Origin of the sequence: Clostridium saudiense (genome assembly GCF_000577815.1) — a bacterium.
Taxonomy (GTDB): domain Bacteria; phylum Bacillota; class Clostridia; order Clostridiales; family Clostridiaceae; genus Clostridium; species Clostridium saudiense.
The window spans coordinates 1-57,671 of the sequence record NZ_CBYM010000020.1; the positions used below are offsets into that span (position 1 = coordinate 1).

Here is a 57,671-nt window from a genome sequence, read left to right on the forward strand (position 1 = left end):
TAAGGCGAGTGCTCTTTTGTTAAATACTAATTTTACTGTAACTGATATATCATATATGGTAGGGTACGATAATAAGGAACACTTTATTAGAACTTTTAAAAAGAATTTTGGAGTCTCTCCAACTCAGCATAGAAAGGGTATTAAAAATTAAAAAAAATCAATTATTTTGAATAATAATAACAATTGGAAGTTAATTTAATATAAGTTAAAATGTAAGTAGAAGTTTTTAAAGTAGAGTGTGAGGGGGAAGTATTTATGGGAAATAAATATTTAGTTTTAGATATTGGTGGAAGTTCAATTAAATATGCGTTAATGACTGAGTGTGTTGAATTTTTAGAAAAAGGAAAAGTTGCAACACCACAAGATTCTATTGAAAGTTTTGTAAACGTTATTGGTGATTTATATGATAAATATAAAGATAAAATAGAGGGAATAGCAATAAGTATGCCTGGTTTAATAGACAGTAAAAATGGTTATGCAAGAACAGGCGGATGGCTTAGATATAATGATGATAAATATATAGTTAAAATACTTCAAGAAAGATGTCCAACTAAGATTACAATTCAAAATGATGCGAAATCAGCAGCTTTAGCAGAGGTATGGAAAGGGAGTTTAAAGGAGTATAATGATGGAATTGTAGTTGTTTTAGGCACAGGAGTGGGAGGAGCAGTAGTAAAAGATAGGAAAATACTTAATGGAAAGCACTTCTTTGCAGGTGAATTTAGTTATATATGGACAGATACTACATTTGCAATAGATAGTACTGATAACATGTGGGGATATGTTAATGGTGCATCAGCTTTAAATGGAGCAGTTGCAATGGCTAAAAACTTAGCTAAAGAAGAAGTTGATGGTTTTAAGGTTTTTGAACTTGTTAACTCTGGAGATAAGGAAGCTATAGATGTGTTAGATAAATTTACATATCAATTAGCAGCTCAACTGTATAACTTACATTGTGTTTTAGATACTGAAGTTATAGCTATCGGTGGAGGAATTAGTGAACAAGATATATTAATAGAATATATTCAAAAAAATATTGAAAAGATATTTGATAAAGTTCCATTTGACATTCCAAGAGTTAAAGTGGTTAGATGTAAATTTAGAAATGATGCTAATTTAATTGGAGCATTATATAATTTTTTAGGATTAGAGGACAAGCAATAGTAAAAAAACTTCCTCCGGAGAAAGTTTATGAAATGAACTCTCGCCGGAGGTAAATTCATTTTATAGAGAGAAATAAATTCATTATTTGCTTAAATAGTCTTTAAAATTTTTTTCAATTTTAGATAATTTCTTATCCTTTAAATGAACTAAGCATAAATTACTATGTATTTTTTCTTTCAACAAAACAACAGAAATATTTTTCTTATCAAAACATTCTACAGTTTTTCTCATAAGTGGAGAAATACCCATGCCAGCAGAAACAAGACCTATAATATTTTCTATCCTACTATTAAAACAAACAACATTAGGCTCAAATGAAGCTTTCATACATTCACTTACAAAGAAATCATAAACACCAGAATTCTTTCCTAAGGAAATAAAACTTTCATTTGATAATTCAGAAATAGAAACATACTTCCTTTTTGAAAGGGGATGAGATTTAGGAACAATTAACACAAGTTCATCTTGAGCTAAAGGAGTAATATCTAAGTTCGAATAATCTAATGTGTCACTTCTTAAAAATGCAAAGTCTATTTTTTGAGAGAATAATAAATTTAATATATCAGCGTGCTCTCCTTCATGGAAAGTAAGTTGTAAATCAGTAACTGTATTTTTAAAACTTCCAATAAGTTTTGCAATATTATATTGATTTATTACTGGAATATATCCAATAGATAATTTAGGGAATGAAGAGGTAAATTTATTTAAATCAAGTATTAGTTCATCATAATTACTAACTATATTTATAGCATATTTTTTTAATGAAATACCTGCATCTGTTAACTTAACATGGCGAGTACATCTTTCAAAAAGTACACAATTAAGTTCACTTTCTAATTTTTTTATATGTTTAGATAATGAAGATTGAGATATACATAATTCTTCAGCAGCCAAAGAAAAGCTATTATATTTTTCTACACTTAAGAAGTATTTTAAGCTTTCTATATTCATAAGTTTATCACCGTCATTTCTGAAATATATTAATATTATATCACGATAATTATTAAGGAATGGACATATATTTCGAATTTATTCCAAAATGGAATAAATGTATATTAATTAAAGAATTGTTCATTAAGATAGTGTTAAATATAATTTGAGTATATAGTAGTAACTTTAAAAAACTTTGAGAAATAGGGAAAATTATATGATAAAAATAGAACGTTGTTATAAAAATATAAATATAAAATTAGAGGCAATATTCGTAGGTGATGATTTGTGTGCAGTAGTAACAGGAGGGGATAAGCCTCATGTTGGAGCAATATCTGTGTATTCAAAAGAAGAGGGAATAAAAACAATTTCTTTGAAAAATCATAAGGATTATATTATTGGAGAGATTTTTATAAACAGTATAAAAGATAGTTTTAATGGAAATATATCTGTGAGCTGTGGGATACATATAGATAATATATCAAAAGAGCAGATAGAAGATGTCTATGAATGTTGTAATAAAATTTTCCAAGAATCAAAGGTGGAACTTTATAAAGTTACTACTAATTTAAATGAGGTGGAAAAATGAATTTAGTTATAGGAGTTACTGGAGCAACTGGCACTGTATATGCAGTTAGGTTACTTGAATATTTAAAAGACATAGAAGAAATAAAAACTCACTTAATAATGAGTAAATGGGCAATTAATAATTTAGAAGTTGAAACAGATTATTCATTAGATTATGTTTATGATTTAGCTGACTTTATACATAATAATGATGAGTTAGGAGCTTGTGTTGCGAGCGGTTCTTTTTTAACCGATGGAATGATTATTCTTCCTTGTAGTATGAAGACACTAAGCAGTATAAGTAATGGATTTTCAACTACATTAATAGATAGGGCTGCAGATGTAATGATTAAGGAAGGAAGAAAATTAGTTATTTCACCTAGAGAAACACCTTTAAGTTCAATACATTTAGAAAATATGCTAAAACTTTCAAAGTTAGGGGTTAGAATAGTGCCACCAATGCCAGGATTTTATTCAAATCCTAAATCTTTAGATGATATTATAAATCATCATATTATGAAAATATTAGATCAATTTAATATAAATATAAGAAATGATTTAAGATGGAAGGTAAATGAGTATGAATAAAGTAGAAATTAATGATTTAAGAAGTGCTATTGAATACTTAAAAGATATTAAAGGACAATTAGTTAAAAGTGATGTTGAAGTAAATCCACATGGTGAACTTGCAGGGGTATATAGATATGTTGGTGCTGGAGGAACTGTAAGGAGACCAACAAAGATAGGGCCAGCTATGATTTTTAATAATATTAAAGGTCATAAAGACGCTAAAGTTATAATCGGTCTTTTAGCTAGTAGAGAAAGAGTTGGTATGCTTTTAGGTTGTGAATCTAAAAAGTTAGGTTTTTTATTGAATGAAGCAGTAAAGAATCCAATAAATCCAATTATAATAGAAAATGAAAATGCACCGTGTCAAGAGGTTGTACATTATGCAACAGATGAAGATTTTGATATAAGAAAAATATTACCTGCACCTACTAATACAGAAGAGGATGCTGGACCATATATAACTTTAGGAATGTGTTATGCAAGAGATCCTGAAACTGGAGAAGGGGATGTTACAATTCATCGCTTATGTTTACAAGGTAAGGATGAATTATCAATGTTCTTTACACCTGGGGTAAGACATTTAGATGCATTTAGAAAAAAGGCGGAGGAAAGTGGACAACCTTTACCAATATCTATTAGTATAGGTGTTGATCCTGCAATTGAAATAGCATCATGTTTTGAACCACCAACTACACCAATTGGATTTAATGAATTATCTATAGCTGGAGCAATAAGAAAGAAACCAGTTGAAATGGTAAAATGTTTAACTGTTGATGAAGCTGCAATTGCAAGAGCTGAATATGTAATTGAAGGTGAGTTAGTACCTAATAAGAGAGTAAGAGAGGATATGAATACAAACACTGGAAAGGCAATGCCTGAGTTTCCAGGTTACACAGGTGAAGCTGCTAAAGAATTACCTGTAATTAGAGTAAAAGCTATAACTCATAGAAAAAATCCAATAATGCAAACTTGTATAGGACCAAGTGAAGAGCATGTTAATATGGCTGGGATTCCAACAGAAGCAAGTATAATTCAAATGGTTGAAAAAGCAATGCCAGGTAGACTTGTAAATGTATATGCTCATCCAGCAGGTGGTGGAAAATATATGGCTATATTACAAATTAAAAAGAGTATGGCTAGTGATCAAGGTAGAGAAAGACAAGCGGCATTATTGGCATTATCAGCATTTTCAGAATTAAAAACTGTAATATTAGTTGATGAAGATGTAGATCCATTTGATAGTAATGATGTTTTATGGGCATTAAATACTAGATATCAAGGGGATATTGATACAATATTTATTCCAGGAGTAAGATGTCATCCTTTAGATCCTTCACAAAGTCCCGAATATAGTTGGACTATTAGAGATAGGGGGATAGCGTGCAAAACTATATTTGATTGTACTGTACCTTATGAATTAAAAGATAAATTTAAGAGAGCTAAATTTACTGAAGTGGATTTAGAGAAGTTTAAAATAGAAGATTATAAATAATAGTCAATAAGAGACATCAAAATAACTTTTGATGTCTCTATTAAATTATTTAATAGGTTCGTAGTTAATTTTAGATTGTTCATTAGTTGATTCAATTTTAAAAATTACTGGGCGAATACCGTCATTACAGGAGCAAATTGCTATTCCCTTTTGATCTATCCAATCTTCATAATAAAATTTGTCACAGCCATGAGATATAGCAAAAACATATTGATACATAGCTTTCCAAGCTTCATCACATAATCCTTCAGGTTTTGAATAATCTCCATAAAATATATCTCCTACTTTATGCATAGGACATTTTCCAAGATTCTTGCAACCATATTGTTTTGCTAAATCTTCATGGAATGTTGTTTTAAGAACTTCAATTTTACACTTTTTCATAAAATTCCATCTCCTTTAACTATCTTTTACGAATATGAGTATATGTGGTATTTTATATTTAAACAAGTATGCACTTTTAGGTAAAGTACACACCTTTGGGTTAGTATTAAATTTTTAAGAGGGTGAAAAAATGAGTATGAAGGACTTGGAAAATTCAGATTTAACAGATATTAAGTCTACTCCTTTTGGATATACGCTTTCAATTATAGGTGGAAAATGGAAGATGATAATAATGTTTTGGTTGGTGGAGTATGAAGTATTAAGATATGGGGAACTGAAGAGGTGTATAGGGCAAATAAGTGATAAAATATTAAATAATCAATTAAAAGAATTAGAGAAGGATGGAATTATTATTAGAAAAGAATATCCTCAAATTCCCCCAAGGGTAGAATATAGACTTTCAAAACGTGGTTTATCTTTAATGCCCATTTTAGAAGAGATGTGTAAATGGGGAGAAGTCAATAAAATTTAAATTTATTTAAGTAATTTTAGTATTTAAAGTATATAAGAATACATAATTTTAACTTTAGGTATTCTTAAAATAATTTTTGTTTTGATACTATGTTATACATCAAAATAAATAGCTAAAGATAAAACTACTAATAAGTTTTAGTAATATTTTTGAATTTGAAAGATGTAACTAACTATTAAGTGTTTACATATAATACAAGTAGAATTTAGGATATTAGTAGTTTATTTAAATAATTAATTTGGTATTTTAGTTTGTGAAGCTTTATGTATGACAATAAATATGGGGTAAACTATATATGGGGTGTAAGAGAGCGAAAAATAAGAAGGATAAAGAGCAAATTAAGAACATATCTAAGAGCGATGAATTTCAATTATCATTATTAAATCTGCAAGTAAAGATAATTTTAATATATATGATATCCAATATATTTCTTTTCGGTGGTACACTTCAGAGTATAAATATAAGTTGTAATAAAAAAGCTTCAGATAGTAATCCCAATATATTATTAATTGAAGGGCAATATTTAGCCTTAATTGCAAGTATATTAATTTCTTATGTAGATTTTAGCAGATATAATGAACTAAATGAAAGATATAAAAAAGGAGAGATAAATAAGTCATTAGAACCAGAAGCTTTAATAAAGCAAGCATCTATACTTACAATCATACTATATGAATTGAATGTAGTTGTATTCGTGGAAATATATAAAGTTAGTCTTGTTATAGATAGTTCTAAATGTGATAAAAAACATATAGATAGATTATATTTACAAGCAGCATGTTTTATAATGAGGTTTTATGGTGACTATTTTTTGTTAAGTGCTACATTAAAAAGTATTAATTTAATAAAAAGCAAATACGATAAAAGAATAGACAAAATTGAAAATCCTGATGTAGATGCAGTAATTGCAGCAGAAATTTATGTTATACAAAGGGGAGTACTTTATGATATTAGTTGTAATGAATTAGAAGATTTAATGAATAGCAGTGATGAGTTTGAAAAGGAGTTATTACTTTTACCTAAACAAATTTTAGTAGTTGCAAATATATTTGGAGTTGTAGCAAATATAATTTCTTTAATTGGATTTATTAAATTATATAATAGGAATTCTAATGAACCTATTTTTGGTAGATAAAAGTAGATTATTTTTAAGGATTTTTACAGATGCATTATTAGAAGGTGCATTTTTTATAATGTAAATCTAGGGATATAAGGTATACAAAGATGTATTATGATAAAAGTAGATATATGTATTTTTAATAATAAGTATATCTACTTTTATTATTTTAAGACTACTGATATAAGAGCAAAAAAGAATACTTTATATTTGATTATAATAATTTTTAGTTTGATACTATGTTATCTATCCAAGCAAATAATTCATCTAAATCATAATCACCTGAATGAGGAATTCCCCATGGAAGATCATAATCTACATTAACTCCATTCATTTCTAAAGTTACTGCTAAAATAGCTGATATTGCAAGTGAAGTATCACGGTCAATAGCACCATGACGAATTCTGAAATTTTTAGCTGTAGTACAAGAATTATCTGAAATATAATTCATCGGATTCATTAATTTAATTTGAGCTTCCTCAGATAATTCACCATTTACAATTGAATGATTTTTGCTAAACTCAGTAAAATGACGATATTGAATTTCGGGTGTACCAAATAATTCGTTTTCAGGTGTACCCATTGATATATTATCAAAAGCAGGTGTATCTTTCATTCTAGTACGGAACTTTATAAATTTATCAAAGTCTACATCAGTTACTTCGTTGTTTACTATAGTAATCCACTTCAAATCTGATAAGCTCTTTCCTTTATTTAATTCTTTTTGAGCTGATTTAATAACAAAAGATTTAATATAATCTTTAAAAGTTCCATTTCCTTCAGAATCAATTGTTAGTAATGTACCATTTGATGATTTTAAATTCAATTTATTTAAGTATTCAGGGAATAAAGATTTTAATTCCTTAGAAAGTTCTATTTGTAATTCATTCATTTCACCACTTATAGGTACAAGTTTGGGTTTTGGAGATCCTTCAATTCTTTCAAATTTCATTTTATGATAGTCGTTTATTCCACAAAACTCCCATTCGTAGGCCTTATCTGCATTTTCAAGATTTGTAATTGGACAATAACAAGATGCTGCAAAAATATCATCTCTTTCATCAGCTGCTCCCAATTCTTTTAAATATGATTCATAGTCAGGATGGTTTCCTGTTGAACCAAGAAGTGCAGATAAGGCTCCACCAGCACTAGTACCATTAGAAATTATTTTCTCTACATTACCAGGAATAATGTCTTTATTATGACGAAGGTAACGTACAGCGGCTTTTAAATCAACAATGCATGCTGGAGCAGTTCCGGTAAATTTACCATTTTTATCTTTTAATCCCCTACCACGAGCACCAGGAGAAACTACGATATATCCGTGTAAAAGTGCATAAAAAGTAGCATTGGGCTTGTTAATAAATTTGTTGATACCAGGCTTTTCAGGAGCTCCTGGCATATAGCCACCTACTGTATTTGGGAAGAAGATTGGTGCAGTGTTTAAATTATAGTTTCCTATTGAATTTCCTTCATAATAAGTTTCAGGTACAAATATGCTTAGTTTTTGAAAGTTAGTATCTATTGGATTATTAACATATATTATGTTTTCAAATGCACGATATTTTAGTGTTTTCTCATCTAAAGTTATTGTTTCTATAGTATATTTTTTATCATTAAATTTTAAATCGTAATTCATTTTATGGCTCCTTTCAATAATATTCTTTTATATAATTTTAAGATTATTATGGGAAAGTAAGCAATTCAATTTGTAAAATGTATATATTCCAATTAGGAATATATACATTTATAATAAATTTATTATCTTTTTAAACTATCAATTAAAGAGTAAGGAATTTTAAGGTCACCTTCTCCAAATCCAATTTCAATATTACCCCTATTAGCACCGTGATAATCAGTTCCACCACTAGAATATAACTGATACTTCCATACTAAATAGTCCAAAAGTCTTCTATCATCATCAGTATAAGAAGGATAGTACCTTTCAATTCCATCTAACCCTAAAGAAACTAAATATTTAATATTATCTTCAATTTCTTCAAAACTGAAACCTTCTAAACCAATTCTTTTATTAAAGTGAGCTAAATAAGACTTTCCGCCAGCCTCATGAATCATTTTAATAGCTTCATCTACAGTGATTAACTCATCATTTCCATAAGGAATTGGATCTAAATATATATCCCAAACTTTTTGAGGTTCAGTACAAATATTATTTTCAAGAATATATCTGTAAATATCATATCTAGATAAATATTCATCGTATTTCACTTTATGTAAATAGTTAATATCTATAGACAATCCATGATTGTTTTCTATATGCTTAAGTATTTTTGGAACACTTTTTTCTCTTGCTTTTTTCATTTTATTATAGCTATTTAAAAAGTACTCATTATGTATATCAATTCCTAAACCAAGTATATGAAGTAGTCTACCATCCTTATATAATGCACTAATTTCAATTCCATTAATTAATTCAATATTACTATCTTCTGCAGCAATTTTAGCTTCTTTTAAACCTGCAATACTATCATGATCAGTTAATGAAATTGCTTTTAATTTATTTTTCTTTGCTGCTTTTATCACATCTGTTGGACTACAGCTACCATCTGAAATATATGAATGTGTGTGTAAATCAATTAAATTCTCCATAAAAATACCCTCCAATGATATATATTATAACATTTTAATAAGTTAAATATAAGTTCAGAGTGCAATTATAGTAGTAGATCAAATAGGTAAAAGATATGTCCAAATTACTAAATTAATCTTATAATTAACTTATAAGGAGATTAGTGATTATGAGAAAAGATATAATAGATAAATTAATGGAATTAACGCAAGAAGAGAAAGAAATATTAGAAGGAAAACATAGCATTGATCAAAGTATATATACAGATGATAAACAATTTATCATAGATAGTAAAAAAATATTGGCAGATGGACAACTCATAAATATAAGAAAACATACGAGGTTTATAGAGTTCCCTGCACATAAGCATAACTATATTGAATTTAATTATGTCTATAAAGGTAAACTTACGGAAGTAATACATAATAAAAAAATAGAACTTCAAGAAGGCGAAATAATTTTTTTAAACAAAGATATAACTCATGCAATAGAAAAAAGTTCTGAGGATGATATTATAATTAATTTCATAATAAGACCGGAATTTTTTGATTTTATTCTTAACTTATCAGAAAGTGATAACATTATATTTAACTTTTTATTAAAGTCATTATATTTAAATAAAAATAGTAAAGGTGAATATCTTTATTTTAAAGTTTCTAATGAAAATAATATACAAGAGACTTTAGAAAAGATAATTATAGAAATTTATGAACCCACTATGATGAGTAGCACAACTATAAAATTATTAGTTGGACTATTAATTGTAGAATTAATTAAAAAGCCTAATAATATAGAAGTTTATTCAGAAGATAATTATGATAATTTAATTATAATTGAAGTTTTAAAGTATATAGATAATAATTATTCTACTGCAACTTTATTTGAAATATCTGAAATAGTGAATCAGCCACATTATAAAATAAGTAAGTTAGTAAAAAAGCATACTAATATGACATTTAAAGAATTGTTACAAGAAAAAAGGCTTAATAAAGCAAAGCAATTACTAAATGAAACAGATATTTCTATTGTAGAGATAATATCTTTAGTTGGTTATGAAAATCTTACTTATTTTTATAAAATATTTAAAGAAAAATATGGTTATACCCCAAAAGATTTTAGAAAATCATAAATTATTGTTATAAGGTGATTTTACTATGTATATTTATATTTGAGGAAAAATACATTTGCAAATAAGGATAATAAATTAGACAACCTTGGTTATTAAAGCCAAGGTTGTTTTTATTTATAATTTAATCATAGTAAACGTTTTGCAAGGGAGGAGAAATGATGAGCTATTACTTAGCCATTGATATGGGGGCTTCTAGTGGGAGGCATATATTAGGAAGTATAGAAGATGGAAAGATAAAGTTAGAAGAAATATATAGATTTGAAAATGGAATTAGCAAAATAGGAGATGAATATTGTTGGGATATTCAAGGACTCTTTAATGAAATAAAGAAAGGTATTAAAAAGTGCAAAGAGATTGGAAAAGTGCCAAAAACCATAGGCATAGATACGTGGGCAGTAGATTTTGTTTTATTAGATGAAAATGATGAGATGCTAGGAAATGCCGTTGCCTATAGAGATGATAGGACTGAGGGATATATGGAAAAAGCATTTCAAGTTATTCCGCAAGATATGTTGTATTTATACACAGGAATACAATTCCAAAGATTTAATACATTATATCAGCTATTAGCAATTAAGGATAAAAATCCAGAATACTTAAAAAAGGCAAAAACATTTTTAATGATTCCTGATTATTTAAATTTTTTACTTACAGGTAAAAAAGCTAATGAATATACAAATGCAACATCTACACAGTTAGTAAATTCTTTTGATAGAACTTGGGATAAAAATATTTTAAAGGAATATGGAATCAATGAGGAAATGTTCCAAGAAATAAAAATGCCAAAGACAAGTTTAGGAAAGTTAAGAAAAGAATTAGTTGATGAATTTGGATTTGATATGGAGGTTATACTTCCAGCAACTCATGATACTGGATCAGCATTTATATCTTCAGTATGTAATGATTCAGATAGTATTTATGTAAGTTCTGGTACATGGTCATTAATTGGCGTAGAGAATAGATTCCCGATTTGTGTACCACAAGCTATGGATTATAACTTTACAAATGAAGGTGGAATTGATTATAGATTTAGATTTTTAAAAAATATTATGGGGCTTTGGGTAATACAAGAGGTAAGGAGAAATTTAAATAATGAGTTTTCTTTTGCTGACTTAGTAGTACTAGCTGAAGAGCACAATTATTTTAAATCAATAGTTAATGTTGATGATGATAGATTTTTAAAACCCGACAATATGATTGAAGAAATTCAAAACTATTGTAAAGAAACTAATCAAGATATTCCAACAAAAGTTGGAGAAATAGCAGTTTGTGTATTTAATAGTTTAGGACATAGTTACAAAAGTGCAGTGGCAAATCTTGAGGATATATTTGAAAAAGAATTTAAGAGAATAAATATATTTGGAGGAGGATGCCAAAATAATTTATTAAATCAAGTAGTTGCAGATGTTACTGGAAAAGAAGTTTTAGCAGGACCAGTAGAGGCAACTGCAATAGGAAATCTTGTAGCTCAATTAATAAGTGTTGGTGAGTTAAAGGATTTAGGACAAGCTAGGCAAGTAATAAAAGAATCATTTGATATAAATATATTTAAACCAAATAAAGGAGAAGTTTAAGATGAATGTTAAAGAAAGATATGAATTAGCTAAAGAGCAATATGAAAAATGGGGAATAAATGTAGATAAAGTTTTAGAAGAACTTAATAAAGTGAAAATTTCAGTTCATTGTTGGCAAGGAGATGACGTTAAAGGATTTGAAGTAGTTCAAAATGCTTTATCTGGAGGAATTCAATGTAATGGAAATTACCCTGGAGCAGCAAGAAGTGCAGAAGAGTTAAGAGCTGATTTAGATAAAGCATTAAGTTTAATTCCAGGTAAGCATAAAGTAAATTTACATGCTATTTATTTAGAAAGTAATGGAGAGTTTGTTGAAAGAGATGAAATAAAACCAGAACATTTTGAAAACTGGGTTAACTGGGCAAAAGAAAGAGGGCTAGGATTAGATTTTAATCCAACGATATTCTCACATCCAAAAGCAGCAGATGGATTAACATTATCACATCCAGATAAAGAAATAAGAGATTTCTGGATAAGACATGCTATTGCATCTAGAAAAATTGGTGAATACTTTGGAAAAGAATTGGGGCAAACTTGCTTAACTAATCTTTGGATTCCAGATGGATATAAGGATATTCCAAGTGATAGATTAGGGCCGAGAGCAAGACTTAAAGATTCTTTAGAGCAAATATATGCAGTTAAAACAAATAAAGATTATAACTTAGATTGTGTTGAATCAAAAGTATTTGGTATAGGTGCAGAAAGTTATACAGTAGGTTCAAATGAGTTTTATCTAAACTTTGCAGCAAGAAATGGAATTATGTCATTAATGGATACGGGACATTATCATCCAACAGAAGTTGTTTCTGATAAATTATCATCAATGTTACTATTTGATGAAAAGGTTGCTCTTCATGTAAGTAGACCAGTTAGATGGGATAGTGATCATGTAGTTGTTTATGATGATGAGTTAAAGGAAATTGCTAAAGAAATAGTAAGAAATGATGCATTAGATAGAGTAATTATTGGACTTGATTTCTTTGATGCAAGTATTAATAGAATAGCAGCTTGGACAATTGGTACAAGAAATATGATTAAGGCATTATTAAATGCAATGTTAACTCCAAATGAATTGTTAAGAAAGCTTCAAGATGAAGGTAACTTTACTGAAAGATTAGCCTTAATGGAAGAATTTAAAACATATCCAATGGGAGATATATGGAATTACTACTGTGAAAAGAATAATGTACCAGTAGGTGAATCTTGGATAGAAGATGTTAAAAGATATGAAGAAGAAGTGTTATCAAAGAGAAATTAATTATAAGTAATAATAAAAGAAGAGTTTATATTAGGTATCAAAATAATACCATAATAGAGTTTTGATATCTAATATACAAAATTTATTGAATAAGAGGTAATGAAAATGAGTATGCAAGATATGAAATTTGTACAAAACTTTATGAAAATGACTAATGATGCTTGGCTTAAAGGATGGCATGAAAGAAATGGTGGAAATATTTCTTATAGATTAACTTCTGAAAATGTAGAATCAATTAAGAATATTATTGATGAAAATAGAGATTATTCACCAATAGGGGTTACAGTTAAAAATTTAGCTAATGAATATTTCTTAGTAACTGGAAGTGGAAAGTTTATAAGAAATGTAGCTGTTGATTTAGAGGCTAATGTAGGAATAGTTAAAATTGATGAAAAAGGTGAAAACTATAAAGTTGTTTGGGGATTAGTTAATGGTGCTAAACCGACTAGCGAATTACCATCTCATTTAATGAGTCACTCTGTTAAATTCGAAGCAACTAATGGGAAGCATAGAGTGATAATGCATTCACATGCGACAAATTTAATTGCTTTAACATTTGTATTACCTCTTGATGGAGCTGTATTTACAAGAGAATTATGGGAAATGGCAACCGAATGTCCAGTAGTATTCCCATCAGGAGTAGGAATAGTTCCTTGGATGGTTCCAGGTGGAGCTGAAATTGCTGAAGCAACAAGTGAATTAATGAAGAAGCATGACGTAGTTATTTGGGCACATCATGGAGTGTTCTGTTCAGGTGAGGATTTAGATTTGACATTTGGACTTATGGATACAGTTGAGAAGTCTGCTGAAATACTTGTAAAAGTTCTATCAATGGGCGGAAAGAGACAAACTATAAGCTCAGATAATTTTAGAGATTTAGCAAGAGATTTTAATGTTACTATTTCAGAAGAATATTTAAAGTAATTAATTAAGTTAAGGATTAAAGGGTAAAGCGAAAAGTTGAGGTAAATTGTATTTTTCTTAAGTATTTCTGAAACTAATGTGGTATTAAAAATAGAAATTCAGGTTTTACTCTTTAATTTATATATTAATAAAGAATATACGAAAAATTTATAAGTTATATAGAAAAAATTAGAGTAAGGAGAGGATATTATGGCAATATATTATGTACCATCTATTAATTTAATGGGAGCTGGATGTTTAAATGATTTAGGAGCAACAGTTAATGATTTAGGATTTAAGAAAGCTTTTGTTGTTACTGATAATTTCCTAATGAGTAATGGAGTAGCAAATAAAGTATTAAATGTTTTAGAGGGAGCAGGAATAGCTTATGAAGTATACTCAGAAGTAGTTCCAAATCCAACTTGTAAAAATGTTCATGATGGATTAGAAAGATTAAAAGGAACTGATTGTGATTTCTTAGTATCAATTGGTGGAGGATCACCACAAGATACAGCTAAGGCTATAGGAATCTTAGCAACTAATGGTGGACATATTAAAGAATATGAAGGAGTTAATCTTTCTAAAAATAAGTCATTACCAATAGTAGCTGTAAATACTACAGCAGGTACTTCAAGTGAAGTTACTATAAACTATGTTGTAACTGATGAAGAAAGACATGTAAAAATGGTTATGGTAGATAAAAATTCATTAGCTACAGTAACTGTTAATGACCCAGAGCTTATGGTTGAAAAACCAGCATCACTTACAGCAGCAACAGGAATGGATGCTTTAACTCATGCTATCGAAACAATAGTTACACCAGGAGCTTATCCAGTATCTGATGCAACAGCATTAGCAGCAGTTAAAATAATATTTGATTATTTACCAAGAGCTGTTGAAAATGGACATGACATTGAAGCTAGAGAACAAATGGTATATGCAGTATTCCTAGGTGGAATTGCATTTAGTAATGCTGGTTTAGGAAATGTACATGCTATGGCCCATCAATTAGGTGGAATTTATAATCTGCCACATGGTGTTTGCAATGCAATGTTACTTCCATATGTTGAAGAGGAAAATGCAAAGTATGTACCAGAAAAGTTTGTTTCAATTGCAAATGTACTTGGATATGATGTTGAAGGTAAATCAGCTCAAGAATGTGCAGCCTTTGTTGTAGATTCAATGAAGGAATTAGCTAAGAAAGTTGGAATCCCAGCTACTTTAGGTGAACTTGGAGTTAATGATGTAGACTTTGATCTTTTAGCTGAAAATGCAATGAAAGATATTTGTGCTCCAGGAAATCCAGTAGAATTTACTAAGGAACAAATTATTGAATTATATAAGAAAATTGTTTAAGAATTAAGACATCTTCATTAATGTTAAAATGAATTTTTTACCACACTAAAATAAAAATGAACTACTATTACACATGTGATGATAGTAGTTCATTTTTTTTATAAAATGTACGCAATACATATGGAAAGTTATATTAAATAAAAATATAAATAATCTAAATATATTAATTTTATTGCTTATTTTAAAAGTGATGTAATAGTGTGGATTTAGTCATAAAACAATTATTTTACAAAAAGTAAATAAAATAATACGTTAAATATATTTATAATGACGAAATAAGACTAACGGTATATTTAACTATTTAAATTAGAAATAATATAATAATCATATGATAACTCAAAATAATTGATGTTGAAATGTTACCAGTGGAGGAAAACAATGAATATAATTAAAATTTTAATGTATACTTTTAAAGTATTATTAAATGAGTCCATAGAGGCAAATGGAATTGGTAGCTTGGAGACAATAAGCATAAGTCAAAGATTAGACTTATTAGTACTAGAAGAACAAAAGGAAATATATAAGAGATACAAGCTTAGTATGGTTTAATAAAATAACAAAATACTATATTTAGTTAATGATGCTAATTTAATTGGAGCATTATATAATTATTTGGAACTAGAAAAATAATTGTAAAAATGAGTAGTGCCTTTAAGTTTATTTTATATAATGAATAAACTTAAGGGCATTTATTTGTTGCATTTAAATATATGTTTTTTATCTTTTATATACTATTTATAATATTTTCATAAAATTCGTATGGTAAAAGGTATAAAATTAGGTTAAAATTAAATTAAGAAAGAGCGATTGTAAGTACAATATGAGGGGGCAGTGGAAAGTGGAGAAAACAATAAAGTATATAGAAATATTTGAATATTATAGAGATAAAATACTTAATGGAGAAATGGTATATGGAGAAAAACTTCCTACAGAACAAGAAATAGGAGAATTATTTTCAGTAAGTAGACATACAGTAAGACAATCTATATTAGAGCTTGAAAAACAAGGGTACATTTATAGAGAAAGAAGCAAAGGTGCATATGTAGATAAATTAGAAAAAAGTAAAAAGACAAAGAGTAAAATGATAATAGTAATAACAACATATGTATCAGAATATATATTTCCATTCTTAATAAAAGGAATAGAAGAAGTATTAAGCAAAAATGGCTATGACATACTATTATTAAGTACGAATAATGAAAAACAAAAAGAAAGAGAACAGTTAAAAAAATTATTAGAATATGATGTTGTTGGAGCAATAATTGAGCCTACAGCTAGTGCGTTAGGTAATACGAATGAAGATTATTATAAAGAAATATCTAATAATAATATACCATATTTAATGATTAATGCAGCATATGATAAAGATAAACAATCTTATGTAGCAATTGATGATGAAAAAGGTGGATATACTATTTGTAAATATTTAATTGATTTGGGGCATAAAAGAATTGCTGGGCTATTTAAGGAAGATGATGTACAAGGTATAGAACGTAAAAAAGGATATTTACGAGCTTTAGAGGAAAATAATATTGAAATAGACTCTACAATAGTTGGTAAGTTTAAGACATTTGAAGAAGATTTTTATATAGATGGCTTTACTAGAAGCTTATTATGCAGAAATGATAGACCAACAGCTATATTCTGTTACAATGATAAAGTTGCTATTAAGGTAGTAAAGGTAGCAGAAGAGTTAGGATTGAAAATACCAGAAGATTTATCAATTGTAGGATATGATAATGATGCAACAGTATCAGCTGTTTTGGATTGTGGAATTACAACAATTTCTCATCCAAAAGAAGAGTTAGGTAAAAAAGCAGCTGAAATGTTATTACGTTTAATCAATGGTGAACAGGAAAAGGTTTCATATATATTTGAACCTGAAATAGTAGTTAAAAATAGTGTAAAAAGAATTTAAAACATGTTAAGAAATGGCGTTTATAAATGACAAATATGTTATTTATAAATGCCATTTTTAGATTTTAAAATAATTAAACAAAAGAAAAATTTAAATATTTTTCCAGTAAAACATTTACAAACAAATAAAAATTTGCTACCATTAAATTGTACGGAACATATGGAAAAATAAACAGGGTTTAATGTTTAAATAACGTACAATTTGAGTGGGATACAACTTCTTAAGGCTGAGTCTAATTTAATATTTGGATTAAACTAGACTGTATATATAAATATTCGGAGGGGAATTGAGATGTTAGAGAATTTAAAAGAAGAGGTTTTTAAGGCAAATTTAGATTTAGTAAAACATGACTTGGTTGTACTTACATGGGGAAATGTTAGTGGCATTGATAGAGAAAGTGGACTTTTGGTAATTAAACCAAGTGGAGTAAGTTATGACAAAATGAAAGCTAGTGATATGGTAGTAGTTGATTTAGATGGAAATGTAGTAGAGGGTGACTTAAGACCATCATCAGACACACCAACTCATATAGAATTATATAAAAAATACCCTAATATCGGAGGAGTAGTACATACTCACTCATCATTTGCAACATCTTGGGCACAAGCTAAAAGAGATATTCCTTCATATGGAACAACTCATGCAGATACATTCTATGGCCCAGTTCCATGTACAAGATCATTAACTAAAGAAGAAATTAAAGATGAATATGAAAAAAATACAGGTTCGGTAATAATTGAAACATTAACTGAAAGAAATATAGATGAATTAAGCGTTCCAGGAATTATCATTGCTAGCCATGGCCCTTTTGCTTGGGGAGAAACAGCAAGCAAAGCGGTATTAAATGCAGTAGTTTTAGAAGAAGTAGCTAAAATGGCAATAAGAACAGAAAATTTAAATAAAGATATTACTTCAATACCGTCTGAACTACAAGACAAGCATTATTTCAGAAAACATGGAGCAAATGCTTATTACGGACAGTCTAAAGTGAAGGTTAAAGAACCTATAACAAAATAAGTAAGTACAATTTAATGTAATTATGGATAAAAGATATTAAGTGGTTTAAAGGTAAATTAAATTTTGGAGGGGAATAATGAGAGAAATAGAGATGCAAAGCATAAACACAATAAGAATGTTATCAGTAGATCAAATAGAGAAAGCTAACTCAGGACATCCAGGGATTTGTATGGGTGCAGCACCAATGGCATATACGTTATTTAATAAACATATAAACATTAATCCAGAGAATAGCAAATGGTTTAATAGAGATAGATTTATATTATCAGCAGGACATGGTTCAGCACTTTTATATTCAATGTTACATTTATGTGGATTTGATGTAACTATAGAGGATTTAAAAGAATTTAGACAGCTAAATTCAAGAACTCCAGGGCATCCAGAAGTTGGACATACTCATGGCGTAGAAGCTACAAGTGGTCCTTTAGGTCAAGGAATTGCACAAGCTGTTGGAATGGCAATGGCAGAAAAACATTTAGCCGCTAAATATAATAAGGATGCATTAAATATAATTGATCATTATACTTATGCAATAGTTGGTGATGGAGATTTAATGGAAGGTGTAGCAAATGAAGCTATATCTTTAGCAGGACATTTAGGATTAGGAAAATTAATAGTTCTATATGATTCAAATGATATTTGTTTAGATGGTAAGCTTTCAACTTCATTTTCAGATAATATTATCGATAGAGTAAAGGCTATGAATTGGCATACTATTAAGGTTGGAGATGGTGATACAAATGTAGAAGCAATTTCAGCTGCAATAGAAGAAGCTAAAAAGGTAACAGATAAGCCAACATTAATTGAGATAAAGACAACAATTGGATATGGAGCACCTAATAAGGGTGGAACTAATGGAGTTCATGGAGCACCTTTAGGAGCTAATGAATATTTAGAAGCTAAGACAAAGTTAAATTGGAATTACGAGCCATTTACTGTTCCAACAGAAGTAAAAGAAAACTTTGTTAATGGTGTTATTGCAAGGGGAAAGAAAAAAGAAGCTCAATGGAATGAGTTAGTTAATAAGTATAGAGAAAAATATCCAGAATTTTATGATAGTTTGATAGCTGCAATTAATGGCGAGTTAAATATTAATTTTGAAGAAGTATTACCTAAATATGAGAAAAATGAATCAATATCCACTCGTAATGCTTCAGGATTTACAATGAATGCGATTGCAAAGGCTTATGATGGTTTATTTGGAGGATCAGCAGATTTAGCACATTCAAATATGACTTACTTAAAAGAACAAGGTGATTTTAGAAAAGAATCTCCAGAAGGTAAGAATATTTGGTTTGGTGTAAGAGAATTTGGAATGTCTTCAGCTGGAAATGGAATAATGCTTCATGGTGGGTTAAGATCATTTGTTTCAACATTCTTTGTATTTAGTGATTACTTAAAACCAGCTATAAGAATGTCAGCAATTGAAAAACAACCATTAATTTATGTATTAACACATGATTCAATTGCAGTTGGAGAAGATGGACCAACCCATGAACCAATTGAACAATTAGCTGGGCTTAGAGCTATACCAAATGTAAATGTAATAAGACCGGCAGATGCACATGAAACAAATGCAGCATGGCAAGTAGCTTTAGAAGATAAAGAAACACCATCAGTATTAGTATTAACAAGACAAAATATAAATGTCAATGCTGAATTTAACTGTGTTGATAATGTTAGAAAAGGTGCATATATAATTTCAGAAGCATCACAAAATCCAGTAGCTCAAATAGTAGCAACAGGATCAGAAGTAGATTTAGGAATAAAAGCTCAAAAAGAATTAGAAAACCAAGGAATATTTGTTGATGTTGTATCAATGCCTTGTTTTAGATTATTTGATATGCAAGATGAAGTATATAAGAATAGTGTATTAAAGACTGGAATTAAGAAGTTAGGTATAGAGATGGCTTCATCTTTTGGATGGAGTAAATATGTTGATGATGTATTATGTATAGATACATTTGGGGCATCAGGTAATGGTAATGAGGTAATGAATTTATTTGGATTTAATAAAGAAACTGTGGTAAATAAGGTAAAAGAATTAATATAAAAGATTAAATATTTTTTATTTCATAAGAAGATGGGAGGATGAGAGGACATGAGTAGGTTAGAAGAAGTAAAAAAGACGATAGAATCTGGAAAAGCCGTTCTAGGAATTGAGCTAGGATCAACTAGAATAAAAGCAGTTTTAGTAGATCAAATGGGAACTGTTATTGAAACTGGTGGATTTGATTGGGAAAATAGCTTAGTTAATGGGATTTGGACATACTCTTTAGAAGAAGTATGGACAGGGATACAAAAGTGTTATAAGGATTTATCAGATAAAGTCAAAGAAAAATATGATATTACTATAAAAAGATTAGCTTCAATGGGTATAAGTGCAATGATGCATGGATATCTTCCTTTTAATAAAGAAGGGAAGCAATTGGTTGAATTTCGTACATGGAGAAATAATATTACGGGACAAGCAGCTGATAAATTAACAGACTTATTCCAATATAACATTCCTCAAAGATGGAGTATAGCACATTTGTATCAAGCAATTTTAAATAATGAGGAGCATGTAAAGAGTATTGATTTCCTTACAACTCTAGCAGGATATGTTCATTGGAAACTTACAGATAAAAAGGTAATGGGAATAGGTGAAGCATCTGGAATGTTTCCAATTGACTTAGATAAGAAAAGTTTTAATCAAGATATGATTTCGAAGTTTGATGTATTGATAGCAAGTAATGAATATAGATGGAAGTTAGGAAATATACTTCCAAAGGTTTTAGTTGCAGGAGAAGATGCTGGTGTATTAACTCAAGAAGGTGCATTACTTTTAGATCCATCAGGAGAATTACAATATGGTGCAAAGCTTTGTCCACCAGAAGGAGATGCAGGAACTGGAATGGTAGCTACCAATAGTGTAGCAAAAAAGACAGGAAATGTATCAGCAGGAACTTCAGCATTTGCAATGGTTGTTCTTGAAAATGAACTATCTAAAGTTCATAAAGAGTTAGATATGGTTACAACTCCAACTGGGGCCTTAGTCGCAATGGCACATTCAAATAATTGTACATCTGATATCAATGCATGGATGGGAATCTTTAATCAATGCTTAGAAGCATTTGGAGTTAATGTTAAAGCAAGTGAATTGTATAAAACATTATTTGAAAAAGCTTTAGATGGTGATGATGATTGTGGAGATTTAATGTCTTATTGTTTTTATTCAGGTGAGCACGGGGTTGGATTAACTGAGGGGTGTCCGATGTTTTTACATCCCGCAAATGCAAAGTTTAGCCTAGCTAATTTTATGAGAGTTCAACTATATACATGCTTTGGAGCTATGAAGCTTGGTATGGACATCTTAACAAAAGAAGAAAATGTAAAGATTGATAAGATACTTGGGCATGGAGGAATTTTTAAGACAAAGGGAGTAGCACAAAGTATTTTATCTGCAGCAATAAATGTACCGGTAGTTGTAATGGAAACAGCAGGAGAAGGTGGTGCATGGGGAATTGCATTGTTAGCATTATATCTTGATAAAAAACAAGAAAATAATTCTTTAGAAGAATTTTTAAATAATACTATTTTTGGAGAAGCAGAAGCTATAACAATAGAACCAAATGAAAATATGGTTATTGGATATGAAAAATTCTTAGAAAATTATAAAAAAGGATTAACTATTGAGCAAGAAGCAGTAGAATATTTGAAAAAATAAATAATAATACTTTGAGTTAATAGGATATGGTTAAAAACTTAATAAAATTAATGTAAATAAAACCGTAAAGTTAAAAATAAATGGTTATGAGAGGGGTATATTATTATGAAAATATTTATTGATACAGCTAGTATTGAACAAATTAAAAAGGCTAATGATATGGGGTTAATTGATGGAGTTACAACAAATCCATCATTAGTTTCTAAAGAAAATAAAACAATGGCAGAAGTAATTCCACAAATTTGTGAAATAGTAGATGGACCAATAAGTGCAGAGGTTATGAGTTTAGACACTGAGGGAATGATTAGAGAAGCAAGAGAATTAGTTAAAATAAGCAAAAATATAGTTGTTAAAATTCCTATGACATTAGAAGGATTAAGTGCAGTAAGAGTATTATCTCAAGAAGGAATAAAAACTAATGTTACTTTAGTATTTAGCGTTCATCAAGGTGTTTTAGCAGCAAAAGCTGGAGCAACATATATTAGCCCATTCGTCGGAAGGTTAGATGATATTGGATTAGATGGTATGGATTTGATAAATGATTTAATATTAGCAAAAGAAAACTATGGATTTGAAACAGAAATAATTGCTGCCAGCATAAGAACTAAGGAGCACATACTTCAATGCATATTATCAGGAGTTGATATTGCAACTATTCCATATGCCCAAATTGAAGATATGGCTAAGCATCCATTAACAAGTGCAGGTATAGAAAGATTTATAAGTGATTATAGTAAGGTTCAAAAATAGTGAAAATAATATGGTAAAAGGGGAGAATTAAATATGATTAATACAAGAAAATATAGTTTTTGGTTTGTAACTGGAAGTCAAGACTTATATGGTGAAGATACATTAAAACAAGTTGCTTTAGATTCAAAGGAAATGGTAAATGGATTAAATGATGTTGAAGGAATTAAATATGAAATAATCCATAAGCCAACAGTAAGAAATGCTAAGGAGATATATGATATATGTTTAGCAGCAAATAATGATGAAAGTTGTGCTGGTATTATTACTTGGATGCACACATTTTCACCAGCTAAAATGTGGATAAGAGGTTTATCAATTTTAAATAAGCCACAATTACATTTTCATACTCAATTTAATAGAGATATTCCATGGGATACAATGGATATGGATTTTATGAATTTAAATCAATCAGCTCATGGAGATAGGGAATTTGGATTTATAAACACAAGAATGGGTAATAACAGGAAGGTTGTTGTTGGTTATTGGCAAGAGCCAGAGACACATAAAGAGATTAATAAGTGGATGAGTGTTGCTACTGGATATGTTGAAGGTAGAAATATTAAGATTGCAAGATTTGATGATAACATGAGAGATGTTGCTGTTACTGAAGGTGATAAGGTTGAAGTGGCAATAAAGTTAGGTTGGACTTGTGATGCATTTGGAATTGGTGATTTAGTTGAAGTAATCAACGAAGTTACTGATGAAGAAGTTGAAAACTTAATGAAGGTATATGAAGAAAAATATGAAATTTGTGAAGCAGGAAAGACTGAAGGTTCAGTAAGAAATTCAATTAAATATCAAGCAAAAGTAGAAATTGCATTAAGAAGATTCTTAGAAAAGGGGGGCTATACAGCATTCACAACTAACTTCCAAGTGCTTCATGGTATGGAACAATTACCAGGACTTGCAGTTCAAAGACTTATGGAAGATGGATATGGATTTGGAGGAGAAGGTGATTGGAAAACAGCAGGATTAGTTAGATTAATGAAAATTATGACTAATAATACTAGAACTTCATTTATGGAAGATTACACTTATAACTTTGATCCAGAAAATGAATTAATTTTAGGAGCTCATATGCTTGAAGTTTGTCCTACAGTTTCAGCTAATAAACCTTTAATAGAAGTTAAGCATTTAGGAATAGGTGATAAGGCTGCTCCAGCTAGATTAATATTTAACGGACAAGCAGGACAAGCAGTTTGTGCATCATTAATTGACTTAGGTGGAAGAATGCGTTTAGTAATTAATGAAGTAGAAGCAAAAGAAGTTGAAAAAGATTTACCAGAACTTCCAGTGGCAAGAGTATTATGGAGGCCAGAGCCATCATTGAAAGTTGGAGCTAAAGCATGGATTTTAGCTGGTGGTGCTCATCATACATCTTTTACTTATGAATTAGATTCAGAGCAATTAACAACATTAGCAGATATGTATGGAATTGAATCAGTAGTTATAGGAAAAGACACAAATATTAGGGATTTTGAAAAAGAATTAAAATTAAATAGCTTATATTGGATGTTAAATAAATAAAAGAAAAGGTTAAAGAAAAGTTAATAGGGTATAACTGGAAAATTAGATTTTCTAGTTATACTTTAAGGTTATATTAGTAAAGCATGAGGAAGTTTTTATGGAAAATGTAATCTTGTTAGGTGGAATATTTAAAGAATCTCAAGAAATAGGTAAAAAGTATTTATTACATTTAGATGTAGATAGGTTATTAGCCCCATGTTATGAAGCAATAAATCAAATTCCTAAAAAACCACGATATGGCGGGTGGGAAGAAAAAGAGATAAGTGGACATTCATTAGGGCATTTTCTTTCAGCATTATGTGCTATGTATATAGCAGATAATGATATAAGGCTAAAGGAAAAAGCAGACTATATAGTATCAGAATTGGCATATCTTCAAGATTTAGATGAAGAGGGATATGTGAGTGGTTTTCCAAGAAAATGCTTTGATAAAGTTTTTAGCGGAAATTTTAACGTTACAAGATTTGAATTAGGGGATAGTTGGGTTCCATGGTACAGCATTCATAAAATATATGCAGGACTTATTGATGCATATGAACTTATTGGAAATGAACAAGCTTTAAAAGTTGTTACTAAATTAGCTGATTGGGCTAAAAAAGGGACTGATAATTTAAATGAAGATCAATTTGAAAAAATGCTTTATTGTGAACATGGTGGAATGTGTGAAGCCATGGCAAATCTCTATAAGATAACAAAAAATCAGGATTATTTAAATTTATCAATTAGATTTATTCATAAAGAAACAATTAATCCATTAATTGATTTAAAGGATGAGTTAGAAGGAAAACATGCTAATACACAAATTCCTAAGGTTATTGGTGTAGCTACACTTTATGAAATAACAGGTAAAGAAGAATATAAAAGAGCTTGTGAATTCTTTTGGAATATAGTTACTAAAGGTAGATCATATGCAATCGGTGGAAATAGTAGAGATGAGCATTTTGGTAAATGTGGGACAGAAAAGTTAGATGTTACTACTGCTGAAACTTGTAATACATATAATATGTTAAAGCTTACAGAACATTTATATGAATGGCATCATAAAGCAGAGTATATGGATTATTATGAAAAGTCACTATACAATCATATATTAGCTTCACAAGATCCTGATAGTGGAATGAAAACTTATTTTGTTTCAACTAAACCAGGGCATTTTAAAGTGTATTGTACACCAGATAATTCATTTTGGTGCTGCACAGGAACTGGTATGGAAAATCCAGCAAGGTATATAAGAAATATATATTTTAAGGATAATGATAGTTTGTTTGTAAATCTTTTTATATCATCAAAAATTAATATAGAAGATAAAAAAATTAAGATATCACAAATAACGAATTTCCCAGAAGAGGAAAATATAAAGCTTGTGATAGAAGAAGCTGATAATGAGTTCATGAGCATAAGAATAAGAATACCTTATTGGGTTTCAGAAAATGTACAAGTTACTATTAATAATGAAACGGTATATATAAAAAATGAGGATAGTTATATAACAATATCTAGAACATGGAATAAAGGTGATATAGTAAATATTAATTTACCTATGAATATACATTTATATAATTCAAAAGAAAATAAAAATGAAATTGTATTTATGTATGGGCCTTTAGTTTTAGCAGGAGCTTTAGGAAAAGAAAATTTCCCAGAGACAGATATTTTAGAGGATCACTTAAAGTTAAATCATCATCCAGGAATAAACGTACCCAAGTTAGTTGGTGATATTGATGAAATATCAAGTTGCATAACAAAAATTAATGAAAAAGAATTAATTTTTGAGAGTAAAGCAATAGGGCAGCCTGAAAATGTAAAGGTTAAACTAATTCCATTTTATAAAGTCACTCATGAAAGATATACTATTTATTGGAGTGTAATGAGTGAGAAAGAGTATAAAAATATAGAAAATAACACTAATAATTATCAAGATAAAATAGAGAAAATTACTATAGATCAAGTAAATCCAAATAATCAGCAATCAGAAATAGAGCATAAAATTAAAGCTTTAAATTCAAAATCAGACTATTCTAAAGAGTGTGGGCAAGGCTGGAGAGAGTGCAGGGATAATGGATATTTTAGTTATGAAGTACAGTTGAAAAATAATAAAAAGGTATATTTATTGTTAACCTACTGGGGTAGTGATAGAGAAATATTTGAAGATGGAAAAATGTATAGTAGAAAATTTAAAATTTATGCTGAAGATTTGATGATAGCACAAGAGAAATTAGATGAAAATAAACCATTTGTACTATTTAATAAAATTTATGGCATTCCTGAAGAAGTAACAAATGGAAAATCATATATTAGGATAAAGTTTGAAAGTGAAGAAGGGTCTATAGCAGGAAGAGTATTTGGCTTAAAAATAATTAGTGAAGAAATATAAAAATACAATAATAAATATATTAAATAAAAGGAGCTGGGAATTATGAGCAAATTAATAATTAATCCACACAATAAAAAATCAAAAATAAGTAAAGAAATATATGGTCATTTTTCTGAACATTTAGGTAGGTGTATTTATGAAGGAATATATGTAGGAGAAAACTCTCCAATACCAAATGTAAATGGAATGAGAAAAGATGTTGTTGATGCATTAAAAGAAATTAAAATTCCAGTATTACGTTGGCCAGGCGGATGTTTTGCTGACGAATATCATTGGATGGATGGGATTGGTCCAAAGGAAAATCGTAAAAAGATGGTTAATACACACTGGGGTGGTGTTGTAGAAGACAATAGCTTTGGGACACATGAATTTATGGAGTTGTGTAGACAACTTGAATGTGAACCTTATATAAATGGAAATGTTGGTAGTGGTACAGTTCAAGAAATGTCTGAATGGGTTGAATACTTAACTTTTGATGGTATTTCACCTATGGCAGAATTAAGAAAGCAAAATGGACATGCAGAACCTTGGAAAGTTAAATACTTTGGTGTAGGGAATGAAAATTGGGGTTGTGGTGGAAATATGACACCAGAATTCTATGGAAACATGTATAGAAGATATCAAACATACTGCAGAAATTATGGAGATAATAAACTTTATAAAATTGCTTGTGGTCCAAATGTAGATGATTATAATTGGACAGATGGAGTAATGAAGGTTGCTGCAAACTTTATGGATGCATTAACATTACATTATTACACTCATCCAGGTGGATGGTTAAATAAAGGAGCAGCAACAGGATTTGATAAAGAAACTTGGTATATCAGTATGAATAAAACTTTAAAAATGGAAGAATTAATTAATAGGCATTTAGAAATAATGAATAAATATGATCCTGAAAAGAGAGTTGATTTAATAGTAGATGAATGGGGAGGCTGGTATGACGTTGAACCAGGGACTAATCCAGGATTCTTATATCAACAAAATACTATGAGAGATGCCCTTATTGCTGGTATTAATTTAAATATATTCAATAAGCATAGTGATAGAGTTAAGATGGCAAATTTAGCACAAGTAGTAAATGTTCTTCAAGCAGTTATATTAACAGAAGGAGAAAAGATGGTGTTAACTCCAACTTATCATGTATTTAATATGTATAAAAACCATCAAGAAGCAACTTTAGTTGAAAGTTATTTAGAAACTAAAATGATTGGGTTAGATGAAGAAAATCAAGTACCAAATTTACATGAATCAGTTTCAGTTGATGGTGAAGGAAAAATTAATATAACAATAAATAATCTATCAATTGATGAAGCATATGATGTTGAAAGTATAATCGTAGGCAGACCTGTCAAAACTGTAAAAGCAACTGTTTTAACTAATGAAATGAATGCATTTAATACATTTGATAATCCAGATGTAGTTAAACCAGAAAAATTTAAGGATTTTACTATTACAGAAAATGGATTAAACTTTAGGATTCCAGCTTGTAGTGTTATTAGTTTTGTTGTTGAGTAATTATTATGGAAAATAGATTTTGTAAAAAGTGCTTAATGAATGAAGTAATGGGACAGGCTGAATATAAGCATATGCAAGATTACATCAGTAATATAGATAGTTTTATTAAAACAGAAGAAAAAGATTATAAGGAACGATTAGGTATTTGTATGGATTGTGATAATCTCATTAATGGAATGTGTAAGCTTTGTGGCTGTTATGTAGAAATGAGGGCAGCTGTAAAGAAAAATTATTGTCCTAATATAGAGAGAAAATGGGATAAAATTTCATGAATCTAGATAATTCAATAATTTAATATAAGGTATAGTACCTATAAAAAGGCATATATCAAATTAACATAAGATTATAGGAATATAGTAAATCAATATTATTTAAGGTTTAAGCAAAGAAAAATTTATTGTTAAATATATAATTTTTAAAATTAAGCTAAATGATAATTTAAAGTTAGATATTCCTATATGAAAATATGTTGGTTGATGTATGCCTATAATTATGTTTATTAAGAAAGGGCGATATTAAAAAATAATTTAAAAGATAAAAAAATGAGGGTATGAGGGGAGAAAATTTAAATGAAATCAAGAAAAGTTAAAAGGTTAATGGCTATAATATTAGCTGGAACATTAATTTCAACGTTAGGATTTACTAGTGTCACTTCTGGGGAAGAAAAGCTATTAGAAAAGAGTCGTGTTTCTGTGCATGACCCATCTATCGTAAAAGAAGATGATACTTATTATGTGTTTGGATCACATATAGAAGCAGCTAAATCTACGGATTTACAAAATTGGACTACTTTTACTAATGGGTATACAACACCTGGGAATGTTATTTTTGGAGATTTATCAGATAACTTAGAAGAATCATTTGAATGGGCTGGTGAAGATGATTCTGATTGTAAAGGAGGATATGCTGTTTGGGCACCAACAGTATTTTGGAATGAGTCTTATGTAAACGATGACGGAAGTATGGGTGCTTATATGATGTATTATTGTACATCATCAACTTATAAGAGATCTGCTATAGGATATGCTATTTCACAAGAGATTGAGGGACCTTACACATATGTAGATACCATAATTTATTCTGGATTTACAAAAAATGATGCTTATGATTCAAATAGTAATAAAAATACAATTTATACTAATACACATATTGATGAATTAATTGAAGATGGAACTATAAGTGGAGTAAATGATTCTTGGTTTGCAGCTGATGGATCATATAATACAACATATGCACCAAATGCAATAGATCCAGAATTATTTTATGATACAGAAGGAAAGTTATGGATGACTTATGGTTCATGGTCAGGTGGAGTTTATATATTAGAAATAGATAATACTACTGGACAACCTATTTATCCAGGAGAAGACTCAGATACTGATACTATTAATCCTACAGATAGATATTTTGGTAAGAGAATAGCTGTTGGATATACTCAATCAGGGGAAGGGGCAGATGTAGTATATGATTCAGAAACAGGATATTATTACATGACAATAACTTATGGAAGTTTAACTTCTGATGGTGGTTATAATATGAGATTGTTTAGATCAGAAAGTCCAACAGGACCATATTTAGATGCAAAGGGAAACAATGCAGCATTATCAGGAAATGTTACTAATACAGCTAATGGAATTAAATTAATATCTAATTATAAATTTGCTTGCCAAGATAAAGCTTTAAAAGCTGCTGGACATAATTCAGTTCTTATTGATGATGATGGAGAAAGATATTTAATTCATCACCAAAGATTTGATGATGGTACAGAATATCATGAAGTAAGAGTTCATCAAATGTTTGTTAATAAGGAAGGATGGCTTCTTGTAGCACCTTATGAAAATAGTGGAGATAAGATTTCAGAAACTGGATATTCAAAGGATCAAGTTGTTGGAAATTATCAATTTATAAATCATGGAACAGCAACAACTGGAAAAGTAGCTGACACTTTAAATGTGAGCTTAAATGAAGATAACACAGTAAGTGGAGATATAGATGGTACTTGGACAATGGAAGAAGGTTCTTACTATATGACAATTACTACTAATGATGTTACTTATAGCGGTGTATTCTTTAAACAACAAGATGAATCATTAGAAGATAATAAAGTGATGACATTTACTGCTGTTGGAAGCAATAATGAATCTGTCTGGGGAAGTAAACTTGATTTAGATGCTAGTGAGGCTGTCGATTATGCAAGTAAGGACTTAGAAAATAAAATACCAACTGTAACTAAAACAAATATAGAATTACCTTTAGTAGGAGCATATGATACAACAATTACTTGGGCATCAAATAATGAAGAGAGCATTTCTAATGATGGTAAAGTAAATCGTACAGGAGAAGATGTAACTGTTACTTTAACGGCTACAATAACTAAGGAAAGTGAATCAATAGTTAAAGAGTTTAATATAACAGTTAAAGGTGTATTACAAGAAGTTGGAGCAGAACCAATATATAAATATGACTTTGAAACTATAGAGGAAGAAGCAATTGCTAATTCAGGAAGTAAGAGTGGTAATGCAATTTTAGTTGGTACTACATCAGTTGTTGAAGATACAGATAGAGGAAATGTATTAGAAATAAAAAATGAAGATGGAGCAGTAAAAAATAATTATTTAGCTTTACCTACAGACACATTTGATGGAATTACTAAAGAAGGATATACAGTAAGTATGTGGGTTAATATAGATAAAAATGATCCAAATTATTTTGAACACAGTGCATTATTTGAAGCAAGCATGACTAAAGAAGATGGTACGCCAGATTACCCAATTACAAGAATCAGTGCTAATCTTTATGGTAGAATAAATGCTAATGGAGCATATTCAGATGCCACAGAAGTTTCTAAATCATTGGAAGGAAACAAATGGGAGTATGTTACTTATACAGTAAAGTCTGATGGAATAGTAGTTTATGTTGATGGAAACGAGGTTGCAAGACAAGATAAGGATATTTCAGCATGTTTCAATGATAACTTCTTAGCATTGATGACTGATGTTAGAATTGGTAGTGGTAATATATGGTCTGATAGGGATATAGCTAATGCAAAGTTCGATAATGTTTCTATCTATAATGTTGCATTAACTGATAAGCAAGTTGAGGCTCTTTATAATGAAGAAACGAAAGTTGAAGAAGAACCAGAAAATCCTGAAGGACCAACTGATGAAGATGATAACAATCAGGATGAAGATAACAATCAAGATGAGGACAAGCAAGATCCATCAAAGGATGATGATGGAAATGACTCAGGAAAGAAGCCATCAAAATTACCTCAAACAGGTGATGTAGGTATAGCACTTGCATTAATATTAGGAGGAACGAGTGCAGTAGTTGGTGGACTTAGATTAAGAAAGAAAAGTAAATAAGTTATATATGAGGTTAGATTAAAAAAATTAGCGAAAATATTAATTTTTTAAATTAAAGCTAGATGCAAGACAATTAACTTGGAAATAAATAAAAAATAAATAAAAAATAAATGGATTACTGTAAGTAATAATATAAATTCCTAATGAAAATTATATAAATTACTGGAGATAATCCATTTATTTTTTGCATTATCATAGGTAAAAAGAGTACTTATGATAATATTTTACTAAAATGGTTATTATTTTTATTGTATACAATTAAAAAAATACGAGAAACCATATAGCTATGAATAGCAACTCCTAAAAGGAGCATAAATAAAAAGACAATAGGAAAATAAAAAGTAGCAAATAAAACTGATAATCCAAATAAAGTAATAAGTAAGCTATAAGGTAAAGCTTTTATTGATATAAAAAAGCAATACTTAATTATACTTAATATTGATGAGTTAGTTTGAGATAGTACTGGAAAAATATAAGGAGTTACTAATAAAAAAATAAATAGAGTAAAAAATATAAATGGTAGAGCTATATAAGCAATAGACAGTCCACATTTTAACCAGAAAATTAAATTAACTCCTAATATAGTAGATGTTAACAAAACAATTAACCAAATAGCAGTAGATTTTTTGAAATTTTCTTTAAAAGCCTTAAAAAAAGCTTTAGTTATATGACCTTCATTTTCAGATAGTAGATTTAAATTAACAGAGTATAAAGCAGTAGTAGATGCACCAATTGTAATTATTGGAATACTACAAATTACCCATAAAATATTAAGTAAAAACAAATCACTTACTCTATTCATAAATTTTGAAAAGCCACTATCTAAATTAAACAAATTACCCATAAAAATTCCTCCCATAAAAATACCATAATATAATAATAACTCATGTAAAGGTTATATTCAATTGATTATAAGGAAATATAAGGGTTAAGTTACAAAAAGTTTATGAAGGGTATTTGACTTTAAAATAAATTAAGTAAAATATGTAAAAGCATAGTTTAGTTTTATGAATATTTATTTTGGTTAGAAGAATAATAATCGTATATAAAATTTTTATTATAAAAAGGAGATTATTATGAAAAACAAAAGAATAATTGCATTGGCACTATTATTTTTATTAGTATTTAGTAGTAATGTTTTTGCAGACAGAAGAAAACCAGAACCAAATGCTATATTTATGGGAACTGTAGAAGAAGTTCAAAGAAATGAGGATAATAATACAATTAATGTAAAGGTTAAGGGATATTTAAAGGGATTAGTAGTTCAAAATCAGGAGCTTATAGCTATTGTTAGTGATGAAACATTAATAATACCAAATGAATGCCCTAAGGAAGGGGAAGAACCAGATATTAAGAAAGTTAATCCTAAGGAGTTTAAAATACAAAAAGGTGATACTGTATTTTTTGTATTAAGTGAAGCAATGACTAAGAGTACTCCTCCACAAGCAGCAGCAAGAGCTATTCAATTAGCAAAATAAAATAATTTATTTGAAACAGCTTTATTAAGAAAATTTAATAAAGCTGTTTTATTTAAAAAATTAATAAATAAATTAAAACATATGTAACATAAGATAGTATTTTACATATATTGTACTATAAATAATAAATCAATAATTTAAATAGAAGATTACTTTCGTTCAGCAATTTTTGTTAAATTATAATTTATATCCTCCATATAGAGTAGTGATTTATTTAAGTTGCAATTAGTAAGATTTATCCTAGGTATTAGAAACTATAACAAGAGTTGAATTTTGTTATAGTTTCTTTTTGAAGTAAAATAATTATTTTAATGTTAGAAAATTAAACTTTTTAATTATAAATGATATTTATAAAATAAGGTTTTATATAAATATTAATTCTATCTTATCTAATTAATGATAAGTAAAAAGAGTATTAGTATAACATTGATTATGCATTATGTGAAACATTATTTTGTATTAGTTTAACAAAGGTATCAGGAGTAACAATTCTAACTTTAGGGTTTTTATTTAACTTAGTTATGACATCATTAACATTATCCATTGTATTACTCCAAACATGAACATAAACAAAGGTATAAGAGTTAGGATCTTTAATATTAGTATAACCACAATCAATTCTATCATTGATATTAGAAAGTAATTGATTTTCATCCTCTATTCCTCCCAAAAGTAAATCGCGGCATGAAATAATTGGTTTATCATTAGACCAAATTATTTTTCCATTATAGGCATTGTTTATATCATAATTTAGATAAAGTAAGCCATCTATATTTGAGTTACAGGTATATTTATCCCATAAATCTTTTCTATAAAAAGCTTCATCATTAAGAATCAATACATTATGTGCATCAACATTTGCCATATATTCATTGAGTCTTTTGGTATAGCTAAGTAGTTTGTCAGATGGATATTTACTAGGATACATGTATCCATTACCAGAAGCTGCAACTACATAATTATCAGTATATTTAGTGGAATTTGCAACTTCATAATATTTATTAAAAACTGTAGGAGCTAAATAGTACAAAGATGGATTTAAAGACCAACCTAAATTAAATTTACCTCTGTGAGGAGAGCCAAACCAATTCTTCATATTGAAATTACTTCCTAATAGCCATTGTTGATTATCTCCATCAGACATAATAAAAGTAATGTAATGAACTCCATCTTCTTCAGTAACTTGATTATTAATATTTTGAAGCTTTGTTGTTGAAGGATACGAACTTAAAACTGAAAGATTATAAGACCAATCTGCAGCAATAGTGTCAATACCAAAGCTAGATGCAATTGAAACCTTTGTGTGTTCATCAGGTGCCCAGCCTAAGATTCTACCACCGTCATCCATAGAATTAAAAATTAATTCTCTTAATGTGCTATCGTGTATATCATCTTCGTAGAAAACTAATGACTTTGAAAGAATGGCATAGTCTCTTAATGACATATATTTATCACTAGGTAATTCTATTACAGTAGAATGATTTAAGCCAGAGTTCCATAGATTATTAAATGCCCAATATTTATCAGTTTCTCTGCAGTCTTCAATTAGGTTTGTTATGCCATGATTGTTTAATATGGTTTCGATAGATTCATCAATTGCTATTGAGTCATTTAATGATGCTAAGGTGCAGGCATTGTTTATTGATGATTCCTTTACATTGCTATATAGTACATAGCCGTTTATATAGCATTTAAACTTATCTATAAGTTTCCAAGGGTCATTTATTATTTTATATTTTGCATTGTAGTTTTTATTTAAATCATCAAGCCATATTTGATAATCAGGTTCGCTTGAACTTAATATATATATTTGCTTATCACTTTTTGAAGCTATAAGCCCCTGAAGAGTTGCAATCATGGTTTGCTCGGCTTTTGTCATATTATTGTCAGATATAACATAAAGCAATTTAGGGGGGATAGGACCTTTAATATAGGAGTCATTAACTTCTATACGATCATTATAGCTACAATTTAATAAACTTATGTTTTTATTAGAAAGATTTGTGCTATTAGTTGAATTATAATTAGCAAATGTAGAGTTACAACCTTTATATTTATCATAAAAATTACTTAAGAAGTCATATCTATTACCAACATAAAAATCTACAGCATCTCGTTGAGAAATTCCAGAAAGCAATACTTGACGTCCGATGATATCATTTAAACTAACATTATTACCATTTTTAATAATGTCATACATTATCATAAAAGTGGTAGTTCTACCTACTCCAGCTTTACAGTGAAAGTGAAACCATGTATCTTCAGAATGGCTTTTAATAATGTCAATAAAGTAATTAACCATATCTTCATTAGGCAAATTACCATCTGTTACAGGAATTCTAATATAAGATATATTATTTGAGTATGCTAAAGTAGATTCACTTTGAACTAAATTGGGTGTAATTATTTTTTTTATTATTGTATAAGGTTAAAGGTTTATTTAAGTTGATAGAAGATAAATCACTATTTTCTTTTCCAATAACTTCATCTAAAGTAAGACCAGCATTTGCACTATTATTTGCATTGGCAAAGCTAATAGCCATATCATCGTTTATAAGCCCATGAGATTCTTGTCTTAGATCAATATCTACAATAGGAAGATTTGTATTTATATTTTCTATTAATAAAGGCAAATTAGTAGGAGTAAACTGGCCACTTCCGGATATATTAAGTTTTTCTAATCCTTCTATATTTAAAGATGTTAGAGCTGAAGAGTTAGAAATATTAGTTGTTTTACGAAAGTGACCTGGTAGCGAATTAGTATTAGCAGAATCTTGAATAATATTAACATCACTTGAAGCTTCAATTGGAAAAGAAACTGATGTCAATAAAATTATAATAGTTAATAAGAAAGTAAATATAATTTTTAAATTTTTTTTCATTAGTTTATACCTCATAATTATAGTTTTTACTATTTATTAGAGTAAGCAGGAAAAATATAATTTATTCAGAAGTTATAATATTTTAGTGAAATAGTTAATTATGGAGCAAACAACAATATAATAAATATTATAAAAGTATGAGCATAATGAAGGAAAATTTAAATGGCTAAGAAGAAACATAGATGTAAGAAGAAAAGAAATAATAATCAATATAGTGAGTATAATGAAGGCGGAGATGTTTCTTATGAAATGAGTGAGGCGGATATTAGAACATTAGGGTTATTAAACTTACAAATATTAATGATATATATAACAATATACGCTTATATAATATTATACACATCTACTGTACAAGGAATTGAATTAATATATAGCAAATATAATAATGAACATATTGACTCAATACAGGCTGATGAAACAGCTTTACAAGCTGTATATATGTTTTTTGCAACGCAATTAATATTTACTAGAATAGCAATTGTTAGATACAATATATTATATGAAGAAAAGGAAAGAGGAGAAATTGATTATTCACTTGAGCCTAATATAAATATTATTAGATCTAATATAGTATCTATAATATCTCTTCTTTATCTTATTGCTGGAGCGGAAGGGGTATATGAAAGGGATAACGGACAAACTATATTTGGGGTTTAGAGTAGGTAGTTTGATAATATAAAAAAATGAACTCCAACTTTCGTTAGAAAAGGAGTTCATTTTTTATATCTTATTTAATTCCTAATTTATCCTTAGCATTATCAATCATATTTTTTAAATCTAATCTAGCATTATGAGCATCTAAGGTTAAGGATCTCAAACCTTTTACTACTTCATCTTTAGATAAAGTAGCATAATCTTTTGTCTTTTCAACAAAAGTTCCAGTATAATCATCAACAGCAATAATAGCTTTATCAGCAGCTGTTATTACTTCTTCATTGTACTTATCAACTTCGTCATTTCCTTTTACAACGTTATTTTTTAAGTCATTCTTAAAAGCCTCTAAATTATTTTTTAATTGGTCGTAAGAATCGTTGTATGCAGTTATAAATTCATCATATGTATTATCATATGTAAAATCATCTACATAAATATCATAGGTAGTATCAAGTGTATTATCGTTAAAGTAATGATTATATCTTTCTGTTAGATAATCATAATACTCCTGATTAGTAGGAGGATTTTTTTTGTCGGTATTATTAGTAGTATTGTTAGCATTATTAGTGGTATTATTATTGCTACCGCATCCAACTAAACCAAAGATAAGTAGAGATAATAATACTAATGATAGAGCTTTAAATTTTTTCTTCATCTTAAACATCTCCTTAAAATAGTTTATATATATAGTTTGCTTAAGATAAATATTAGTATTCATATAAGTATTAAAAAAGCTTTGGGTATTTAAGCCTAAAAATTGAATGAATGTAGTTTTTTTTATACACATTATTAGATTTATTTTTAGGACATTAATATAACTATAGATTAATATTATGAGATTTTTTTTAATAAAGATAGTTATAGTATTAGTGGTTATTGAATAAATTTAAGTTAATATGTTTTATGGAAAAAAGAAATATTATTTTTAGAAATTTACTTAAAAATAATATTTCTTTTCGGTAGTTGTTTTTATAATTAAAGAACTTTGATATCGATTAGTTTTATATTAGAAGAAATATAATTTTCTTTAACAGGCTCTTTATTCATTAAATCTGTAGATAGATATTTTTTATTATCATCAGCAAACACAGTTACTGCAACAGAAGTTGCACTATTAAGTTCTAAGGCTTTCACAGCACCTATAAAGTTAGCACCAGATGAAATTCCAACTCCAAGACCTAATTCTCGAGATAATTTTTGAGCCATAATTATTGCATCACCGTCATCAATACTGATTATTTCGTTTAAATCGTTTAAATTTACTATTGGAGGAACAAATTCATCAGATATACCCTGAATTCTATGAGTGCCAGTGTGAGTACCTGTTGATAATGTTGGTGATGAGGATGGTTCTAAAGGATATGCCTTAAGATGATGATTTTTTTCTTTTAAGTACTTATAAATTCCCATTATTGTACCGCCTGTACCTACACCAGAAACTAATATTGAAGGAGTTAAATGATGTCGTTTTAAGGTGTTATATATTTCAGGGGCTGTTGAATAGTAGTGGGAATAGGAATTTGAATTATTAGAAAATTGTTGTGGTAAATATATATTAGAGCAATTAGCTTTACATTCTTCAGTTAAAGATATACATTTTGAAAATCCACCAGCTTCTTTTGAAACCAAATGCACAGTAGCATTATAACTTTCTAGTAATTTAATTCTTTCAGGACTCATCCAATCAGGCATATAAATATGAACATTAAAACCTAAATAAGTTCCAATAGCGGCAAAAGAAATACCAGTATTTCCACTAGTTGCTTCTAAAATAAGATCATCATCATGAAGCTCTTTATTAATATAAGCTTTTTTTAACATATATAATGCAATTCTATCTTTTATACTTCCTGTTAAATTATAATACTCTAGTTTAGCATAAACCTTCATTTTTTTTTCTTTATATATAAAAGAAATTTCAACTAGAGGAGTATGTCCAATTAAATTTTCTAAGCTATTTAATTTAAAAATTATATCGTTCATATAAACACCTATATAAAAATTATTTTATTAATAATATATGAAGTAATATATTTTTTTAGTAAGAATTTTTTGCTATTAGGATATATCAATTAGTTATTTATGTTATTAAAATTAATAACTATATTTTGTGTTTGAAAGATAATGAAAGTTTTTGAGAAAATGACAGAAATAAAAATATATCATTCATAATTTCGTAAAAATATGTATATAAAACTTATAAATGTAATAAGGAGTTTGAATTTTAAAAATAACATATTATTAAAAAAAATAAGTTTAAGTGATTAATAATTAATTTTTTTAAAGGAAAGTATATAAAAATATTAATAAAAAATTGAAATTATATACAAAGTTGTATATAATGTTTATAAAATAAAAATGTATTAATTTAGTAAAAAGAGATTTTTAATAAAAATATTATTTCATATTTGTGATTATAACTAACGAAGTTTATGAAAGCTAATAAGTTAAAAGTTTTTGTTAAAGAACCATTTTTTATTGAAAAGCAAAGAAGATAATATGACTAAATTATAAATAAAAGGAGCGTTATTTATGAAAGAAAATTGGGGCTTATACAACAGCAATTTTGAACATGACGCATGTGGAATTGGAGCTGTAGTAAACATTAAAGGAAAGAAATCTAATAAGGTTATTAATGATGCATTAGATATTTTAGAAAATTTGAAGCATAGAGGTGGTACTGGGGCTGATGAAAATACTGGTGATGGAGCTGGTATATTAATTCAAATACCACATAATTTCTTTAAAAGAGTATGTAATGAAGATAATGTAAAATTACCAGATTCAGGTAAGTATGCAGTAGGAGCATTATTTTTACCAACTGAAGAAAGTAAAAGGAAATTAGCATTAAATATAATTAATGAAGTTTTAAATAAAAGAGGATATTCACTTTTATTATTAAGAGAAGTTCCAGTAGATTATAGTGGGCTTGGAAAAGCAGCTTTAGAAGCTATGCCAAAGATTATGCAAATTATAATTAATAAGCCAGAAGGTATAAATTCATCTAGGGATTTTGAAAGAGAATTATATATATTAAGAAGAGATATTGAAAAGTCATTTAATAATGAAGAAAAATTAAATGATTGTAGTACTTATATAGCATCACTTTCGTCTAAAACTATAGTTTATAAAGGGATGTTATTATCTACACAGGTTAGAGAGTTTTATCATGACCTATTAGATAAGGAAGTAGAATCAGCTATTGCTTTAGTTCATTCAAGATATTCAACAAATACATTCCCAAGTTGGGAAAGAGCACATCCTAATAGAATGATGGTTCATAATGGTGAAATAAATACTTTAAGAGGTAATGTTAATAAAATTTATTCAAGAGAAGATTCTATTAAATCAGAAGTTTTTGGTGAAAGATTACAAGAGGTATTACCTATTATTAATAAGGAAGGTTCTGATTCAGCAACATTCGATAATGTATTAGAATTCTTATATATGGGTGGAAGAGATTTAGCAAGAGCGATATTAATGTTAATTCCAGAGCCATGGGAAAAATCAAAAAATATAGATCCTGATAAAAAAGCTTTCTATAAATATAATTCAACAATAATGGAACCATGGGATGGACCAGCTTCAATAGTATTTACTGATGGAGATAAAGTTGGTGCAGTTTTAGATAGAAATGGATTAAGACCTTCTAGATATTACATAACTGATGATGGTTATCTTTTCTTAGCATCAGAAACAGGTGCTGTTGCAATTGATGAGGAAAGAGTTATTAGAAAAGAAAGATTAGAACCAGGTAAGATTTTATTAGTTGATACTGTTAAGGGAGAATTAATAGAGGATTCAGAAGTTAAGAAAAAATATAGCTTAGAGCATCCATATCAAGAATGGTTAGATGAAAGATTAACACCATTAAGAGATATAAAAATAGAAAATTATGAAGAAAAGTTCATGAACAAAGATGAAAGAAAAACTTATCAAAAAGTTTTTGGTTATGGATATGAAGATTTAAAAACTAATATCTTTGAAATGGCTCAAAATAAGCATGAACCAATGGCGGCTATGGGAATTGATACACCACTTGCAGTATTATCATTAAAGGATCAACCATTATTTAATTACTTTAAACAATTATTTGCTCAAGTAACAAATCCTCCAATAGATGCTATAAGAGAAGAAATCGTAACATCTACTAATGTTTACTTAGGATCTAAAGGAAATATTTTAGATGATTGTCCAGAAAGCTGCAGACAAATAGAAATAGTTAATCCAATTATAAATAATAAGGATTTAGAAAAAATAAAATCATTAAATGGACATGGGTATAAAATAAGTACATTAGATATTACTTTTGATATTACAAAGGAAAATAGCTTAGAAATATCATTAAAGTATTTATGTAGAGAAGCACTTCAATTAATTAAAGAAGGAACTAATGTAATTATATTATCAGATAGATTTGTAGATAAGGATAATGCACCAATACCTTCATTATTAGCAGTTGCTGCAATGAATAATTATTTAATTAAAAAGGGTGTTAGAAGTTTAGCAGATATAATTGTTGAAACTGGTGAAGCTAGAGAAGTACATCATTTTGCAACACTTTTAGGATATGGTGCTACAGCAGTTAATCCATATTTAGTTTATCAAACTATTCATGAGTTAGTTGAAGATGGAATGATTACAATTCCTTATGAAGAGGCAACTAACAATTATGATAATGCTGTTGTAAAAGGTATAACTAAGATACTTTCTAAAATGGGAATATCGGCTATTAGATCTTATCAAGGAGCTCAAATATTTGAAGCGTTAGGTATAGATAAAACTGTAATAGATAAATACTTTACAAATACAACAAGCAGAATTGGTGGATTAACATTAAAGGATATTGAAAAAGAAGCTTTAGGAAAGCATGAAGATGCTTATAATAAGAGACTTAAGCAACTTAACTTTGATTTAGATAACTTTGGTAGAGATAAATTAAGAAGTGATGGAGAAAAGCATTTATACAATCCAATAAGTATTTATTTACTACAACAAGCGACTAAGAGTGGAGATTACAATAAGTTTAAGGAGTATTCTTCATTAATAATGAAAGAAGAAGAAGGATTAACTTTAAGAGGATTACTAGACTTTGAATTTGAAGAAAATCCTATTCCATTAGAAGAAGTAGAGCCAGTATCTGAAATAGTAAAGAGATTTAAGACAGGAGCAATGTCATATGGATCAATTTCAAAGGAAGCACATGAAGCTCTTGCTATAGCTATGAACAGATTAGGTGGTAAATCTAATACTGGTGAAGGTGGAGAAGATAGAGAAAGATGGATTCCATTAGCAAACGGAGATACAAAGAGATCAAAAATTAAACAAATAGCATCAGGAAGATTTGGTGTTACATCAGAATATTTAGTTAATGCTGATGAACTACAAATTAAAATGGCACAGGGAGCAAAGCCTGGAGAAGGTGGACAATTACCTGCATCAAAGGTATATCCTTGGATAGCTAAGACAAGGCATTCAACTACAGCAGTTGGATTAATTTCACCACCACCGCATCATGATATTTATTCAATTGAGGATTTAGCACAACTTATATATGATTTAAAGAATTCGAATATATATGCAGATGTTTCAGTAAAATTAGTTGCAGAAGCAGGAGTTGGAACAGTTGCAGCAGGTGTTGCTAAGGCTGGAGCTGATGTTATATTAGTATCAGGATATGATGGAGGTACAGGGGCATCTCCTAAGACATCAATTCAACATGCCGGTCTTCCTTGGGAATTAGGACTTGCTGAAGCTCATCAAACACTTGTTATGAATAACTTAAGGGATAGAGTAAGAGTAGAAACAGATGGTAAACTTATGACTGGAAGAGATGTTGCAATAGCAGCATTACTTGGAGCAGAAGAGTTTGGATTTGCAACAGCTCCACTTGTAGCCTTAGGTTGTGTAATGATGAGAGTATGTAATTTAGATACTTGTCCAGTAGGAATTGCAACTCAAAATGAAGAGCTTAGAAAGAGGTTTACTGGTAAACCTGAATATGTTGTAAACTTCATGGAATTTATAGCACAAGAGTTAAGGGAATATATGGCTAAGCTTGGATTTAGAAGTATAGATGAAATGATTGGCAGAGTAGATAAGTTAAAGAAAAAGGAACATCTTAATAATTGGAAGGCTGAAAGAGTTGATTTATCATTAATATTAGATAAGTCTCAAATTAATTCAGAAAATGGAGTTATCTTTAATGAAGATAAGAAATTTGATCATAAGCTTAATGAAGTTAAAGATTCAACTGTTCTTTTAGAATTAGCAAAACCAGCATTGGATAATAAAGAAAAAGTTAAAATAAATATAGATATTGTTAATACAGATAGAACATTTGGTACTATTTTAGGGTCAGAAATAACTAGAAGATATAAAACAGAAGGATTACCAGAAGATACAATTTGGGTTAAATGTACAGGAGCAGCAGGGCAAAGCTTTGGGGCATTTATACCAAGTGGTTTAACTTTAGAAGTTGAAGGCGATGGTAATGACTATGTTGGTAAGGGATTATCTGGAGGAAAGGTAATAGTATATCAGCCTAAAAATAGTAAACTGGTTGCAGCAGATAATATTATAGTAGGTAATGTTGCATTATATGGAGCTACTTCAGGAAAGGCTTTCTTTAGTGGAATTGTTGGAGAAAGATTCTGTGTAAGAAATTCAGGAGCAACAGCTGTAGTAGAAGGTTGTGGAGCTCATGGATGTGAATATATGACTGGAGGAAAAGCTGTTATACTTGGAAAAACAGGAGTGAATTTCGCAGCAGGTATGAGTGGTGGAATTGCTTATGTGTTAGATGAAGATGGAGATTTCAATTCTAAGGTTAATAAAGAAATGGTTCTTATTGAAAATCCAGATGATAAAGATGTCAAATTCTTAAAAGATATAATAAATGAACATTATGAGCTTACTAATTCAGTTAAAGCAAAAACTATTTTAGATAATTTTGATTTATATATAACTAAGATTAAAAAAGTTATTCCTGTAGATTATAAAGAAGTTTTAGAGCTTGTTAGAATTAACGAAGAAAAGGGATGTACTAGAGATGAAGCTTTAGTAAATGCCTTTTATGAAAAAACTGGAAGGGTAATGTAAGGAGGGAGTATCATGGGAAAAGCAACAGGTTTTATGGAGTTTAATAGAAAAAATTGTAGCAGAGAGGATGCACTCAATAGAGTGAATCATTGGAATGAATTTGATACACCTCTTACAGAAGAGGAAAGAAGAAAACAAGGGGCAAGATGTATGGATTGTGGAGTTCCATTTTGCCAGTCAGGTGTTATGTTAAATAATATGGCAACAGGATGTCCACTTCATAATCTTATTCCAGAATGGAATAACTTTGTATATCTAGGAAAATGGGAACTAGGATTAGAAAGGCTTTTAAAAACAAGTAATTTTCCAGAGTTTACATCAAGGGTATGTCCAGCATTATGCGAAAATGCATGTACTTGTGGATTACATGGAGATGCTGTAACTGTTAAAGCTAATGAAAAGTATCTTATTGAAAAAGGATTTAGCGAAGGGTTAATTAAAGCAAATCCACCAGAAGTAAGAACAGGCAAAAAGGTTGCAATAATAGGTTCAGGACCATCAGGACTTGCAGCTGCAGATTTTTTAAATAAGTTAGGACATAGTGTTACTGTATATGAAAGAGAAGATCATGTTGGTGGCCTTATGATGTATGGTATACCAAATATGAAGCTTGAGAAAACTGTTATAGAAAGAAGAGCTGAGATTCTTAAAGAAGAGGGAATAATTTTTAAAACTTGCGTTAATGTTGGGGTTGATGTAAAGTACAGCGAATTAGATAAAGAATATGATGCAGTAGTAGTTACTATAGGAGCATCTAATCCAAGAGATTTAAAAGCTCCGGGAAGAGAACTTAATGGAATTCATTTTGCAGTAAAATATTTAACTAACAATACTAAGAGAATAATTAACTCCCAGTTTAATAAAGGTACTGATATTTTAGCAACTAATAAGGATGTAATAGTAATTGGTGGTGGAGATACTGGAACAGACTGTGTTGGAACAGCTCTTAGACAAGGATGTAAATCTGTAAATCAATTTGAAATTATGGGAGAGCCACCAAAGACTAGATCTGCAAATAATCCTTGGCCAGAATATGCAAAGGTATTAAAAGTTGATTACGGCCAAGAAGAGTATATTGCAAAGTTTGGGCATGATCCAAGAAGATATTTAACGAGCGTTAAAGAGTTTTATGGAGATGAAAATGGAAATGTCAAATCTCTAAAAACTGTTGATGTACAATGGGTTAAGGGAGAAGACGGTAGAATGAATCTTAAAGAAATAGAAGGTTCTGAAAAGATTTGGAATGCCGATTTAGTTTTAATAGCTATGGGATTCACAGGAGTTGAAGATTATATAGCTAATGATTTAGGGTTAGAACTAAATAAAAGAGGCAATATTGCTGCCAATGATATAGATTATAGAACATCTAAAGAGAAAGTTTTCGTTGCTGGAGATGCAAGAAGAGGACCATCATTGGTTGTATGGGGAATTGCTGAAGGAAGAAATGCAGCATTAGCTGTTGATAAGTATTTAATGAAATAAGAGTTAAAAGTAGAGTTATCTTTAATGATTAATAAATCAATTAAAGATAACTCTTTTTATATAAATTAAAAGTTAGAGAATAATAACTAAATAAGGATTGATGATAGGAGAGATTAAAAACCTATTTGTAAATGTTATAAATTTATAAATTATGGTATAATTATCAATGAGAATATAAATTTTTGAGATGACATTTGGAGGATATATGGAAAACATATTAACTGAAATTGAAAGAGAAAATAATATTAGAGAAATTTTTTTAAGCATGTTTAAGGAAGAGGGGATTTCACAAGAAGATTTAGAAAATGCAATATGTGAATCTTATCGTGAACAAGGTATAGAATGCGATACTGTAAAAGATATTCCTATTAAGGAAATGGAAGAGGCTATAACAGAATGTTGTGAAGCTGCAGGATTAGCATTTGAAACATTTGATGATATTTTAGAATATTTTTATAAAAATAATAAATAATTAAATAAGTAGCTAGCACTTGAATATTCAGGTACTAGCTATATTTTTGTATATAATTTACTTATAAAAGTTAAGCTAAAAGAAGCAATATATTATTAACTATAATTTATTAACATGAATTACTTAAATTATAGTTATTGAAATGAGGGATAATTTTGAATAGGATATCAAGTGAAGATGAGGTTTTGAGATTAATTAATGATAATGAAATGGTAGTAGTTTATTTTACGGGGAGAGATTGTGGTGCATGTGAAGCGATAAAATTTAAGATTGAAAGTATTTTAAGAACATTACCAAATATAAAGGCTGTAGAGATAGATGGAGAAAAAAATGTAGAGCTAGCAGCAAAGTATGGAGTATTTTCTTTACCTATATTTCTACTATATATTGAAGGAAAGGAGACTTTAAGAATTGGTAGAAATGTTGATTTATTAGAGCTTGAAAGAAATATTAAAAGATATTATGAAATGATATTTTAGAAAGTGTATATTGTATTTACGTATTAAAATAGATACTGTAAAAATGAATTATAATTTTAAGTAAAAGATAAGAGAATTTTTCTACAGTTTATAAAAATATAATAGGATTAGTGAATATAGAGAGGGAGTTTATAAAGAATGGAAAATACGTTATTATAGAGTTATAAATTTACTAATGATGAAAATATTTAAGATACGAGGAGTTGTTTATAAATATGCTAAAAGATAAAAAAACAAAAATTACATTTCATAGTGGAGTCTTAACAATAGGTGGAACTATTATAGAAATTGCATATGAAGATAGTCATATATTCTTTGATTTTGGAAGTGAATTTAATCCAGCGGCAAAGGTTCAGCCTAGTGATTTACAAGGATTATTAGATAATAAATTAGTACCATATTTAGATAATATATTTGATCCAAAGATACCATTAAAGGGGTATAAATCAAAAGAAAACAAGTTCAATGATACGGCTGTATTTTTATCTCATATTCATTTAGATCATTCGAAAATTGTAAATTATTTAAACTCTGAAATACCATTGTATACATTAGAAGGTACAAAATCATTATTAAATACATTGAATATTAATAATGATTTTATTTTTCCTTTATATGAAAAAGGGCAAACGAATACAAGAGAAGTAATTGGTGTTGAAGAAAATGAAATTATTAATGTTGGTAAAATTAAAGTTAAAGTAATGCCAGTTGATCATGATGCATATGGGGCATGTGGGCTATTAATTGAAACGCCAGATTTAAAGATAGCATACTCAGGTGATATAAGATTACATGGGTATAGAGAAAATGATACTATTAATTTCTGTAAAGAAAGTAAAAATTGTGATGTTCTATTAATTGAAGGGGTAAGTGTTTCATTTCAAGATTTTGGAGAAAAATTAAGAGAAAATGAAGCTGAAAATGAGGAAGAGCTTATAGAAAAAATAAACGAAGTTGTTAAAAGTAATCCTGATAAACAGCTTACATTTAATTATTATATTGCTAATGTGGAAAGAATATTAAATATAATTAAAACTAACCCAAGAGTTGTTGTGTTAGATGCATATTTTTCATATGTAGTTAAAGAAGCTACAGGAATAGCAACTTATTATTATCAATTAGATAATAAAGATTATGGCTTAGATGAAAACTTAAGAGTTGATTTTAAAGAATTAATAAATGATGAAAGTAAATATTTTTGGCAGTTAGATACACTTGCATTAAAATATATAGATAAATTAAAGAAAAAAGGGATTTATATACATTCAGATGCATCTCCATTAGGAGATTTTGACCCTAGATTTGCACCATTTGTGAAACAATTTGAAGATAATGATATTGAATTTAAGATGATGTCATGTAGTGGTCATGCTAGGCCTTATGATTTAGTAAAAATAATTAATTTAATTACTCCAAAGTTGTTAATTCCAATTCATTCATATCATCCAGAAAAACTTTATAATGAGAATGGAGATGTGCTATTACCTAAAAAGGGTCAAATAATATAATATTTGATATATAAATAGAATATATTTAAACAAAAGTATTTATGAGAGGAAGAGAAGTATATTTAATGCTATATTATTTATATTACTTTTATTATTAATTTTGGGACTTTTAGTGTATATATTAGAAATAATTAAATAGATAATAAAAGTATCTAAACTTATAGGTAGGTATGAAAGAGAAAATGAATTTGATATTAAAGAGATTGCTAAAGTTAGCAATCTCTTTAATATTATGAAGAAATATACATACAATTATGAATAATTATGAATAATTATGAATAATATTGAATAATTATTCGGAGATGATTAGCTTATATATATAACCTAAATTAGCCAAATATATAGATGCAATTATTTATAATGCTATATATTAACACTTTGTTAATTAAATCGGTATTAAATTAAACAATTAGCATAAAAGAATAAAAAAAATACAGAAAATTGTAGACAAATGTATAAAAAAGAAGTATAAATATAATATAAGAAATAGTGGAGGGATGATTTAAATGGTGCTAATAGGAATTTTGATGGTAATAGTAGGTTTTGCATTAAAACTTGATAGTATTGCTGTAATAATAATATCAGCATTGGCTACAGGGTTTGCAGCAAACATGGATATAACTGAAATACTATCAATACTTGGTAATACATTTGTTAATCAAAGATTAATAACAATTTTCATATTAACTTTACCTGTAATAGGAATATCAGAAAGATACGGATTAAAAGAAAAGGCAGTTGCATTAATTAAACAAGTAAAAAATCTTTCAACAGGAAAGCTTTTAACACTTTATTGTTTAATAAGACAAATTGCAGGAGCTATGTCATTAAGAATAAGTGGACATCCTCAATTTGTTAGACCATTAATAAATCCAATGGCTCAAGGTGCAGCAATAAGTAAGTATGGAAAGATAGATGAAAAAACAGAAGCTAAAATAAAAGCTGCAGCAGCATCTATGGACAACTATGGTAACTTCTATGGACAAAACCTTTTCCTAGCAAGTTCAGGAGTTTTATTAATTGCTAATACATTAAGTGATTTAGGATATGCAACATCAGGGTTAGATATTGCAAAAGCATCAATACCTGTAGCAATAATTGCATTTGGATTAGTTGTAATTCAAAACATTTTACTGGACAAGAGATTAGAAAGAGAGTTTGGAAAAAAGAATAAATAGTTAACAAAGGAGAAGACGCATATGGATTTTGCAGCAATTTCTAATATGTTATTAGAAATATTCTATATAATAATTGGAATTATGATGTTAAATACAGCAGTATTAACATTAAGAGATAAAAATCATAAGGCAAAAATAGGGACATCTCTATTTTGGGCATTATTAGGAATAATATTTATATTTGGACCGTACATACCATCAGTAGTTGTTGGTGGAATATTAGTAGTTATAGCAGTACTTACTTTAACTAAGCAAGTTAAACCAGGAACTGTTAAAGCATTAGATGAAAAATTTGGAGAAGAACAAGCAAAGAAATTAGGTTTAAAGGTATTTGTACCATCATTAGTTATAGCTTTAGCGGCTTTAGGGATTGCACAATTTACAGCAATTTCAGGAACAGCAGCTATAGGTGTTGCAGCTGTTATTGCAGCAATAGTAACATTTGTTATTACAAAAGCAAAACCAAGAGTATTAGTTGAAGAATCAGATAGAATGCTTCAATCAGTAGGTGCAGTAAGTATATTACCACAATTATTAGCAGCACTTGGTGCATTATTTACAGCAGCAGGAGTTGGAGATGTAATTTCTTCAGGAATATCAGGTATATTACCTCAAGGAAATATATTCATAGGGGTTACTGCTTACTGTGTAGGTATGGCATTATTCACAATGATTATGGGAAATGCTTTTGCAGCATTTTCAGTAATAACAGTTGGTATAGGTATACCATTTGTATTTGCACAGGGTGCTAATGTGGCTATAGCAGGAGCTTTAGCTTTAACAGCTGGTTACTGTGGTACATTATTAACACCAATGGCAGCTAACTTTAATATTATGCCAGCAGCTTTACTTGAAATTGAGGATAAAAATGCAATAATCAAGCAACAAGCTCCTGTAGCATTAATTTTATTAGCTATTCATATTTTATTAATGTACTTCTTAGCATTTTAATTTAATGAATAATTGTATATAATGTTATTATAAATGAAACTGAGCATCTTAGGATGTTGAGTAAATTCAATTAGATAAATTATAATTAAAAATTTTATTTATGAGATATTTTCTTTAAATGTTTTGATTAAAGGAAATATCTCATATTTGCCAAAAAGACAAAATGTAAAATGAGGGAGAAGATGAAAATGAAGGTATTAATAACAGGATTTGATCCATTTGGTGGAGAAAGTATAAATCCAGCTTTAGAAGCTGTTAAATTATTACCAGAAAATATTAGTGGAGCAGAAGTAATTAAGTTAGAAATTCCAACTGTTTTTAGAAAATCATTAGCTAAAATAGAAGAAGCTATAGAAAAACATAATCCAGATATAGTTATTTCTATAGGTCAAGCTGGTGGAAGATTTGGAGTTACACCAGAAAGAGTTGCAATTAATATTGATGATGCAAGAATAGAAGATAATGAAGGTAATCAACCATTAGATATAGCTATATACGAAGATGGAGAACCAGCATACTTTTCTAACTTACCAATAAAGGCTATGGTTAAGGAAATTAAAGATGGTGGACTTCCAGCATCAGTTTCAAATACAGCAGGTACTTTTGTATGTAATCACGTTATGTATGGTTTATTATACTTAGTTGATAAAAAATATCCTAACATGAAAGCTGGATTTATTCATGTTCCATATATACCTGCACAAGTAGTAGATAAACCAGAAAAGCCATCAATGAGTATTGTTGATATTAGTAAGGCATTAGAATTATCAATAAAGGCAGCAGTTGAAAATGATAATGATATCAAAGCTGTTGGAGGAACAATTTGTTAATTAATTTATCTGTTTTTAAATTAATAGAAAATAGATAATATTTAGCAAATAGCCAATTTATTTATAAAATATAAATTGTAAATTGTTTATAATATTAAATGGGTTTTAAAGCGATGGAGCTTTTATTCTTAGGGATAAAGGCTCCATTTTTTGTTTTATAGTAAAAGAAAAGATACTGAATTAATTTAATTGATGCAGTATTTTTATAACTCAAAATATGGAAGAGATATATAATTTAAAAACTATATTATAGAAAAATTTTAAAATTTAACATAGATTTTACATTATATAGATATAATAAGTGTTATTATAAGTAAAAATATAGATACATATTGAAAAGGTACTATAAAAATAATTACTAGAAGAATTGATATGGAGTGTGGTTAATGTGGGAGAACAGCAAACTATATTAGGATTAACACAAGAGGAAGTATTAGATAGAAAAGAAAAAGGAAAAATAAACATTGTTGAAGAAAAAACTGTAAAATCTAATTGGGAGATTATTTCAGGTAATGTATTTACATTATTCAATTTATATAATTTTCTTATTGCTATTGCTTTAATGTCAGTTGGTGCATATTCTAATTTAGCATTTATGCTGATAATTATATTGAATATATGTATTGGTAGTTTTCAAGAGATACATGCTAAAAACTTGGTAGCAAAGTTATCTGTACTAACAGTATCAAAGGTTGATGTAATAAGAGAAGGAAGAGAAATTAGTATAGATGTCGATGAAGTAGTTTTAGATGACATAACTATATTAAATATGGGAAATCAAATTTGTTCAGATTCAGTTGTTATTGATGGGAAAATAGAAGTAAATGAATCTTTACTTACTGGAGAGTCAGACACAATTATAAAGTTACCAGGAGATAAATTATTTTCAGGGAGTTATGTTGTTAGTGGAAAATGCTATGCGAAAGTTGAGAAAGTAGGAAAAGATAATTTAGCAGCCGAAATTACATTAAAGAGTAAAAAACATAAGAAGATAAATTCAGAATTATTAAGCTCAATGAGAAAGGTAACAAAACTTACTAGTTTAATCATAATACCTGTAGGAGCATTGTTATTTATAGAGGCTTATTTTGTTAGAAATCAACTAATTAAAAGTTCTGTAATATCAACATCAGCAGCATTATTGGGAATGCTACCAAAAGGACTAGTTTTATTAATTAGTATATCCCTTGCAACAGGTGTAATAAAACTTGCGAAGAAAAAGGTATTAGTACAAGACTTATATAGTGTAGAGACATTAGCTCATGTAGATACATTATGTCTTGATAAGACTGGTACTATTACAGAAGGAAAAATGAAAGTTTCTAATGTTGTAAAATTTAATGAGGAAATAATGCCAATTTCATTAAAACAGGCCTTAAGTGCTTTTGTTAATGAAATTGGAGATAATAATGGAACTTTTCAAGCATTAAAAGATTACTTTAAAGAAAGTGATACATTTGAAATTGAGTATAAGAATACATTTTCATCTGAAAGAAAGTGGAGTTCTATTTCATTTAAAGACATAGGATCTATAATAGTTGGAGCACCTGAAAAATTAATATTAAAGAGCAACTTTACAATGGATGAAAGTTTGGTAGAAGCACAAAAGCAAGGTAAAAGAGTATTACTCGTAGGATACTCTAAAGAGGTAGTAGAAGATGTATTACCTGATATAGATATAATTGCTTCTATAGAATTGTCTGATCCATTAAGGAAAAATGCAAAAGAAATGCTTGGATTTTTTAAGGGGGAAGTCGTAACAGTAAAAGTAATTTCAGGTGATAATCCATTGACTGTTTCTAGTATAGCTAAGCAAGCAGGATTAGAAGATTATGAATCATACATAGACTTATCTACTATAAAAAATGACGATGAAATAATGGAAATAGTTGATAAGTATAGTATATTTGCTAGGGTTTCTCCAAATCAAAAAAGTTTATTAGTTCAAGCTCTACAAGCAAAAGGACATACAGTTGCAATGACAGGGGATGGAGTAAATGATGTTATTGCATTAAGACAAGCTGATTGTAGCATAACTCTTCCAGAAGCTAGTGATGTAGCTAAGCAAGTATCACAAATAGTACTTTTAAATTCTGACTTTAGTGTTTTAAAAGATGTATTAATGGAAGGAAGAAGAGTTGTAAATAATATTACTAACGTTGCTACAATATTTTTCATAAAAACATTATATTCTGTAATGTTATCAATATTGAATATTATAACTTGTACAGCGTTTCCATTTATGCCAATACAAATTACATTAATAGATCTTGCTATTGAAGGATATACATCATTCTTTTTATCATTTGAACCAAATGGAAAGCAAATAAAAGAAAAATTTTTAAAGAGTGTATTAAAGAATTCATTGCCATATGCTATAGTGATAATAATAAATATCATAATTTTATATTTAATAGCTCCAGCTTTAAATATAAAATTATATGAAATGACTACGATTATGTATTACATGATTGGATTAACAAGTATTTTAGCTGTAATAAGAGTGTGTAGACCATTTAATAAATTGCGTTTATTTTTATGTACAACAACAGCAATAGGATTTTTTGTAGCAGCAATTTTATTTAGAAGTATATTACATTTGAGCAATTTAGGAACACAGGAAATAATAGTATTTTTAGTAATGGCAATATTAAGTATAGTCGTAATATTAATAAAGAATTATTTAATGAGGGCTAAATAATATTCTATAACATAAAAAACTGTATTGATTTTATAATCAATACAGTTTTTTTAGGTTATAGAAGAATTTGAAGCAACTTTTTCTAAATAATCTCTATCTATTATCTTGTAATATTTTCCGTTTTTAAAAAGTTTATTTGTACTACAAAATGAATTAATGATTCTCAACAAATGTCTATAGCTTGCACATAAAAGCTCGGCGCATTCTGTTAGATTATAAGAGAAGATTCCATCTTTCTCAGTTTTTAAGATAAAAGATGCTAAACGGCTTTCTAATGATTCATAAAGATTGGTGCAAGTGTTATTATTCATATAACTAAGTCTTTCACCAAGATTTTGACAAATATATCTTAAGAATACTACATCATTTAAAAGAAGACTTCTATATTGCATAGATATGCCAATACAGTATGCCTTTGAACTAGCTTGAACTGAGGCAGTTGGAGGTTTGTCCCATAAACTGCAGGTTTCACCTATAATTTCAAAAGAATTAAAATGGGTTATAGACATTATTTTACCAGATGTGGAATGAGAGAAAACTTTTAATTTTCCACTTACTAAAAAATATAGATAATTAGAGCATTCTCCTTCGTTAATTAAGAAATCACCTTTATTTAAAGAAAAAAGTTCTAAGTAGTTATTAATATCTTGTGAAAATAATTTAGAAATACCAGTATTATTAATGTATTTATCTAGTAATACATTATCCGTAATCTTTATCATAAGTTCCTCCAAATAAATGAGTAAATTAATAATATTATTCGTATATTCGTGTCATTATTTTAACATAACAATAGACAGATAACAATAAGGTCTTAGGCTAAGAAAAATAAGGAAAAATCACTACTTGGTGAATAAATAAGCAAATATATGATTAATAAATATTAAGTAAAATGCTAAATATTTATTAAAAGAGTATTCAATATATATGTAGTTAAATAAAAATATTAAGGTAAAAAGCGAATGATGAATAAAAAAAATAAAATAATATACAGTTTTTTTTGGTCGAAATATGACATAAGTCATATTTTTTTATCACCATAATCATTATAATCAAGGTATAAATGAATTTTAGGAGATGAAATAATGAGAAAAATAATAACTTCTTTACTGCTTATTATGACTACACTTCTTTTTGCTGGATGTTCAAACTCTGGAAATAAGGAATCAGCAGGAAGCAAAGGTGATAATGGTGATTATTCAAATTTAAATATAGCTTTAATTTCTGATACAATCGGAACTGAAAAATTTATTCTTCAAGCATATGAAGCTTTAGAAGAAGCAAGTAAAACTTACGGATTTAAAATGACATCTATTGAATGTACTGATACTGCTGCATGGGAAGAAAATACACTTGCTGCATCTAACGAAGGGTACGATTTAATAATAGGTATTGGTTGGCAAGCAGCTGATCCATTTAGTGATGCTGCAGATAAATTCCCAAATACAAAATATGCTGTAATTGATACAACTGCATCTAATGGAAAAGTAACAAGCTTTGGATTTGATGAGGCACAAGGTTCATACGTTTTAGGGGTAATGGTTGGAACTGCTTTCCCTAATGAAAGCTTATATGGATATATTTCATCATTCCAAACACAAGCTACATATAAATACAGATATGGATTTGCAGAAGGTGTAAAATCTGTTAACCCAGATGCTAAATTCATGTACAACTACACTAATTCTTACAATGATACTAACTTAGCTTATGAATATGCTTTACAACAAAAAGCCGCAGGAGCAAACTTTATTTTTGGTGGGGTTTCTGCTAGTGCAAACTCTGGTATATACCAAGCTGCTCAAGAGTTAAGCAAAAAGGGTACACCAATATATACAACAGGATTAAGTGTAGACCAAACTACTTCTGAAAATGCAAGTATTATTAGCGGATTATTAAAGAATACAGGGGCTGTTGTAGATACTATAATTGAGAGATTCTTAGCAGATGAATTAAATGGTGGTTCACAAATTCTTGGATTAAAAGAAGGTGCATTTGGAGTTGTTGGTGTTTCTCCAGAAGAAATGAATTATAGAAATACTAAAATTATAACTGATGAAGTTATAGCAGCGGGTAAAGAAGCAGCAGAAAAAATTATTTCAGGGGAATTAATAATAGAAGTTCCTGAAGAAGCTGCAAACTAATTAGAATATAAAATTAGTACGTAGTACCAATTATATAAGGGGCATAAGCGATTTTAGCTTTGCCTCTTATTAATATTCTAGATTAATTTAGAAAAAGGAGTAACTTGGATATGCTTTTAGAAATGAGAAATATAGTCAAGACATATGGTAATGTAGTGGCTAACAACAAAGTTAATATAAACCTTAATAAGGGAGAAATACTTGCTGTTGTTGGAGAAAATGGTGCTGGAAAGTCTACTATAATGAAGATACTTTATGGATTGGAAAGACCTGATTCGGGAGAAATATTTATCAATGGAAATAAAATGAATTTTCATAATCCGTCAGACGCTATGCAAGAAGGAATTGGAATGGTACAGCAACATTTCATGCTTTTTGAGTCAATGACTGTTGCAGAAAATATTGTATATAAAAATGAAATGAAAAGAGGAGTATTCTTCGATTATAAAAAGAATATTAAAGTGGTAGAAGATCTGTCAAAGCGTTACATGTTACAAGTGGATCCAAGTGCTATTGTAGGGCAATGTCCAGTAGGGCTTCAACAACGTGTAGAAATATTAAAAACACTTTATCAAAATGCGGATGTCATTATTTTTGATGAGCCTTCAGCAGTACTTACACCTATTGAAGTAGATGAACTTTTAAAGACTATGAAGCAATTAGCTAAGTTAGGAAAAAGCTTAATAATTATAACTCATAAGCTTCATGAAGTTATGGAAGTTGCAGATAGGATTGTAGTAATGAGACTTGGAGAAGTTGTAGCTGAAAGATTAAAGAAGGATACAAGTGTTGAAGAGTTATCGTATTTAATGGTTGGAAGACAAATAGCTAATAGAGTAATTCCAGAAAAGGAAACAAAGGAACAACTTTTAGAAGTTAAGAACTTAATATTAAAGGGTGAACATGATAAAAATATCTTAAATAATGTTAACTTACATATTAAAAAAGGTGAGATAGTAGGTATTGCAGGTGTATCAGGAAATGGTCAATCTGAGCTAATTCGATGTATAACGGGTTTAGAAAAAGTTGATGGTGGTAATGTAATTATCAATAATAAAGATATTACAAATCATACTGTAATGAATATTAGAGAGTCTGGTATTGCGCATATTCCTGAAGATCGTTATATGTGGGGAAGTGCACCAGATGCAACATTAGCTGAAAATGCATTAATGGGATATGAAGATAATAAAGAATTTTCTAAAAAGGGAATTTTAAATATTAATAAAGTAACAAAGCATGCAACAGATTTGATTTATAAATTCCGTGTTAAGGCAGATTCACCTTCACAAAAAATAAAAGAACTTTCAGGTGGAAATGCACAAAAACTTATTGTTGCAAGAGAAATATCTATGGAAACACCACTTATTATTGCTTGTGAGCCTACAAGGGGAATTGATATAGGTGCAATAGAGTTTATTCATGATCAGCTTGTTGAAAAAAGAAATAAAGGAGATAGTGTATTATTAGTATCTTCAGAGTTAAGTGAAATTATGGATTTAAGTGATAGAATTTACGTTATTTATGAGGGTGAAATTGTTGGTGAATTTAAAAGAGGAAGTATTGATGAAAAAGAATTAGGTCTTTTAATGGTAGGAGGTAAGAATAATGAAAAGTAAAAATTCGTTATCTGGGAGTATTGCAAAGAGTAGACTTTCAAATATATTTGAACCATTAAAGCATCCTCTACAAGCTATTGTTGTTGGAATATTATTAGGTGGTGTAATTATTGCATTTTCTGGATTTAATCCTTTTGAAGCAATTATAGGAATGTTTAAAGGTGGATTTGGATCTGCTTATTATTTAACTACGACTTTAACACGTTCAGTTCCTATTATATTTGCTGGTCTTGCTGGTGCATTAGCTTGGGGATCAGGTTATTCAAGCTTAGGTGCTGCGGGTCAAATGGTTTTAGGGGCATTTACTTCAGCAGTTGTAGCTGTGATATGTCCAGGCCCACCAGCTTTTGTTGTTGCTATGTCTCTTATAAGTGGTGCAATAGTAGGTGTTTTATATTCACTTATTTCAGCTTATGTAAGTGAAAGATTTAAGTTAGATTTACTTATTATAACTCTTATGATGAATTATGTTGCTGATTATATAGCTTCTTATTTTACAACATATGTT

General features: G+C 28.7%; 45 protein-coding genes and 1 pseudogene (1 of these 46 running past the window's edge). 37 read left to right on the plus strand and 9 right to left on the minus strand.

What is annotated here, in order from left to right:
* Both TY07_RS18895 and TY07_RS10475 read left to right on the plus strand, forming a co-directional pair.
* Positions 1 to 151, plus strand: a 151-nt coding sequence (locus tag TY07_RS18895; protein WP_042399285.1) for a helix-turn-helix domain-containing protein, incomplete at its 5' end; no start/stop codon positions are given.
* Between the two features lie 104 nt (positions 152 to 255).
* On the plus strand, positions 256 to 1,164 hold the full coding sequence (locus TY07_RS10475; RefSeq protein WP_042399288.1) for an ROK family protein: 909 nt from the start codon (positions 256 to 258) through the stop codon (positions 1,162 to 1,164).
* Between the two features lie 81 nt (positions 1,165 to 1,245).
* Here TY07_RS10475 and TY07_RS10480 read toward each other — a convergent pair whose 3' ends face one another.
* Positions 1,246 to 2,115, minus strand: a complete 870-nt coding sequence (locus TY07_RS10480; protein ID WP_042399291.1) for a LysR family transcriptional regulator — start codon at positions 2,113 to 2,115, stop codon at positions 1,246 to 1,248.
* Between the two features lie 196 nt (positions 2,116 to 2,311).
* On the opposite strand from TY07_RS10480, the gene lpdD reads away from it, so the two are divergent.
* Genes lpdD through TY07_RS10495 form a run of 3 tightly spaced genes read left to right on the plus strand, consistent with a single transcriptional unit; the run spans position 2,312 to position 4,723 of the window.
* Positions 2,312 to 2,683, plus strand: a complete 372-nt coding sequence (gene lpdD / locus TY07_RS10485) for a prenylated flavin chaperone LpdD (protein ID WP_042399294.1) — start codon at positions 2,312 to 2,314, stop codon at positions 2,681 to 2,683.
* A complete protein-coding gene (locus TY07_RS10490; protein WP_042399296.1) occupies positions 2,680 to 3,249 on the plus strand; it encodes a UbiX family flavin prenyltransferase in 570 nt (189 codons plus the stop codon). The genes lpdD and TY07_RS10490 overlap by 4 nt, the downstream gene beginning before the upstream one ends.
* A complete protein-coding gene (locus TY07_RS10495) occupies positions 3,242 to 4,723 on the plus strand; it encodes a UbiD family decarboxylase (protein WP_198133993.1) in 1,482 nt (493 codons plus the stop codon). The genes TY07_RS10490 and TY07_RS10495 overlap by 8 nt, the downstream gene beginning before the upstream one ends.
* 45 nt (positions 4,724 to 4,768) lie before the next feature.
* Here the strand turns inward: TY07_RS10495 and TY07_RS10500 are convergent, their stop codons facing one another.
* A complete protein-coding gene (locus tag TY07_RS10500; protein ID WP_042399301.1) occupies positions 4,769 to 5,107 on the minus strand; it encodes a TIGR04076 family protein in 339 nt (112 codons plus the stop codon).
* 130 nt (positions 5,108 to 5,237) lie between these two features.
* On the opposite strand from TY07_RS10500, the gene TY07_RS10505 reads away from it, so the two are divergent.
* Both TY07_RS10505 and TY07_RS10510 read left to right on the plus strand, forming a co-directional pair.
* The gene (locus TY07_RS10505) at positions 5,238 to 5,579 is read left to right on the plus strand and encodes a winged helix-turn-helix transcriptional regulator (RefSeq protein WP_042399303.1); all 342 of its coding nucleotides are present in this window, start codon (positions 5,238 to 5,240) and stop codon (positions 5,577 to 5,579) included.
* 295 nt (positions 5,580 to 5,874) lie between these two features.
* On the plus strand, positions 5,875 to 6,714 hold the full coding sequence (locus TY07_RS10510; protein WP_042399305.1) for a hypothetical protein: 840 nt from the start codon (positions 5,875 to 5,877) through the stop codon (positions 6,712 to 6,714).
* Between the two features lie 208 nt (positions 6,715 to 6,922).
* On the opposite strand, the gene TY07_RS10515 is transcribed toward TY07_RS10510, so the two are convergent.
* Positions 6,923 to 8,335 carry a subtype B tannase gene (locus TY07_RS10515; protein WP_042399308.1) on the minus strand — a complete coding sequence of 471 codons (1,413 nt, stop codon included), beginning with the start codon at positions 8,333 to 8,335 and terminating at the stop codon, positions 6,923 to 6,925.
* Positions 8,336 to 8,457: 122 nt separating this feature from the next.
* Positions 8,458 to 9,306, minus strand: coding sequence for a PHP domain-containing protein (locus tag TY07_RS10520; protein ID WP_042399311.1), 849 nt, complete (start codon positions 9,304 to 9,306; stop codon positions 8,458 to 8,460).
* Between the two features lie 149 nt (positions 9,307 to 9,455).
* On the opposite strand from TY07_RS10520, the gene TY07_RS10525 reads away from it, so the two are divergent.
* From TY07_RS10525 to TY07_RS10595, 16 genes are all read left to right on the plus strand, one after another.
* Positions 9,456 to 10,415: an AraC family transcriptional regulator gene (locus TY07_RS10525; RefSeq protein ID WP_042399315.1), complete on the plus strand. Its 960-nt coding sequence runs from the start codon at positions 9,456 to 9,458 to the stop codon at positions 10,413 to 10,415.
* Positions 10,416 to 10,573: 158 nt separating this feature from the next.
* Entirely contained in the window at positions 10,574 to 11,989 is a 1,416-nt protein-coding gene (gene rhaB, locus TY07_RS10530; protein WP_042399318.1) for a rhamnulokinase, read from the plus strand.
* Position 11,990: 1 nt separating this feature from the next.
* Positions 11,991 to 13,247, plus strand: a complete 1,257-nt coding sequence (rhaA, locus tag TY07_RS10535) for an L-rhamnose isomerase (RefSeq protein ID WP_042399320.1) — start codon at positions 11,991 to 11,993, stop codon at positions 13,245 to 13,247.
* A gap of 105 nt (positions 13,248 to 13,352) precedes the next feature.
* Positions 13,353 to 14,171, plus strand: a complete 819-nt coding sequence (gene rhaD, locus TY07_RS10540; protein WP_042399324.1) for a rhamnulose-1-phosphate aldolase — start codon at positions 13,353 to 13,355, stop codon at positions 14,169 to 14,171.
* Between the two features lie 189 nt (positions 14,172 to 14,360).
* Positions 14,361 to 15,506 (plus strand): iron-containing alcohol dehydrogenase, encoded by a 1,146-nt coding sequence (locus TY07_RS10545; RefSeq protein WP_042399326.1) that lies wholly within the window; start codon positions 14,361 to 14,363, stop codon positions 15,504 to 15,506.
* A gap of 378 nt (positions 15,507 to 15,884) precedes the next feature.
* Positions 15,885 to 16,055, plus strand: coding sequence for a Spo0E family sporulation regulatory protein-aspartic acid phosphatase (locus TY07_RS18090; RefSeq protein WP_172676136.1), 171 nt, complete (start codon positions 15,885 to 15,887; stop codon positions 16,053 to 16,055).
* A gap of 289 nt (positions 16,056 to 16,344) precedes the next feature.
* Positions 16,345 to 17,424, plus strand: a complete 1,080-nt coding sequence (locus TY07_RS10550; RefSeq protein ID WP_172676137.1) for a GntR family transcriptional regulator — start codon at positions 16,345 to 16,347, stop codon at positions 17,422 to 17,424.
* Positions 17,425 to 17,715: 291 nt separating this feature from the next.
* On the plus strand, positions 17,716 to 18,441 hold the full coding sequence (locus TY07_RS10555; protein ID WP_042399332.1) for an L-ribulose-5-phosphate 4-epimerase: 726 nt from the start codon (positions 17,716 to 17,718) through the stop codon (positions 18,439 to 18,441).
* A 76-nt stretch (positions 18,442 to 18,517) separates the two neighbouring features.
* Positions 18,518 to 20,494: a transketolase gene (gene tkt / locus TY07_RS10560; protein WP_042399336.1), complete on the plus strand. Its 1,977-nt coding sequence runs from the start codon at positions 18,518 to 18,520 to the stop codon at positions 20,492 to 20,494.
* A 48-nt stretch (positions 20,495 to 20,542) separates the two neighbouring features.
* Positions 20,543 to 22,150, plus strand: coding sequence for a xylulokinase (locus TY07_RS10565; protein ID WP_042399340.1), 1,608 nt, complete (start codon positions 20,543 to 20,545; stop codon positions 22,148 to 22,150).
* Between the two features lie 105 nt (positions 22,151 to 22,255).
* Positions 22,256 to 22,900 carry a fructose-6-phosphate aldolase gene (fsa, locus tag TY07_RS10570; protein WP_042399341.1) on the plus strand — a complete coding sequence of 215 codons (645 nt, stop codon included), beginning with the start codon at positions 22,256 to 22,258 and terminating at the stop codon, positions 22,898 to 22,900.
* Between the two features lie 33 nt (positions 22,901 to 22,933).
* The gene (gene araA, locus TY07_RS10575; RefSeq protein WP_042399343.1) at positions 22,934 to 24,427 is read left to right on the plus strand and encodes an L-arabinose isomerase; all 1,494 of its coding nucleotides are present in this window, start codon (positions 22,934 to 22,936) and stop codon (positions 24,425 to 24,427) included.
* A gap of 97 nt (positions 24,428 to 24,524) precedes the next feature.
* Positions 24,525 to 26,801, plus strand: coding sequence for a glycoside hydrolase family 127 protein (locus TY07_RS10580; RefSeq protein ID WP_042399345.1), 2,277 nt, complete (start codon positions 24,525 to 24,527; stop codon positions 26,799 to 26,801).
* Between the two features lie 42 nt (positions 26,802 to 26,843).
* Positions 26,844 to 28,319, plus strand: coding sequence for an alpha-N-arabinofuranosidase (locus tag TY07_RS10585; RefSeq protein ID WP_042399347.1), 1,476 nt, complete (start codon positions 26,844 to 26,846; stop codon positions 28,317 to 28,319).
* A gap of 5 nt (positions 28,320 to 28,324) precedes the next feature.
* Entirely contained in the window at positions 28,325 to 28,591 is a 267-nt protein-coding gene (locus TY07_RS10590) for a DUF6171 family protein (protein WP_042399349.1), read from the plus strand.
* Between the two features lie 297 nt (positions 28,592 to 28,888).
* Entirely contained in the window at positions 28,889 to 31,684 is a 2,796-nt protein-coding gene (locus TY07_RS10595; RefSeq protein WP_052330696.1) for a lipocalin-like domain-containing protein, read from the plus strand.
* Positions 31,685 to 31,895: 211 nt separating this feature from the next.
* Here TY07_RS10595 and TY07_RS10600 read toward each other — a convergent pair whose 3' ends face one another.
* Positions 31,896 to 32,528 (minus strand): YesL family protein, encoded by a 633-nt coding sequence (locus TY07_RS10600; RefSeq protein WP_042399351.1) that lies wholly within the window; start codon positions 32,526 to 32,528, stop codon positions 31,896 to 31,898.
* A gap of 232 nt (positions 32,529 to 32,760) precedes the next feature.
* On the opposite strand from TY07_RS10600, the gene TY07_RS10605 reads away from it, so the two are divergent.
* On the plus strand, positions 32,761 to 33,162 hold the full coding sequence (locus TY07_RS10605; protein WP_042399354.1) for a hypothetical protein: 402 nt from the start codon (positions 32,761 to 32,763) through the stop codon (positions 33,160 to 33,162).
* Positions 33,163 to 33,592: 430 nt separating this feature from the next.
* Here the strand turns inward: TY07_RS10605 and TY07_RS10610 are convergent.
* Positions 33,593 to 36,044 (minus strand): annotated as a pseudogene (locus TY07_RS10610) (GxGYxYP domain-containing protein).
* Positions 36,045 to 36,206: 162 nt separating this feature from the next.
* On the opposite strand from TY07_RS10610, the gene TY07_RS10615 reads away from it, so the two are divergent.
* A complete protein-coding gene (locus TY07_RS10615; RefSeq protein WP_042399358.1) occupies positions 36,207 to 36,701 on the plus strand; it encodes a hypothetical protein in 495 nt (164 codons plus the stop codon).
* A 70-nt stretch (positions 36,702 to 36,771) separates the two neighbouring features.
* Here TY07_RS10615 and TY07_RS10620 read toward each other — a convergent pair whose 3' ends face one another.
* Together TY07_RS10620 and TY07_RS10625 are read right to left on the minus strand one after the other, a co-directional pair.
* Positions 36,772 to 37,353: a hypothetical protein gene (locus TY07_RS10620; protein ID WP_042399361.1), complete on the minus strand. Its 582-nt coding sequence runs from the start codon at positions 37,351 to 37,353 to the stop codon at positions 36,772 to 36,774.
* Between the two features lie 320 nt (positions 37,354 to 37,673).
* Positions 37,674 to 38,681: a PLP-dependent cysteine synthase family protein gene (locus tag TY07_RS10625; protein ID WP_042399364.1), complete on the minus strand. Its 1,008-nt coding sequence runs from the start codon at positions 38,679 to 38,681 to the stop codon at positions 37,674 to 37,676.
* 549 nt (positions 38,682 to 39,230) lie between these two features.
* Between TY07_RS10625 and gltB the strand changes: the two genes are divergently transcribed.
* From gltB to TY07_RS10670, 9 genes are all read left to right on the plus strand, one after another.
* On the plus strand, positions 39,231 to 43,799 hold the full coding sequence (gltB, locus tag TY07_RS10630; RefSeq protein WP_042399369.1) for a glutamate synthase large subunit: 4,569 nt from the start codon (positions 39,231 to 39,233) through the stop codon (positions 43,797 to 43,799).
* Between the two features lie 12 nt (positions 43,800 to 43,811).
* Positions 43,812 to 45,281 carry a glutamate synthase subunit beta gene (locus tag TY07_RS10635; protein WP_042399372.1) on the plus strand — a complete coding sequence of 490 codons (1,470 nt, stop codon included), beginning with the start codon at positions 43,812 to 43,814 and terminating at the stop codon, positions 45,279 to 45,281.
* Between the two features lie 205 nt (positions 45,282 to 45,486).
* A complete protein-coding gene (locus tag TY07_RS10640) occupies positions 45,487 to 45,753 on the plus strand; it encodes a cobalamin biosynthesis protein (protein ID WP_042399374.1) in 267 nt (88 codons plus the stop codon).
* 155 nt (positions 45,754 to 45,908) lie between these two features.
* The gene (locus TY07_RS10645) at positions 45,909 to 46,232 is read left to right on the plus strand and encodes a thioredoxin family protein (RefSeq protein WP_052330697.1); all 324 of its coding nucleotides are present in this window, start codon (positions 45,909 to 45,911) and stop codon (positions 46,230 to 46,232) included.
* A 215-nt stretch (positions 46,233 to 46,447) separates the two neighbouring features.
* On the plus strand, positions 46,448 to 47,740 hold the full coding sequence (locus tag TY07_RS10650; RefSeq protein WP_042399377.1) for an MBL fold metallo-hydrolase: 1,293 nt from the start codon (positions 46,448 to 46,450) through the stop codon (positions 47,738 to 47,740).
* 506 nt (positions 47,741 to 48,246) lie between these two features.
* Complete coding sequence (locus TY07_RS10655) at positions 48,247 to 48,918, plus strand: DUF969 domain-containing protein (protein WP_042399380.1); 672 nt, start codon at positions 48,247 to 48,249, stop codon at positions 48,916 to 48,918.
* A 21-nt stretch (positions 48,919 to 48,939) separates the two neighbouring features.
* Positions 48,940 to 49,869: a DUF979 domain-containing protein gene (locus TY07_RS10660; protein WP_042399382.1), complete on the plus strand. Its 930-nt coding sequence runs from the start codon at positions 48,940 to 48,942 to the stop codon at positions 49,867 to 49,869.
* Between the two features lie 188 nt (positions 49,870 to 50,057).
* Positions 50,058 to 50,699 (plus strand): pyroglutamyl-peptidase I, encoded by a 642-nt coding sequence (gene pcp, locus TY07_RS10665; protein WP_042399386.1) that lies wholly within the window; start codon positions 50,058 to 50,060, stop codon positions 50,697 to 50,699.
* A gap of 388 nt (positions 50,700 to 51,087) precedes the next feature.
* Positions 51,088 to 53,400 carry a cation-translocating P-type ATPase gene (locus TY07_RS10670; RefSeq protein ID WP_042399389.1) on the plus strand — a complete coding sequence of 771 codons (2,313 nt, stop codon included), beginning with the start codon at positions 51,088 to 51,090 and terminating at the stop codon, positions 53,398 to 53,400.
* Between the two features lie 50 nt (positions 53,401 to 53,450).
* On the opposite strand, the gene TY07_RS10675 is transcribed toward TY07_RS10670, so the two are convergent.
* The gene (locus TY07_RS10675) at positions 53,451 to 54,122 is read right to left on the minus strand and encodes a cyclic nucleotide-binding domain-containing protein (protein WP_042399393.1); all 672 of its coding nucleotides are present in this window, start codon (positions 54,120 to 54,122) and stop codon (positions 53,451 to 53,453) included.
* 363 nt (positions 54,123 to 54,485) lie between these two features.
* Here TY07_RS10675 and TY07_RS10680 point away from each other — a divergent pair, with 363 nt between their 5' ends.
* The 3 genes from TY07_RS10680 to TY07_RS10690 all read left to right on the plus strand — a co-directional run.
* A complete protein-coding gene (locus TY07_RS10680; RefSeq protein WP_042399396.1) occupies positions 54,486 to 55,544 on the plus strand; it encodes a BMP family lipoprotein in 1,059 nt (352 codons plus the stop codon).
* Between the two features lie 110 nt (positions 55,545 to 55,654).
* On the plus strand, positions 55,655 to 57,163 hold the full coding sequence (locus tag TY07_RS10685) for an ABC transporter ATP-binding protein (RefSeq protein WP_042399399.1): 1,509 nt from the start codon (positions 55,655 to 55,657) through the stop codon (positions 57,161 to 57,163).
* Positions 57,153 to 57,671, plus strand: the 5' portion of a protein-coding gene (locus TY07_RS10690; RefSeq protein ID WP_042399402.1) for an ABC transporter permease. 579 nt of this gene lie beyond the right edge of the window; 519 of the gene's 1,098 nt are visible here — the first part of the coding sequence; it begins with the start codon at positions 57,153 to 57,155; its stop codon lies beyond the right edge, outside the window. The genes TY07_RS10685 and TY07_RS10690 overlap by 11 nt, the downstream gene beginning before the upstream one ends.

What these genes read in the sequence shown, in the direction of transcription:
- TY07_RS10475 (WP_042399288.1), top strand. Translation starts at nt 256, where the DNA reads ATGGGAAATAAATATTTAGTTTTAGATATTGGTGGAAGTTCAATTAAA.
- TY07_RS10480 (WP_042399291.1), bottom strand. Translation starts at nt 2,115, where the DNA reads ATGAATATAGAAAGCTTAAAATACTTCTTAAGTGTAGAAAAATATAAT.
- lpdD (WP_042399294.1), top strand. Translation starts at nt 2,312, where the DNA reads ATGATAAAAATAGAACGTTGTTATAAAAATATAAATATAAAATTAGAG.
- TY07_RS10490 (WP_042399296.1), top strand. Translation starts at nt 2,680, where the DNA reads ATGAATTTAGTTATAGGAGTTACTGGAGCAACTGGCACTGTATATGCA.
- TY07_RS10495 (WP_198133993.1), top strand. Translation starts at nt 3,242, where the DNA reads ATGAATAAAGTAGAAATTAATGATTTAAGAAGTGCTATTGAATACTTA.
- TY07_RS10500 (WP_042399301.1), bottom strand. Translation starts at nt 5,107, where the DNA reads ATGAAAAAGTGTAAAATTGAAGTTCTTAAAACAACATTCCATGAAGAT.
- TY07_RS10505 (WP_042399303.1), top strand. Translation starts at nt 5,238, where the DNA reads ATGAGTATGAAGGACTTGGAAAATTCAGATTTAACAGATATTAAGTCT.
- TY07_RS10510 (WP_042399305.1), top strand. Translation starts at nt 5,875, where the DNA reads ATGGGGTGTAAGAGAGCGAAAAATAAGAAGGATAAAGAGCAAATTAAG.
- TY07_RS10515 (WP_042399308.1), bottom strand. Translation starts at nt 8,335, where the DNA reads ATGAATTACGATTTAAAATTTAATGATAAAAAATATACTATAGAAACA.
- TY07_RS10520 (WP_042399311.1), bottom strand. Translation starts at nt 9,306, where the DNA reads ATGGAGAATTTAATTGATTTACACACACATTCATATATTTCAGATGGT.
- TY07_RS10525 (WP_042399315.1), top strand. Translation starts at nt 9,456, where the DNA reads ATGAGAAAAGATATAATAGATAAATTAATGGAATTAACGCAAGAAGAG.
- rhaB (WP_042399318.1), top strand. Translation starts at nt 10,574, where the DNA reads ATGAGCTATTACTTAGCCATTGATATGGGGGCTTCTAGTGGGAGGCAT.
- rhaA (WP_042399320.1), top strand. Translation starts at nt 11,991, where the DNA reads ATGAATGTTAAAGAAAGATATGAATTAGCTAAAGAGCAATATGAAAAA.
- rhaD (WP_042399324.1), top strand. Translation starts at nt 13,353, where the DNA reads ATGAGTATGCAAGATATGAAATTTGTACAAAACTTTATGAAAATGACT.
- TY07_RS10545 (WP_042399326.1), top strand. Translation starts at nt 14,361, where the DNA reads ATGGCAATATATTATGTACCATCTATTAATTTAATGGGAGCTGGATGT.
- TY07_RS18090 (WP_172676136.1), top strand. Translation starts at nt 15,885, where the DNA reads ATGAATATAATTAAAATTTTAATGTATACTTTTAAAGTATTATTAAAT.
- TY07_RS10555 (WP_042399332.1), top strand. Translation starts at nt 17,716, where the DNA reads ATGTTAGAGAATTTAAAAGAAGAGGTTTTTAAGGCAAATTTAGATTTA.
- tkt (WP_042399336.1), top strand. Translation starts at nt 18,518, where the DNA reads ATGAGAGAAATAGAGATGCAAAGCATAAACACAATAAGAATGTTATCA.
- TY07_RS10565 (WP_042399340.1), top strand. Translation starts at nt 20,543, where the DNA reads ATGAGTAGGTTAGAAGAAGTAAAAAAGACGATAGAATCTGGAAAAGCC.
- fsa (WP_042399341.1), top strand. Translation starts at nt 22,256, where the DNA reads ATGAAAATATTTATTGATACAGCTAGTATTGAACAAATTAAAAAGGCT.
- araA (WP_042399343.1), top strand. Translation starts at nt 22,934, where the DNA reads ATGATTAATACAAGAAAATATAGTTTTTGGTTTGTAACTGGAAGTCAA.
- TY07_RS10580 (WP_042399345.1), top strand. Translation starts at nt 24,525, where the DNA reads ATGGAAAATGTAATCTTGTTAGGTGGAATATTTAAAGAATCTCAAGAA.
- TY07_RS10585 (WP_042399347.1), top strand. Translation starts at nt 26,844, where the DNA reads ATGAGCAAATTAATAATTAATCCACACAATAAAAAATCAAAAATAAGT.
- TY07_RS10590 (WP_042399349.1), top strand. Translation starts at nt 28,325, where the DNA reads ATGGAAAATAGATTTTGTAAAAAGTGCTTAATGAATGAAGTAATGGGA.
- TY07_RS10595 (WP_052330696.1), top strand. Translation starts at nt 28,889, where the DNA reads ATGAAATCAAGAAAAGTTAAAAGGTTAATGGCTATAATATTAGCTGGA.
- TY07_RS10600 (WP_042399351.1), bottom strand. Translation starts at nt 32,528, where the DNA reads ATGGGTAATTTGTTTAATTTAGATAGTGGCTTTTCAAAATTTATGAAT.
- TY07_RS10605 (WP_042399354.1), top strand. Translation starts at nt 32,761, where the DNA reads ATGAAAAACAAAAGAATAATTGCATTGGCACTATTATTTTTATTAGTA.
- TY07_RS10615 (WP_042399358.1), top strand. Translation starts at nt 36,207, where the DNA reads ATGGCTAAGAAGAAACATAGATGTAAGAAGAAAAGAAATAATAATCAA.
- TY07_RS10620 (WP_042399361.1), bottom strand. Translation starts at nt 37,353, where the DNA reads ATGAAGAAAAAATTTAAAGCTCTATCATTAGTATTATTATCTCTACTT.
- TY07_RS10625 (WP_042399364.1), bottom strand. Translation starts at nt 38,681, where the DNA reads ATGAACGATATAATTTTTAAATTAAATAGCTTAGAAAATTTAATTGGA.
- gltB (WP_042399369.1), top strand. Translation starts at nt 39,231, where the DNA reads ATGAAAGAAAATTGGGGCTTATACAACAGCAATTTTGAACATGACGCA.
- TY07_RS10635 (WP_042399372.1), top strand. Translation starts at nt 43,812, where the DNA reads ATGGGAAAAGCAACAGGTTTTATGGAGTTTAATAGAAAAAATTGTAGC.
- TY07_RS10640 (WP_042399374.1), top strand. Translation starts at nt 45,487, where the DNA reads ATGGAAAACATATTAACTGAAATTGAAAGAGAAAATAATATTAGAGAA.
- TY07_RS10650 (WP_042399377.1), top strand. Translation starts at nt 46,448, where the DNA reads ATGCTAAAAGATAAAAAAACAAAAATTACATTTCATAGTGGAGTCTTA.
- TY07_RS10655 (WP_042399380.1), top strand. Translation starts at nt 48,247, where the DNA reads ATGGTGCTAATAGGAATTTTGATGGTAATAGTAGGTTTTGCATTAAAA.
- TY07_RS10660 (WP_042399382.1), top strand. Translation starts at nt 48,940, where the DNA reads ATGGATTTTGCAGCAATTTCTAATATGTTATTAGAAATATTCTATATA.
- pcp (WP_042399386.1), top strand. Translation starts at nt 50,058, where the DNA reads ATGAAGGTATTAATAACAGGATTTGATCCATTTGGTGGAGAAAGTATA.
- TY07_RS10675 (WP_042399393.1), bottom strand. Translation starts at nt 54,122, where the DNA reads ATGATAAAGATTACGGATAATGTATTACTAGATAAATACATTAATAAT.
- TY07_RS10680 (WP_042399396.1), top strand. Translation starts at nt 54,486, where the DNA reads ATGAGAAAAATAATAACTTCTTTACTGCTTATTATGACTACACTTCTT.
- TY07_RS10685 (WP_042399399.1), top strand. Translation starts at nt 55,655, where the DNA reads ATGCTTTTAGAAATGAGAAATATAGTCAAGACATATGGTAATGTAGTG.